The sequence below is a fragment of the Acinetobacter sp. 1294596 genome (assembly GCF_000582925.1).
Classification (GTDB): Bacteria; Pseudomonadota; Gammaproteobacteria; order Pseudomonadales; family Moraxellaceae; genus Acinetobacter; species Acinetobacter radioresistens.
In genome coordinates this window covers 1-41,576 of sequence record NZ_JFCC01000025.1, presented here as the reverse complement: position 1 = coordinate 41,576, position 41,576 = coordinate 1, and the positions used below count along the sequence as shown (strand labels likewise).

At 39.0% G+C, this 41,576-nt stretch carries 44 protein-coding genes and 3 pseudogenes; 34 read left to right on the top strand and 13 right to left on the bottom strand.

The annotated features are described in order from the left end of the window. On the top strand, window positions 1-354 hold a 354-nt coding region (locus J502_RS10015; protein ID WP_034683965.1), incomplete at its 5' end, for an integrase core domain-containing protein. A gap of 55 nt (window positions 355-409) precedes the next feature. On the opposite strand, the pseudogene J502_RS10010 reads toward J502_RS10015, so the two are convergent. Continuing rightward, a pseudogene (locus J502_RS10010) lies at window positions 410-1,162 on the bottom strand (LysR family transcriptional regulator); the annotation flags it as partial. A 135-nt stretch (window positions 1,163-1,297) separates the two neighbouring features. Here J502_RS10010 and J502_RS10005 point away from each other — a divergent pair. From J502_RS10005 to J502_RS09995, 3 genes are all read left to right on the top strand, one after another. Next, complete coding sequence (locus J502_RS10005; protein ID WP_005015484.1) at window positions 1,298-2,038, top strand: SDR family oxidoreductase; 741 nt, start codon at window positions 1,298-1,300, stop codon at window positions 2,036-2,038. A 73-nt stretch (window positions 2,039-2,111) separates the two neighbouring features. Beyond that, a complete protein-coding gene (locus tag J502_RS10000) occupies window positions 2,112-3,110 on the top strand; it encodes a zinc-binding alcohol dehydrogenase family protein (protein ID WP_034683963.1) in 999 nt (332 codons plus the stop codon). Window positions 3,111-3,130: 20 nt separating this feature from the next. Next, window positions 3,131-3,415 carry a putative quinol monooxygenase gene (locus tag J502_RS09995; protein ID WP_005015487.1) on the top strand — a complete coding sequence of 95 codons (285 nt, stop codon included), beginning with the start codon at window positions 3,131-3,133 and terminating at the stop codon, window positions 3,413-3,415. Between the two features lie 165 nt (window positions 3,416-3,580). On the opposite strand, the pseudogene J502_RS16610 reads toward J502_RS09995, so the two are convergent. Beyond that, window positions 3,581-4,539: pseudogene (locus tag J502_RS16610) on the bottom strand (IS5 family transposase). A 163-nt stretch (window positions 4,540-4,702) separates the two neighbouring features. Further along, window positions 4,703-6,196, bottom strand: a complete 1,494-nt coding sequence (gene pdxR, locus J502_RS09990; protein ID WP_034683962.1) for a MocR-like pyridoxine biosynthesis transcription factor PdxR — start codon at window positions 6,194-6,196, stop codon at window positions 4,703-4,705. A 289-nt stretch (window positions 6,197-6,485) separates the two neighbouring features. Between pdxR and J502_RS09985 the strand changes: the two genes are divergently transcribed. The 5 genes from J502_RS09985 to J502_RS09965 all read left to right on the top strand — a co-directional run bounded on the left by J502_RS09985 (window position 6,486) and on the right by J502_RS09965 (window position 11,923). Beyond that, window positions 6,486-6,881 (top strand): nuclear transport factor 2 family protein, encoded by a 396-nt coding sequence (locus J502_RS09985; protein WP_005015496.1) that lies wholly within the window; start codon window positions 6,486-6,488, stop codon window positions 6,879-6,881. A gap of 11 nt (window positions 6,882-6,892) precedes the next feature. After that, complete coding sequence (locus J502_RS09980) at window positions 6,893-8,329, top strand: NAD(P)/FAD-dependent oxidoreductase (protein ID WP_034674675.1); 1,437 nt, start codon at window positions 6,893-6,895, stop codon at window positions 8,327-8,329. Between the two features lie 57 nt (window positions 8,330-8,386). After that, window positions 8,387-9,826: an amino acid permease gene (locus tag J502_RS09975; RefSeq protein ID WP_005015504.1), complete on the top strand. Its 1,440-nt coding sequence runs from the start codon at window positions 8,387-8,389 to the stop codon at window positions 9,824-9,826. Window positions 9,827-9,885: 59 nt separating this feature from the next. Next, window positions 9,886-10,782: an EamA family transporter gene (locus J502_RS09970; RefSeq protein ID WP_005015505.1), complete on the top strand. Its 897-nt coding sequence runs from the start codon at window positions 9,886-9,888 to the stop codon at window positions 10,780-10,782. 409 nt (window positions 10,783-11,191) lie between these two features. Then, entirely contained in the window at window positions 11,192-11,923 is a 732-nt protein-coding gene (locus J502_RS09965; RefSeq protein ID WP_005406674.1) for a Fic family protein, read from the top strand. 29 nt (window positions 11,924-11,952) lie between these two features. On the opposite strand, the gene J502_RS09960 is transcribed toward J502_RS09965, so the two are convergent. Then, entirely contained in the window at window positions 11,953-12,888 is a 936-nt protein-coding gene (locus tag J502_RS09960) for a LysR family transcriptional regulator (RefSeq protein ID WP_005015513.1), read from the bottom strand. A 107-nt stretch (window positions 12,889-12,995) separates the two neighbouring features. Here J502_RS09960 and J502_RS09955 point away from each other — a divergent pair, with 107 nt between their 5' ends. From J502_RS09955 to J502_RS09860, 20 genes are all read left to right on the top strand, one after another. After that, window positions 12,996-14,156, top strand: coding sequence for an acyl-CoA dehydrogenase family protein (locus J502_RS09955; protein ID WP_034672033.1), 1,161 nt, complete (start codon window positions 12,996-12,998; stop codon window positions 14,154-14,156). 14 nt (window positions 14,157-14,170) lie between these two features. Then, window positions 14,171-14,992, top strand: a complete 822-nt coding sequence (locus J502_RS09950) for an HpcH/HpaI aldolase/citrate lyase family protein (RefSeq protein WP_005015518.1) — start codon at window positions 14,171-14,173, stop codon at window positions 14,990-14,992. Window positions 14,993-15,009: 17 nt separating this feature from the next. After that, on the top strand, window positions 15,010-15,849 hold the full coding sequence (locus tag J502_RS09945) for an HTD2 family dehydratase (protein WP_005015521.1): 840 nt from the start codon (window positions 15,010-15,012) through the stop codon (window positions 15,847-15,849). 5 nt (window positions 15,850-15,854) lie between these two features. Beyond that, complete coding sequence (locus J502_RS09940; protein WP_005015523.1) at window positions 15,855-17,045, top strand: CaiB/BaiF CoA transferase family protein; 1,191 nt, start codon at window positions 15,855-15,857, stop codon at window positions 17,043-17,045. 301 nt (window positions 17,046-17,346) lie between these two features. Next, entirely contained in the window at window positions 17,347-18,240 is an 894-nt protein-coding gene (locus tag J502_RS09935; RefSeq protein ID WP_005015524.1) for a LysR family transcriptional regulator, read from the top strand. A 135-nt stretch (window positions 18,241-18,375) separates the two neighbouring features. Beyond that, window positions 18,376-19,050: a 3-oxoacid CoA-transferase subunit A gene (locus J502_RS09930; RefSeq protein WP_005015526.1), complete on the top strand. Its 675-nt coding sequence runs from the start codon at window positions 18,376-18,378 to the stop codon at window positions 19,048-19,050. Between the two features lie 5 nt (window positions 19,051-19,055). Continuing rightward, the gene (locus J502_RS09925) at window positions 19,056-19,700 is read left to right on the top strand and encodes a 3-oxoacid CoA-transferase subunit B (protein ID WP_005015530.1); all 645 of its coding nucleotides are present in this window, start codon (window positions 19,056-19,058) and stop codon (window positions 19,698-19,700) included. A 31-nt stretch (window positions 19,701-19,731) separates the two neighbouring features. After that, the gene (locus J502_RS09920; RefSeq protein ID WP_005015535.1) at window positions 19,732-20,997 is read left to right on the top strand and encodes an MFS transporter; all 1,266 of its coding nucleotides are present in this window, start codon (window positions 19,732-19,734) and stop codon (window positions 20,995-20,997) included. A gap of 2 nt (window positions 20,998-20,999) precedes the next feature. Then, entirely contained in the window at window positions 21,000-21,323 is a 324-nt protein-coding gene (mmlI, locus tag J502_RS09915) for a 4-carboxymethyl-4-methylbutenolide mutase MmlI (RefSeq protein WP_005015538.1), read from the top strand. Between the two features lie 32 nt (window positions 21,324-21,355). Then, window positions 21,356-21,634 (top strand): muconolactone Delta-isomerase, encoded by a 279-nt coding sequence (gene catC / locus J502_RS09910; protein ID WP_005015541.1) that lies wholly within the window; start codon window positions 21,356-21,358, stop codon window positions 21,632-21,634. A 34-nt stretch (window positions 21,635-21,668) separates the two neighbouring features. Next, window positions 21,669-22,931: an acetyl-CoA hydrolase/transferase family protein gene (locus tag J502_RS09905; RefSeq protein ID WP_005015544.1), complete on the top strand. Its 1,263-nt coding sequence runs from the start codon at window positions 21,669-21,671 to the stop codon at window positions 22,929-22,931. Window positions 22,932-22,942: 11 nt separating this feature from the next. Continuing rightward, the gene (locus tag J502_RS09900) at window positions 22,943-24,136 is read left to right on the top strand and encodes an acetyl-CoA C-acetyltransferase (RefSeq protein ID WP_005015545.1); all 1,194 of its coding nucleotides are present in this window, start codon (window positions 22,943-22,945) and stop codon (window positions 24,134-24,136) included. Between the two features lie 36 nt (window positions 24,137-24,172). After that, on the top strand, window positions 24,173-24,700 hold the full coding sequence (locus J502_RS17140) for an MBL fold metallo-hydrolase (protein WP_249301556.1): 528 nt from the start codon (window positions 24,173-24,175) through the stop codon (window positions 24,698-24,700). After that, complete coding sequence (locus J502_RS17135; protein WP_249301552.1) at window positions 24,700-25,074, top strand: MBL fold metallo-hydrolase; 375 nt, start codon at window positions 24,700-24,702, stop codon at window positions 25,072-25,074. Before J502_RS17140 ends, J502_RS17135 begins: the two co-directional genes overlap by 1 nt. Before the next feature lie 56 nt (window positions 25,075-25,130). Continuing rightward, complete coding sequence (locus tag J502_RS09890) at window positions 25,131-26,474, top strand: OprD family outer membrane porin (protein ID WP_005015549.1); 1,344 nt, start codon at window positions 25,131-25,133, stop codon at window positions 26,472-26,474. A 27-nt stretch (window positions 26,475-26,501) separates the two neighbouring features. Further along, a complete protein-coding gene (locus tag J502_RS09885) occupies window positions 26,502-26,798 on the top strand; it encodes a YciI family protein (protein WP_005015552.1) in 297 nt (98 codons plus the stop codon). 50 nt (window positions 26,799-26,848) lie between these two features. Then, entirely contained in the window at window positions 26,849-27,553 is a 705-nt protein-coding gene (locus tag J502_RS09880) for an SDR family oxidoreductase (protein ID WP_005015554.1), read from the top strand. Between the two features lie 25 nt (window positions 27,554-27,578). Further along, window positions 27,579-28,622, top strand: coding sequence for a cyclase family protein (locus tag J502_RS09875; RefSeq protein ID WP_005015557.1), 1,044 nt, complete (start codon window positions 27,579-27,581; stop codon window positions 28,620-28,622). Window positions 28,623-29,628: 1,006 nt separating this feature from the next. Continuing rightward, window positions 29,629-29,940, top strand: coding sequence for a hypothetical protein (locus J502_RS09865; RefSeq protein ID WP_005015560.1), 312 nt, complete (start codon window positions 29,629-29,631; stop codon window positions 29,938-29,940). A 299-nt stretch (window positions 29,941-30,239) separates the two neighbouring features. After that, window positions 30,240-31,334, top strand: coding sequence for an AAA family ATPase (locus J502_RS09860; RefSeq protein WP_005015562.1), 1,095 nt, complete (start codon window positions 30,240-30,242; stop codon window positions 31,332-31,334). Here the strand turns inward: J502_RS09860 and J502_RS09855 are convergent. From J502_RS09855 to J502_RS09825, 8 genes and pseudogenes are all read right to left on the bottom strand, one after another. After that, window positions 31,260-31,622, bottom strand: a complete 363-nt coding sequence (locus tag J502_RS09855) for a hypothetical protein (protein WP_005015564.1) — start codon at window positions 31,620-31,622, stop codon at window positions 31,260-31,262. The genes J502_RS09860 and J502_RS09855 overlap by 75 nt on opposite strands. An 8-nt stretch (window positions 31,623-31,630) precedes the next feature. After that, window positions 31,631-32,998 (bottom strand): DUF4062 domain-containing protein, encoded by a 1,368-nt coding sequence (locus tag J502_RS09850; protein WP_005015566.1) that lies wholly within the window; start codon window positions 32,996-32,998, stop codon window positions 31,631-31,633. A gap of 124 nt (window positions 32,999-33,122) precedes the next feature. After that, window positions 33,123-33,338 (bottom strand): annotated as a pseudogene (locus J502_RS17295) (SAM-dependent methyltransferase); the annotation flags it as partial. Window positions 33,339-33,556: 218 nt separating this feature from the next. Continuing rightward, window positions 33,557-33,787 carry a helix-turn-helix transcriptional regulator gene (locus tag J502_RS09845; protein ID WP_005015568.1) on the bottom strand — a complete coding sequence of 77 codons (231 nt, stop codon included), beginning with the start codon at window positions 33,785-33,787 and terminating at the stop codon, window positions 33,557-33,559. A gap of 67 nt (window positions 33,788-33,854) precedes the next feature. Further along, window positions 33,855-34,787 (bottom strand): recombination directionality factor, encoded by a 933-nt coding sequence (locus J502_RS09840; RefSeq protein ID WP_005015570.1) that lies wholly within the window; start codon window positions 34,785-34,787, stop codon window positions 33,855-33,857. 122 nt (window positions 34,788-34,909) lie between these two features. Then, the gene (locus J502_RS09835) at window positions 34,910-35,953 is read right to left on the bottom strand and encodes a YqaJ viral recombinase family nuclease (protein WP_005015572.1); all 1,044 of its coding nucleotides are present in this window, start codon (window positions 35,951-35,953) and stop codon (window positions 34,910-34,912) included. 152 nt (window positions 35,954-36,105) lie between these two features. Then, window positions 36,106-37,149, bottom strand: a complete 1,044-nt coding sequence (locus J502_RS09830) for a DUF932 domain-containing protein (RefSeq protein ID WP_005015575.1) — start codon at window positions 37,147-37,149, stop codon at window positions 36,106-36,108. Between the two features lie 66 nt (window positions 37,150-37,215). Further along, window positions 37,216-37,464: a hypothetical protein gene (locus tag J502_RS09825; RefSeq protein ID WP_005015576.1), complete on the bottom strand. Its 249-nt coding sequence runs from the start codon at window positions 37,462-37,464 to the stop codon at window positions 37,216-37,218. Between the two features lie 720 nt (window positions 37,465-38,184). Between J502_RS09825 and J502_RS09820 the strand changes: the two genes are divergently transcribed. From J502_RS09820 to J502_RS09805, 5 genes are all read left to right on the top strand, one after another. Continuing rightward, window positions 38,185-38,463, top strand: coding sequence for a hypothetical protein (locus tag J502_RS09820; protein WP_005015578.1), 279 nt, complete (start codon window positions 38,185-38,187; stop codon window positions 38,461-38,463). Window positions 38,464-38,473: 10 nt separating this feature from the next. Continuing rightward, window positions 38,474-38,623 (top strand): hypothetical protein, encoded by a 150-nt coding sequence (locus J502_RS16960; RefSeq protein WP_005404281.1) that lies wholly within the window; start codon window positions 38,474-38,476, stop codon window positions 38,621-38,623. A 49-nt stretch (window positions 38,624-38,672) separates the two neighbouring features. After that, entirely contained in the window at window positions 38,673-39,089 is a 417-nt protein-coding gene (locus J502_RS09815) for a hypothetical protein (protein ID WP_005015581.1), read from the top strand. Window positions 39,090-39,138: 49 nt separating this feature from the next. Continuing rightward, window positions 39,139-39,711, top strand: a complete 573-nt coding sequence (locus tag J502_RS09810; protein WP_005015585.1) for a hypothetical protein — start codon at window positions 39,139-39,141, stop codon at window positions 39,709-39,711. Between the two features lie 451 nt (window positions 39,712-40,162). Continuing rightward, window positions 40,163-40,564 (top strand): hypothetical protein, encoded by a 402-nt coding sequence (locus J502_RS09805; RefSeq protein ID WP_005015586.1) that lies wholly within the window; start codon window positions 40,163-40,165, stop codon window positions 40,562-40,564. A gap of 141 nt (window positions 40,565-40,705) precedes the next feature. On the opposite strand, the gene J502_RS09800 is transcribed toward J502_RS09805, so the two are convergent. Continuing rightward, the coding region (locus J502_RS09800) for a hypothetical protein (protein ID WP_034683960.1) at window positions 40,706-41,576 on the bottom strand (871 nt) is incomplete at its 5' end.

Below are 41,576 nucleotides of genomic sequence, written 5' to 3'. Positions count from 1 at the left end.
TGCATCCTCACAGACAGAGGTACTGAGTATTGCGGTAAGGTAGAACAACATGACTATGAGTTGTATCTGGCAGTTAATGATATTGATCACACGAAGACAAAAGCAGCTTCGCCGCAAACAAATGGTATCTGTGAGCGTTTCCATAAGACGATTTTGCAGGAGTTCTATCAAATTACGTTTAGGAAGAAGCTTTATAGCTCATTGGAAGAATTACAAGTTGATCTAGACGATTGGCTGAAATTCTATAATACTGAACGGACTCATCAAGGAAAAATGTGCTGTGGTCGTACACCACTTGAAACTTTACTTGATGGAAAACGGATTTGGGCTGAGAAGAATTTAGCTCAAATTTAACCTGACAGGCACAATAAAAAATGGGTAACTGTCAGATCAGGTTTGAGCTAGTACACCTAAGCCACGGCAAAACTAGAAATCCAGGCATGTGTCCGAATCCAACTCCAGCGAGAATAGCTTGAAATTCAGCTTCTAGATCATCTGTAATAAAACGAGGCTTTGATGGCGTGAAGCTTCGACTTTCGGTGAATGTCCATGGCCAGTAACGCCCTGTTTTATGATCGAATAGTGCTGTTAGAGGGTATTTATCAAGGTCAATAATTTTTTTGGGCATTCCAACCTTATCAATTAACTCTGGCGTACCCACAGAATAAAAGTTCACTTTCGCCAATTCCCTTGCCACATATCGATTGTCCGGCAAAAATCCAAATCTGATCCCGATATCTATTCGCTCATCGATCACATCCGAGTGTGAATCTGTTAGCACACAATCCACGACAATATCTGGATAACGTGTGGCAAATTCTGCTAGTGCAGGTACTACCAATTTACGCCCTAACACTGACGACACAGTAAGACGGACGGTCCCACGCATTTCATCTCGTTTTTCCTTGGTGTCTTTTACAAGCAGAGCATCAATCGATCCCACCGCAAAACGTGCTTGCTTTGCCAAACGCTCACCATCAGCAGTAATTTTAATTTGTCGAGTACTCCTGTAAAACAGAATCTCTCCGCGCTGCTCTTCTAGCTCTTTTATTGCCCGTGTCACTAGCTGCGGAGAAATCCCCAGCTGAGTTGCTGCCTCTTTAAAATTGCGAGACTCTGCTGCGACACAAAAGATACGCATCATTTCCAATTTGTTCTGCATGTCCAATCCTGTGTTCTGGTAATTATTCCGTAAATAGGAATTCTGAAAGATAATATTATTCATTTATTATACCTAACAAGGCTGTAATACTTAATCGATCAAATATGATTGCCAGATAGGTTGAAGGTTACTTGTATGAATAATATAGAAAATAAAGTTATTGTTATCACTGGTGCAAGTAGCGGTTTAGGTGAAGCTACTGCTCGTTTACTTGCTAAAAAAGGTGCAAAGGTTGTACTTGGTGCTAGACGTACTGAAAAATTAGAGGCTATTGTTCACGACATTCGTGCTGAAGGTGGTCAAGCTGAATTTATTGGTATGGATATAACCAAACCACAGGAAGTACAAGCACTTATTGAAAAGGCATTAAGCGCATTTGGTCAAATCGATGTATTGGTAAACAATGCTGGATTAATGTCTATTGCACCATTAAGTGAGCTAAAAGTTGATGAATGGGATCGTATGATCGACATTAATATTAAAGGTGTTCTTTATGGTATAGCAGCTACCCTACCTGTTTTCCAAAAACAAAACTTTGGACACTTTATTAATCTCGCATCTGTTGCAGGGATAAAAGTATTTAGTCCAGGAGGTACTGTTTATAGCGGTACTAAGTTTGCTGTAAGAGCCATCTCAGAAGGACTTCGTCATGAAGTTGGGGGAACAATTAGAACGACTACTATTGAGCCTGGTGCAATTGAGTCAGAACTAAAATTCGGTTCTTCTCATAAAGAAAGTTCAGAGTTTGTTACTGATTTCTACAAGCAAGCCATACCAGCTGACTCAGTCGCTCGAGCAATTGCTTATGCAATTGAACAGCCTGCGGATGTAGATATTAATGAAATTGTTTTGCGCCCAACGAGCCAAGAGTTCTAATTATTGAATAACATAAAATGGGAGCACTTCGCTCCTATTTTTACTATATTTTTTTAAAGTTAAGGACAAATCTATGAAAGCCGTATCGTATGTTATCAATAACCATGATGATTTTAAAAATTCATTGGTAGATATTGAAAAAGCGAAGCCTACGCTTAAGGAGCGTGATGTACTGGTAAAAGTTCAGGCAATCTCTGTGAATCCAGTTGATACCAAAGTGAGAAAAAATTCGTCTGAAGCAAATAATCGTATTTTAGGTTGGGATGCCGTTGGGGAAATTATCGAAGTTGGCTCAAAAGTTACCTCGTTTAAAGTAGGAGATTCTGTTTGGTATGCTGGCGATTTAACCCGAGATGGTAGTAATGCTGAGTTTCAAGCAGTCGATGAACGAATTATCAGTCTTAAACCAATTACAGTATCTAATGCAGAAGCAGCAGCATTGCCATTAACTGCAATAACGGCATGGGAAATGCTGTTTGATCGGTTTCAAATTTCAGAAACAGAAGTTGGCAGTATTTTAATTATTGGTGGTGCAGGTGGTGTAGGATCAATCGCTATCCAACTCCTAAAAGCAAAAACAAATCTGACCGTTATAGCAACAGCTTCACGTGAAGAAACAAAATCTTGGGTGGAATCACTGGGTGCCGACCATGTCATTGATCATAGCAAAGATTTTAATGCACAAATCGAGACACTAGGCATTGAAAAACCAAAATACGTATTCTCTACCAATCATACAGAAACCTATATCAAGCAAATAGTTTCTCTGATTGCACCACAAGGCAAGCTTGGATTGATCGATGATCCACAAACATTTGATATTATGCCGTTTAAGACTAAATCTATTTCTATCCATTGGGAGTTGATGTTCACCCGTTCAATGTATGAAACCGATGATATTGAAAAGCAGGGTGATCTGTTGCAACAGGTTGCCCAATTAGTTGACCAGCAAAAAATTAGAAGTACCCTCAACCAAAATCTAGGCAAAATTAACGCTGCACACTTGGAGAAGGCGCATAAGTTGCTTGAATCAGGCAAGTCAAAAGGCAAAATTGTACTAGAAAACTTCTAAAACAAATTCAAGGTGAAATAATGACTATTTCAATAATTGCGAACTTTAAGGCAAAATCAGATAAAAAAGAAATGTTAGAAGCGATTTTAAAAAGTGTAATAGAGCCTACGCTTCAAGAAGAAGGATGCTTGAAATATGAGCTTTATATTAGCGAAAATGACTCGAGTAGATATTTCTTCTTAGAAGAATGGCGTAGCAGGGAGGATTTAGATATCCATATAGCCTCTGATTATATTCAAAGTTTATTTGGTAATATCCAATCGCTAATTGAATCAAGTGATATTATAGAAATCAAAAAAATATAGCTGTATTCGGACATTATGATGAAGTATTCTTCAAATTAACATAGAGACTTAGAAAGCTAACATAAAAATGAGAGCTCTAAGCTCCTATTTTTTCTGGTTTTTTTCATTTTTAGGGCTTTGTTGCACAAAGATTTGAAAGGCAAAGCGCCCCTAATTGAGCCAAATTTAAGGCGTAACTTGGGTAAGTGGTCGACCTAATTCAGTAAATCTGTTGAGGACAGTTACACGTGCATGAATCTCATTGACTTGGCTATCAAAGCTCCTTGCACTGAGTTTATCTCCTAATAATTTAATGCAGTGCATCTTAGTTTCAACCAAACTTCGCCGATGATAGCCTGACCATTTTTCCATAGTGCCCTGCCTGAGAAGCACTGCTTCGCAAGATTAACTGTTCGAAGTAATTCATTTCGCTCTAGCGAGCTGCTTGTTCTTTGTATCTTTCTATGGTTTCGCATTTTTTCTAGGTGGAATCAGCGCATGCGCTTGCCGATCTGCAATGTCCTGACGGCATCGTTTTGTGTCATAAGCACCATCTGTATAGACAGAATCGATTTGTTCATCTAAAGGGATTTGAGCAAGTAAATCTTCCAGTACCTGTGAATCACAGACATTATTTGCGGTGAGTTGTACAGCACGTATTTGAAGGGTTTTAGCATCGATACCAATATGAAGCTTACGCCATTGGCGGCGATATTCAGGTCCATGTTTCTTACGCTTCCATTCACCTTCACCTAAAAACTTTAGGCCAGTAGAGTCTACGAGTAAACGGAGACCACCACTACTTTTTTTATAGCCAATTGCAATATCGATATGCCTTTGTCTTCTGCACAGTGTGGAGTAGGAATATCACTCATATTCGGGGCTGCTCAGCCACAAAGCTTAATCAGTCTTTGGACAAAGCCTGTGACCAGTCGCAAAGACAATTTAAATAAAGATTTGATCATTAAGCAGCATTGAATAGCCGTATCGGAGTAAGTTTGATTTCGTCCATGTTTTGCTTGCGGATGAGCATACCATTGAGTCAAAGGATCAAACCAAATGGAAATATTGCCTAGATTAATTAAGGCGCGGTTATATGTGGACCAATTGGTTGTACGAAAGATTTTGGATGTAGGTTTATTCATCTAGGAATTATACTGCGGAATAAGACCTTATCGGTAGGTTTGTGCAACAAAGCCTCTTAAAACTGAAAAATGGAAATTTTAACTTGGTAAATTTCAAATAGCTGCCAATTTTAAAGACTAGACTGCCACCACTCTCCCACCATACTAATTAGTACGTATGTATTTAGTTGTATAAATAATACTCTTCAACCGCCCTCGCCAAGTTAAAAACACCTTTATTAATTAGATCAGCACTGATTGACCCAAACCCCAAACGAAGGAAATGTTTCTGTTTGTGATCATCTAAAAAGAAAGACTGCCCCGATTCAATGAATACGCCTAAATTTGCGGCATAATGAGACAAAACCGTAGTATCAATATCTGCTGCGGTATCAATCCAACATGCTGAACCACCATTCAAAGCATAAGGTTTCCATGTTGGAAGATATTGTTTTAATGCCTTATTGAGTATTTCGCCCCGTTGTCGGTGTAACTGGTACTGACGGCGTAGCATGCTATGGTAATAGCCTTGATCGATAAACAAAGCAAAGACACGTTGATTGAATACATTTGGATGTCGCAATATCAGACGGCGTAAATGTCGAAGTTCTTGTATTAATTCGGGTGCAGCAACGATATATCCTAAACGTAACCCCGGTGCCAATGGCTTAGACAGACTTCCAAGATAAATGACGCGACCATGTCGATCTAAACTTTTTAACGCGGGGATCGTCGTATTTTGTACCAGCACCTGAGCATCATATTCATCTTCAATAATTATGCTGTCGTTTTGTTCTGCTAACTGCAATAAATTTTGTCGGCGCTGTGGTGACATGGTTACACCTGTTGGACATTGCCGTCCTGGCGTAACAAATAAATAATCGCACTCGCTTGCTCGAGTTAAAGTTACCCCCTCATGATCTACAGCTAAAGGAACAATATTCTGGGTTTGTAGCATGAATATATTACGTGCATCTGGATAACCAGGTTCCTCAACCCCTATCACATGATTCTGCCGCATTAATAACGTGGCCAACATATATAAGCCATGCTGACTCCCCACGGTTAGCAATATTTCATTCTCTTGAGCCATGATGCCTCTAGTAGGCAAAATATGCTGACGGATTGCATTAATGAGATAGGCGTCGTCCCCCTGTTGAGTAATGTCTTGTGACCATATTGAGGCATCTTTGGCAGATAAGGCACGTAATGCACATTCCCGCCAAGCTGAGGCAGGAAAGCTTTCCTCATCTGGCTGACCATAAATAAAGGGATAGGCATAATTCATCCAATCACTGGGTTTGGTCAAATGCCTTTGTGCTGAAGGTCGTATACAAAAGCGAGCCTCCAAAGTCGTCGCTTTTGACGTGGTCCGAATGGTTTTATTCTCACTACTATCAATCTGGAAATTTAAACAAACAAAATGTCCACTCCGCTGTTTGGATTCCAAAATTCGCTCAGCAACCAATTGTTGATACGCAATGGTAACCGTATTTCTTCCAACACCCAATTGATCAGCTAAATCTCGGCTAGAAGGTACTACCATACCTGGTTTTAAATAACCTTGTACTAAAGCCGAAAACATCATACGGCAGATTCTGCCCTGTAAATTCAAACCGCTCTGTGCCGTATTAGAAAATAATGCTTGCCAAACTGTAGCTGAAATTGCTGAAGTCACTAATTAATCCTTATATCTGTGCATTGCTGCGATCCATTTTGATGCTTGCCTACTCAAACTGGTGCAAAGCTCATGGTTTCAGTCCATCTTTAAGCTAAAACTGGACTTACTTGATATAAAGCAAAAGGCATTCCACTCTTATTAATTTAAGATATCTATTTAAAAACAATAACTTAATAATATTAATTATTGGCTCCATAAAAACTCTAAATCTGGTACTACGCCATATTTCAGTATTTCCGTACATTCATTTCATCAGTTTATAAAACCTAATTTTGGAGCAATACAAATGCAGCAAGCACAATTAATCCAACTTCTTACCGATTTTTCAACAGCTTGGAATCAACATGATGTTGAACAACTCATGGCATGCATGCATCCAGAATGTCGGTTCGAAACTGTGGCTGGAGATGATGTTTTTGGAACCAGAATTGAGGGCTTAGATGCAGTTCGTCAAGCATTTAGCAATACCTTTCAAAGTTTTCCAGATGCTCAGTGGCGTAACGGTAAACACTGGATCAGTGATAACGCGGAGTTCGGTATTTCAGAAACAACTTTTACAGCAACGACTGCTGATGGCGGCTGGATTGAAGCCAATATGGTTGATGTCTTTACATTTAAAGATGGAAAAATTCTCGTCAAAAATGCATTCCGTAAAAATAGACCTGTGCAACCAATCGCATAAGGAGTCATTCAATGAATCAATCTGTCCAACATGCAAGTTCATTTCGCGAACGCCTAGAACCGCATAAATCTATACCGCCACAGAGTTTTAAAAGTTACAACTCACAGTTTGACCCTTTAACCACTCCTGTCCTATCAGGTAATGAAAATTATGCGCCAACTTATTGGGTCGGCACAGCAGGTACGCCACCCGAAGATGATGGGCCATTAATGGGTGACACCGAAGCGGACATTGTCATTATTGGTGGAGGCTTCACTGGGCTATCGACAGCACTAACACTGGCTGAACAATTTGGTGCCGCCCCTCTTGTGCTTGAAGCAAACCGTCCCGCATGGGGCTGTCCCAGCCGTAACGGTGGGCAAGGTCAAAATGCGTCGGGTCGTCTGTATCGCTCCCAATGGATTGAAAAATGGGGATTAGACACCGCCAAACGTCTTGATGCCGAAATTCGGGAGGGCTTTGACTACTTTAAAGACCTCGTGAGCGGTATTGAATGTGATGCACAAGATGGTGGACATCTTTATATCGCCCATCGTGCAAAAAAAATGGCTTTCCTTGAAAATGAAGGTCGCGTCATGAAAGAGGCGTTCGGCTATCAGACTCGTATGTTGAGCCGTGAGCAACTGCATGAAGAGTATGTGGCTGATCAGGAAGCTGCCGGAGCCTTACTGGAACCCGATGGTGTTGGCGTACACCCCCTAAAACTGGCTTTTGGCTATTTAAAACGTGCCCGTGCTGCTGGTGCCAAAGTACATACTTCAAGTCCGGTACTTGGATGGGAAACGCACAATGGCATCCATTATTTACGTACTCCAAATGGTATTGTCAAAGCAAAACGTGTGGCAGTTGCAACAGGTGGCTATACGCCTAATGGCTTACACCCGCATCTTTCTGGAAAAATCATGCCGATTTTATCCAATTCTATTGTGACACGCCCTTTAACAGAAGCGGAACGTGCTGAGGCAGGCTTACACAGCACCACATTTATTACGGATACTCGAACTTTACGTCACTATTATCGCCTACTCCCTGATGGATCCATGCAATGTGGCAGTAGAAGTTCCTTAACCGGTGCAGATGCAGATAATCCAGTCCATCTCGAACGTTTAAAAGAAGGGCTTTATCGCAAATTTCCAAGCTTACGTGGCATACCTATTGCTTATTCTTGGTGGGGTTGGGTCGATGTGAGTCATGACATGATGCCTCGTATCGTACAACCCAACCCTGAGGAAAGCATTTATTATGCTATTGGTTATGGTGGTAATGGTGTGTCTTTCTCCGCGATGGCAGGACTCCGTCTTGCAGAACGAGTGATGGGAATACACCGCCCTCAATTTGAGCTTCCGATTTATAAATCCCCTTTGCCTTCACATCTGTTTCGACCATTCCGTCGACTCGGGCAAGCATTGTTATATCGCTGGTACCACTTAAGAGATGAAGTGCTTTAAGCGCAAATTCAGTCATCTGTAATGATTCGGTTATAAAAATATAAGAGGGAATCCATCATGTATGATTCAGATTCAAATCAAAGTTTAAAAAGTGCTTTAAAACCTCGTCATGTCCAAATGATGGCACTCGGCGGTGTTATTGGAATGGGACTATTTGTAGGTAGTTCTGTAGTGATTCAAGCTGCAGGTCCAGCCGCAATTTTGTCCTTTCTGATTACGGGTGTGTTGATTATTTTAGTGATGCGAATGCTTGGTGAACTTGCAACCGCCTCTCCTGTATCAGGCTCCTTCTATGCATATGCACGCCATGCTTTCCAAGATTCGCCCTATTTATCTCGACTCGCAGGCTTCATGACAGGATGGATGTATTGGTATTTCTGGGTCATCGTGATTGCATTAGAAGCGATTGTCGGTGCAAAACTCTTTGCTTATTGGTTACCTGATACACCACAATGGATCGTCAGTCTGGTTTTACTCGCCCTATTAACAGCAACGAACTTATTCTCAGTCAAATCCTTTGGTGAATTCGAGTTTTGGTTCTCATCTATTAAAGTTGCTGCGATTGGTCTTTTCATTTTCCTTTGTTCTTTATATATGTTCGGTCTTTGGCCAAACCATCAAGCCGCTGGATTTGGTGAATTGTTAAATCATGGTGGTTTTATGCCAAATGGTTGGGGACCAGTCTTATCGGGTGCTATTGCCGCAACTGGATTTTACTTTGGTGCTGAGATCGTTACGATTGCTGCTGCAGAAACCAAAGACCCCGAAAAATCTGTTGCCAAAGCAACTCAATCTGTAATTTCACGTGTACTTATTTTCTATGTTTGCTCAATTTTATTAGTGGTATGTATCGTCCCTTGGAATAGTCCAGAAATTGCGACGCCTTATGTAAGTGCATTAAAAGTTCTTAATATTCCGTTTGTTGCAGACATTATGAATGTCGTAATTCTCGTAGCGGTGCTTAGTTGTTTAAATTCTGGTGTTTATGCTGCGAGCCGTATGTTGTTTGCGTTAACCCAAAATGGTGATGCACCTCGTAGCTTAACTAAACTTTCAAAAAATGGTGTTCCAATTCGTGCCATCCTATTTAGCACATTGTTTGGTTATCTATCAATTCTAGCTTCATACTTCTCACCAGATGCTGTTTTCCCTTTCTTGGTCGAATCTTATGGAACTGTAGCCTTATTTGTCTATATCGTGATTGCATTCTCGCAAATCCGTTTGCGTCGCCACTTAGAACGTGTAGCACCTGAACGTTTAAAAGTTCGTATGTGGTGTTTCCCATACCTCAGTTATTTTGCAATCATCGGCATGCTTTCCATCTTTGCTGCCATGGCTTTTATTCCTAGTCTTCAAAAAGCGTTCTGGTTCGGTATCGCAAGTGCAGGCATCCTGTTCTGTATCTTCATTATTCGTGATTACATAGAGCTGATTAAATTACGTCATCAAAGTACACAACTGAATACGCTCATCCCTGCCAAACAAACCAAAATTTAATCCTCAAACACAATGACCTGTACCAAGTACAGGTCATCCACGTCTTTAGGAAATTACATATGCTTTTAAAAGATAAACTTGCTGCCTTCGCAGTCGTGTTCATCTGGGGTATTAACTTTTATTTTATGAAAGTTGGCGTCAGTGAGATACACCCTATGCTCCTCGGATGTTTACGCTATCTACTGGTTTTATTGCCTGCCCTCTTTTTCATTCGTATTCCAAGCATCGGGTGGAAATGGTTATTACTTTATGGCTTTATTAGTAACTTTTCTCAATTTGCTTTTATGTTCAGTGCAATTGCGACAGGAATGCCTACAGGTTTAGTCGCTTTAGTTGTGCAATCCCAAGCCTTTTTTACTGTCATGATTGCAGCATTTTTTTTACGCGAACAAGCCTTTTGGAACCAGTGGCTGGCTATCGCGATTGCCTTTATGGGCTTAATGCTGATTGCCTTTGGTCAACAACATAGTCATGTTCCATTAATGGGTTTGGCATTGGTATTATGCTCAGCAATTTCATGGGCCTGCGGTAATATCGTAGTCAAAAAAATGGGGCCTGTTCACCCAATTGGTTTAGTCGTATGGGGCAATATTCTTACCCCTTTATGGTTTTTACTTTTAGCGGTACAGAATATTGGCTGGCAAGGTGTGGTTGCGGATTGGCATGCACTGACTTGGAAAGGATTCGGCGCCGCCGCATTTCTCGCCTATTTCGCCACGATTATCGGATATGGCTTATGGATCTACCTACTGACACGTTATCCTGTTGCTAAAATTAGCCCATTGTCACTTTGGGTACCTGTTATAAGTATGATTTTTGCCTATTTATTTTTAGATGAACAATTAAATACTTTGCAGTGGTTGGGTTCATGTATTGTTATGCTGGGTTTAATGGTGCATTTATTGGGGCAAAAAATTCAAACTCTATTGTTAATGCAAAGAGCATCAAACACTTAAATAATTATAATTTTCCCATATACACTCAAAGGCTTACTCAAAAGAGTAAGCCATATTCTGAACAGCCATTCATTCGAGTTAATCCTGTCCTTTTGAGAATCATCTTAGTATAACAATAAGTAAAATTTCAGAACTTACAGAGATGGCGTCAATTGAACTCAGATCCTAACCAACTAATTCTAAAGATCTTTTATTGAATAAAAAAATTCATTGACCCAATTTTGACCCAAATCAGATTTATTGTATTGAATCACGAAGTAGTTTTGTTCAAATCCCAATTCAGGATTTGAAATAGTGTACCGATTGTAGCATCGTTACAATCTAGTAAAAATATTATATTATAACATATCGTTTATTTGATATTCTTTTTTGATGTATTATTCTTTTAAACACATTTAGGGACAAAGTAATGTTTGAAATTATTGATGATTTAAAAAATAAATTAGATCAGCATCGCCCCCTATCCCCAGCAATAGTAAAAAATTTACAAGAAGATCTTATTTTACGATGGACTTACCACTCGAATGCTATTGAAGGAAATACCCTTACTCTTTTAGAAACGAAAGTCGTGTTAGAAGGCATAACTGTCGGTGGGAAAGCATTAAGAGAACACTTCGAGGCAATTAACCATAGAAATGCTATTTATTACGTTGAAGATATTATTAGAAAAGAAGAACTATTTTCGGAATGGCAAATTCGCAATATCCATCAACTCATTTTAAAAAACATTGATGATGATAATGCTGGCCGTTATCGCCAACAAAATGTTCTAATCTCTGGTGCCACGTCTACCCCACCTGATTACACATTATTAAATGACAAGATGGCTCAGCTAGTTGATTGGTACAATTCAGAGGCACATAAGCTTCACCCCATTGAACGTGCAGCTAAAGTACATGCTGATTTTGTAGGTATCCATCCATTCATTGATGGCAATGGCCGTACATCACGCCTATTGATGAACCTCGAATTGCTTAAAGCTGGTTATCCACCTTGTGTGATTACTGTAGAGAATCGTTTAGCTTACTATGAAGCATTGGATCAATGGATGGCTTATGGAAAAACTGAAGCTTTTATTCAGTTGATTTCCAAAGCAGTGGTCGAAGGATTTAAACCGTATCAGGTGGTTTTAGGTCTTTAACTTACGATTTTATAAATAAAATTTAGATATTAACTTTCATATATCCATTGAGCATTCGGCCATTTTTTCTCATCAATAGATTGCTCAACACAACCAATAATTTCGCGTGAAATAATCCTAATATGCTTGGGGATATTTCTTGTAGAGTGCGTTGCTAAAGTAATCACACGAGAAAATGAGGGGTCTAAAATTGGAGTAACTTTAATTAATCCTGCCCTATACTCATTTATTACAGAAACTAGGGGTAAGATTGTATAACCAAAGTCCTGGATAACTAGCTGTTTTTGTATATTCAAATCATTAGTTTCAGCATAAATCTTTAAGTTAGCTTCATTTTGCTTATAAGCCTGCTCAATCAGAGATCGCAATCGATGAGGGTGAAAAGGTAAAATTAATGGAAATGGCTCTATTTTTTTAAGTTCAAGGACTTCATTTTGCTGAAGTGTAGATTGAGCCGATCCTATTAAAAATAGTGGCTCTTTTACCAACGGAGTCAAATCAATTAACTTAGAAGGTGTAGTGTCATACATTAAAGCTAAATCAATATCTCCAGCCTCTAACCATTCTTTTAAATGCCCAGAATATCCCACTGATATTTTCACTTGTACTTCAGGATACTTCTCCTTGATCAACTTCATAATCAAAGCAGAAAGTAATTCACTAATACTCGACAATACACCGATATGAACTTTCCCTCGTATCATTCCTTTATTTGCGGTTAATTCTAATTTGGCAGTCTCAACTTCTTCTAAGATTCTTCTTGCATAAGGTTCTAGTAACTTACCATCCTCAGTCAAAGCCATCCCATGACGGGAACGGTTAAATAATTTCACTCCTAATTCTTCTTCAAGCATTTGAATCTGACGTGATACAGCAGGCTGCACAATATTTAGCATAGCTGCAGCCTTAGTAAGGTTTTCTACTTCTAATATTGTAACGAAAGTCCGTAATTGTTTGATGTCCATTTCAATAATTTTCTAGCATGACTTCCATCAGAATATACTATTTTAAATTATTTTACATAACAATATATGATCAAAAATATAAAAGGGATCATGATAAGGCCATTCAAATGAAAAGCACTTTTAATAACTACCAAGAAATCCGTGAAGCTGTTCGTGCATTATGTGCGCAATTTCCAGATGAATATCATCGCAAAATTGATGAAGACAAAACTTATCCTGAAGAGTTTGTAGATGCCTTAACTAGTGCAGGCTGGTTGGCAGCAATGATTCCAGAAGAATTTGGCGGTTCAGGATTGGGCTTGGCTGAAGCATCTGTAGTTATGGAAGAAATTAATCGCAGTGGCGGAAACTCAGGCGCTTGTCACGGTCAAATGTATAACATGAGTACACTGTTACGTAACGGCTCTCAGGTACAGAAAGAATTTTATTTACCTAAAATCGCATCTGGTGAATGGCGTCTACAATCTATGGCAGTGACAGAACCTACGACGGGTACAGATACTACAAAGATTCGTACCACCGCAGTAAAAAAAGGTGACAGTTATGTGATTAATGGTCAAAAGGTGTGGATTTCACGTGTGCAGCATAGTGATTGGATGATTCTTCTGGCACGAACAACGCCTTTGGCTGAAGTGAAAAAGAAATCTGAAGGCATGTCTATTTTCATGGTTGATATTAAAGAAGCCATGAAATCAGGCATGGCGGTGCAACCTATTCCCAATATGGTGAATCACGAAACCAATGAATTATTTTTTGAAAACCTAGAAATTCCTGAAGAAAACTTAATCGGTGAAGAAGGTAAAGGTTTTAAATATATTCTAGATGGCCTGAATGCAGAACGTACTTTAATTGCTGCAGAATGTATTGGTGATGGTTATTGGTTTATGGATCGCGCAACCAAATATGTAAAAGACCGAGAAGTATTTGGCCGTCCAATTGGTCAAAACCAAGGTGTGCAGTTCCCGCTTGCTGAATCTTTCATTGAAATCGAAGCTGCAAACTTAATGCGTTTCCGTGCTTGTGAACTGTTTGATCATGGCCAGTCTTGCGGTGCTGAAGCAAATATGGCGAAGTATCTGGCTGCTAAATCAAGCTGGGAAGCAGCAAATCACTGCTTGCAATTCCATGGCGGTTTTGGATTTGCCAATGAATACGATATTGAGCGTAAATTCCGTGAACCCCGCCTGTATCAAGTTGCCCCTATTTCGACGAATTTAATTCTCAGTTATGTTGCTGAACATTTACTTGATTTACCGCGCTCATTCTAAATAAAGGCTACAGCATGGAAAAAGTACAAAAATCTGCACGCTCTTATCTTTTTGTACCGGCTAATCGTGTAGAACGTTTTGAAAAAGCGCTCAGCACATCAGCGGATGCAATTATTATCGATTTAGAAGATGCGGTTCCAGTGAATTTAAAAAATTCAGCCAGAGAAACTTTAAAATATTGGCTGATGGAGCATCCACAAAAAAATATGATGATCCGTATCAATTCAAAAAACAGCGAATGGTTTGCGGACGATATCCAGTTGGCAAAATTCAGCAATGTGCAAGCGATTGTGTTACCCAAAACTGAATCTGTTGCAGATATTGATGCTGTGACTGCTATTCGTGCAATGGATATATTCGCACTGATCGAAACCCCGCTTGGATTTGTCAATATCCGTCAAATTGCTCAGGCAAAATCGGTTAAGGCACTGATATTCGGTTCAATTGATTTTCAGTTAGAAATGAATATGCAAGGCGGTTATGAGGAGCTTTTGTCATTTCGTAATGAATTCGTATTGGCTTCTAAACTTGCAGGAATCGAGTCTCCTATCGATGGGGTTACTGTTGACTTCAAAGACGAAGCTTTAGTTGAAAAGGAAACCTTACAAGCCAAGAATCTGGGTTTTGCAGGAAAACTTTGTATTCATCCAAAGCAGATCGATATTGTGAATACTGCATTTAGTCCAACAGATGTTGAAATTCAGTGGGCGCAGCGTGTTTTGGATGCTATTAATCAAGCCCAAGGCCAAGCCATCAGCCTAGATGGAAAAATGATTGATTTACCCGTCATTTTGAGAGCGCAAAAGATTTTGAAGCAAGCGGGTTTAAACGCATAAAGGATTAAGGAGTGGTCATGGAAAACTACAGTAATTGGATTGGAAAAAAAGAAGTACTGGATGATTATTCAGATCATCGTCCTGTAGCAATGATGCAGGCTTTACTCAATGAAGAAAATAAGTTACCGGCTGATTTACCGCATTTATATCATTGGTTTTATTTTCTACCTTTGGTTAACGGACAGGATCTTGCTCTAGATGGACATCCTAAAAAAGGCGGATTCTTACCCCCTATTCCTTTTCCTAAGCGTATGTGGGCAGGCAGCCGCTTAGAGTTCATCAAACCCATTGCCGCTCATCAATCCATATGTCGTGAATCAGAAATTTTAAAGGTTGAGTTCAAACATGGAAAAAGCGGTGACATGTATTTCGTTACCGTTCAGCATTCAATTTATGCAGAAAATGAATTGGCCATCATTGAAGAACAAGACATTGTGTATCGTGATGTAAGCAACCAAGTACAACGTGCTCCTCAGAAGCAGCCTGAAAATGCAGAAACAAAAGCATTCGATTATAAAAAATCGTTCCCTATCGATCCTGTGACGCTATTCAGGTATTCGGCTGTGACATTCAATGGACATCGTATTCATTATGACCGTCCTTATGCCACCCAAGAAGAAGGTTATCCTGGCCTTGTGGTGCATGGCCCACTTTTAGCCACTCTTTTAATTCATCATTTCAAACAAGAATATCCAGATAAACAAATTACTCATTTTGAGTTTCGTGCGGTGAATCCAGTCTTTGATTTTGATGATTTTCAAATCTATGGCAGTATTAAATCCACGCAAGGAGAATTATGGATTCAAAAAGACAATGGTCAAATTTGCATGAAAGCAAAAATTTCTTTTAAGGAATAAGTCCAATGCTTCCTTTAAATGATATTACCGTCATTACACTCGAGCATGCAATTGCTGCACCATTTTGTACACGGCAACTCGCAGATTTAGGTGCACGGGTAATCAAGATTGAGCGTCCAAATATCGGTGACTTCGCACGAAAATATGATGAGCGTGTCGATGGAATGTCTTCGCATTTTGTATGGGCCAATCGGTCTAAAGAAAGCTTAACACTGGATATTAAAACTCAAGCGGCTCAAGATATTCTCAGGCAGCTTGTATTAACAGCAGATGTACTGGTGCAAAACCTTGCGCCAGGTTCTGCTTCCCGGCTTGGTCTGTCTTTTGAAGAATTGTCTGCAATCAATCCGAAAATTGTTGTCTGTGATATCTCAGGGTATGGTGATGATGCTGAAAATCCCGGTCCTTATCATGATAAAAAGGCCTATGACTTACTGATTCAGAGTGAATCCGGATTTTTATCGATCACTGGCACCGAAAATGAGTATACAAAAGCAGGCTGTTCTATTTCTGATATTGCTGCCGGTATGTATGCCTATTCCAATATTTTGGCTGCCTTGATTGAACGCGCTAAGACAGGTAAAGGAAAACGTATTGATATTTCGATGCTTGAAAGCATGACTGAATGGATGGGCTATCCGCTCTATTATGCGTTTCGTGGCAATACCGCACCTCAGCGGACCGGAGCCTCGCACGCAACCATCTATCCTTATGGTCTTTTCCATACGGGTGATGATAAACAAGTCATTTTAGCGGTTCAAAATGAGCGGGAATGGAAAGCCTTTTGCAAATTTGTATTGCAAGACGTTACACTTTCAGAAATGCCTGAATTCATAAACAATACATTACGCTCAAAAAATCGTGAAAAACTACAAGCTATTATTTTAGATGTATTTAAACATTTAACTCAGACAGAAGTGATCAATCGTTTAGATCTTGCCAATATTGCCAGGGCGAATGTGAATGAAATGAAAGACGTCTGGCATCATCCACAATTACAAGCACGACAGCGCTGGACTGCGGTAGACACCCCGGTTGGTCGAGTTCCGACACTTAAACCCGTCGGATGCAAGAATGATAAAGATTACCAAATCGGTCCTGTACCAGACCTGGGAGAACATACCCAGGCAATTCTAGAGGAATTAGGCTATAGCAGAGTTGCCATTCAAGAATTTATTGACCAAGCCATCATTTAGGATTTTCCGGTTTTCCAGCATCATATAGGCCGTGATGTTGGATTTTTTGAAAATATCGATATCCCTTAGGTGCCGTCAATACAGGACGCTATTCTCCTTACGGCTCTTCATTTAGTGTTTTGGGTCACCTATCCCTAATGGAATGATTTAAAAATACATACCAGCAACCTCACTTTGGTCTAACAATAATCACATTTCATATATAGTGAAAAAATGAAATACTTTTGACTTAATATCAATTCAAGTAAGTATTGCTGCGAATAATCTTTTTTAATTTTAATAATTTCACGCGAGTAAACCTGTGAACTTTGATTTAAATGATTTCAGGCTGATTCTGAATATCGCCGAGACTCAAAATTTAACTCGGGCTGCTGAAAAAACCTTTATTTCGACACCTGCAGCCAGTAACCGGATTAAGAATCTAGAACAGCAATTAGGCCTAAAAATTTTAGAGCGCTCATCTCAAGGTGTCAGACTAACTGAAATTGGCCAGATTTATCTCAAATACGCAAAATCTTTCCAGCATGAAATTGAATGCCTGAAAGGTGAATTGTCTCAATTTAACAACCTAATTCAGGGCAAATTAACCATTGCCGCTAACACCACGGCCATCACTGAATATATTCCTAATGCACTGTCGGAATATTTAATTACCCATCCACATGTCGATGTAAATCTGAAAGAGATGACCAGTGAAGAGATCATTCATGTGGTCGCAGACCGGCAAGTGGATTTAGGCATTATTTCAGGCGATATCGACACCGATCATTTACAGACTTTACCTTTAATTTCTTCTCAACTCGTTTTGATTACACCGAAAATGCACCCTTTACTGGAAATTGAAAATATCACTTTAATCGATATTATTGAGTATTCTGTAGTGACCTTAAACGAAGGCAGCGCCATTCAGCAGTTCTTATATAAGCTTGCCCTTCAACTAGACAAAAAAATCAACATCCGAGTTCAGGTTTCAAGCTACGATTCCATCTGTCAAATGGTCGCTGCCGGTGCCGGCATCTCCATCATTCCGCTGGCGGCATTTCAGCGCCTCCAGCATATTCATCCCCAGCTTACCTGCACCAAAATCAATGAAAAATGGGCGCAGCGCAGCTTTAAAATCTGTTCAATAAATTTCAATCAAATAAGTCAATTTTCTAAAGATTTTATCCAGTGTTTACAAGCACACATTCATTAAGTATTTGATTTTTTATGCTGAATTTTGCGTTAACTAGAGGTTAACACAGATTTCAAATTATAAAATTGTGCCAAACACTAGAATGTGTGACCTTACTATTAAGTATAAGAAACTTGAATTTTACAAGGTAGTAAGATGATCAATAAAATCTTCAATTCGGCAAAGGATATTGTCATAGACATTCAAGATGGTTCAATCATTGCAATTGGTGGCTTTGGTGGATCTGGTATGCCCAATCAACTTATCGATGCACTCATTGAACAAGGTGCGAAAGATCTAACTATTGTAAGTAATAATGCGGGGAATGGTGATCAAGGTCTTGCAGCACTACTCAAAGCTAAACGCGTCAAAAAACTAATTTGTTCTTTCCCTCGCCAAAAAGACGCATATGTTTTTGAAGAACTATATCGCAATAATGAAATTGAACTTGAAGTTGTACCTCAAGGTACGCTTGCAGAACGTTTAAGAGCTGCTGGTTGCGGTATCGGTGGGTTTTATACACGTACAGCTTATGGCACCTTACTTTCAGAAAATAAAGAGACCAAAGAAATAGATGGTCAAGGTTACGTCTTTGAGAAAGCTTTGGCCGTAGATTACAGCCTGATTTATGCCAAGGCAGGCGATCGATGGGGCAATCTAATTTACAACAAAACTGCACGTAATTTCGCTCCTATTATGGCTATGGCTGCAAAAACTACTTTAGTCGCTGTAGATCAAATCTGTGAACTTGGTGATTTAGACCCAGAAATCATTATTACTCCTGGAATTTTTGTCGATCGTGTGACACTAAAAAGTGAAATTGGAGCATAAGCATTATGGATATCCAACAAAAAAATAATCTTGCTCAACGTGTGGCTCAAGATATACCAGAAGGTTCATATGTCAATTTAGGTATTGGTTTACCGACTCTAGTTGCAGACTATTTCACTGATAAAGAAGTGATTCTACAAAGTGAAAATGGTGTTTTAGGTCAATGGACTCAAGCTGAAAAGGGTAAAGAAAATTGGGATTTGATCAATGCCGGAAAAGAAGCGATTGATTTAAAAAAAGGTGGTGCCTTTTTTCATCATGCGGACTCTTTTGGAATGATGCGCGGTGGACATTTGGATTACTGTATTTTAGGTGCATTCCAAATTTCAGCCAACGGTGATCTAGCCAATTGGCATACAGGACATCCAGATGCCATTCCTGCTGTAGGTGGTGCAATGGATCTTGCTTCAGGCGCACAAAATGTTTACGTCATGATGGAACATTTAACCAAGCAAGGCCAAAGTAAAATTTTAGAAGAATGTAGCTATCCATTAACTGGATTGGCCTGCGTAAACCGTGTTTATACAGAGATTGCGACTTTTGAATTTATTAAAGGCCAAGTATTTGTAATTGATATCGTTTCACCTCATACACCCGAATATATCCAAACTATTACAGATGTACCGCTGGATTTTTCAAGAATGAAATAAATTATAAATCGATTTTACAAAGGAGATGTAAATGGGAATGTTAAATTGGTACAAGGAATCGGATTCCAACCAGAAAAAGACATTTTGGGCATGTTATGCAGGATGGGCTCTTGACTCTTATGACATGCAAATTTTTAGTTTTTTATTACCCGTCATTATGGCAACTTGGGCTCTTACCCAAACTCAGGTTGGCCTGATTGGTACAGTTGCCCTGATTGTTACTGCCATTGGTGGATGGATCGCAGGTATTTTGGCCGACCGTTATGGTCGTGTAAAAATCCTGATGTTTACTATTTTATGGTTTACATTTTTTGGCATACTGGCAGGATTTGCACAAAACTATGAACAGCTTTTAGTCGCAAGGACGCTACAAGGTCTTGGTTTTGGTGGCGAATGGGCTGTGGGTGCGGCACTCATGGCCGAAGCTGTTTCTGCAAAACACAAAAATAAGGCTGTCGGCTTTGTCCAGTCAGGAATGGCTTTAGGTTGGGCAGGATCGGTGATTGTAGCCACAATACTTATTACGATGCTACCACCAGAATGGTCTTGGCGTGTGGTTTTTTGGACTGGTGTCATTCCCGCTTTAATTGTGATTTATATTCGCCGTAATGTGAAAGAATCAGTTAAATTCGTTAATGATGTGGCTAAAAATAAAGAAAATATTGAGAAAGCATCTTTTAGTTCTATTTTCAAAAAAGAATATTTACGTTCAACCATTTTCGCAAGTTTACTCGTTATAGGTTTACAAGCAGCATGCTATGCCATTCTTATTTGGATTCCGACCCTGATGAATGAGCGTGGACTGAGTCCAAGTTCTAAAATTGTCACGATTTTAATTATGGCTGCAGGAGCATTTGCAGGCTTTATGTTTACAGCTTATCTAGCTGATAAATGGGGTCGTAAACAGACTCTGATTGGTATGTCTATTTTGAGCTGGATTGTGACCGTGGTGTATATGTTGATTGCAATGAATCAATACATCACCTTGGCACTGGGCTTCTTTGTCGGTTTCTCTTCAATCGGTATGTTTGCAGCACTTGGACCATTTTTAACAGACTTATTTCCGACTCATATTCGTACCACAGGTATGGGCTTTTCCTACAATGTCGGAAAATCATTTGGTGCTCTATCAGTCGTTGGTGTGGGTATTCTTGCTGAATCATTAGGTCTTGCTCCCTCGATCGGTTTGTTCTGCTTAACAGCTTACGGCTTAGCAACAGTCTCTATTTTACTCATTAGAGTGCCTAAAGATGAACCTAACTTAATATCTCATCATTATCAAAAACAGGGAGTTTAAATATGATCCGTATCCTTTATTTACTTGCTAAACCAGAAGACATGAGTAAAGAAAAATTTGATCAAGAATGTCTACGCCACTTTGAAATGTCAGCCGGTATTCCAGGTTTATATAAATATGAAGTTCGCTTGATTGCTTCAGAACCTACCGATATTCATGTTCCCTTCTTTGATGTGCCGGATGTCGATGCTATTGGAGAATGCTGGTTCGAAAATGAACAACAAATGCAAAATTATATGAACTCTGAAATTCGTAAAAACTGGTTTGAACATGGCAAGACTTTCATTGGCAAGTTGAAGCCATTTATAACCAAAGACGTCGGATAAGACTTATTCATCAAATATTAAGGATAATAAATATGCTTTTTTGTGTAGAAATGACTGTAAAAATTCCATTAGATAGTGATCCTGTAAAAATGGATGAAATTAAACGCGCTGAAAAAGAACGTGCTATTGATCTACAGAAAGCAGGTAAATGGCCACATTTATGGCGTGTCACAGGTAAATATTCCAACATCAGTATTTTTGATGTTGAAAGCAATAATGAATTACATGATTTACTGATGAGTTTGCCTTTATTTCCCTATATGGATATTAAAGTGACAGCATTATCTCAACACCCATCTTCAATTCACTAACGCTGAATACCTTTTAAGATCAAGGATGATCATCATGGAAAAGATATACGATATTTCTCAGCTTGATTTATCCAGCTATGTTCGACATGGTGATCGCGTGGTATGGGGCCAGGCTCAAGCTGAGCCCATACCGCTTACTCAAAATTTAATTCAAAATCGTAAAAAAATTGGGAAACTTAAAGTTTTTTTAGGTATTAGCCAGTTTCCTACTTGCCTACCTGAATACTCCGAACATGTTGAATATCTGAGCTATTGTGGTGCAGGACATAATCGAACCCTTGCACAACATCAGGTTTTAGATATTGTGCCTGTGCATTATTCGCAACTTCCCCGTTTAATCGAAGATCAACAGCTTAAACTAGATGTTGTATTGATTCAGGTTTCAGCAGCAAATGCTCAAGGACAATATAGTTATAGCTTGGCACAAGATTATTTAAAATCTGCCCTCCGACATGCTCGAATTGTGATTGCAGAAGTCAATCAGCAAGCACCTTGGGTGTATTCGGATGAATATTTAACTGAGGCTGATTTTGATGTGATGGTGTATACCGACCGGAAAATCGAAGCACAACATAGTGCTGATTATTCAGCAACTACTCAAAGAATTGCTCAAAATGTTGCCTCTTGCATCCCCGATCATTCAACTTTACAACTTGGAATTGGCTCTATTCCCGAGGCCATTATGCAGGCTTTGGATCAACATCAACATTTAGGTATTCATTCAGGCATTATTAGTGATGGTGTTGCAGAATTGATGCAAAAAGGGGTGATTACCAATCAGAAAAAAAGTATTAATCCTGGAAAAACCATCACAGGTTTAATTGTAGGTTCTTCTAAATTACATCAATTTGTTCATCAAAATTCAGGCATTGAACTGCGTTCAACCGAATATACCCATCATGCTGCGACTCTTGCTGCTATTCAAAAATTTATTGCGATCAACTCGGCAATTGAAGTTGATTTAACAGGTCAGGTAAATGCTGAGATTGCCAATAAAACCTATGTGGGCGCTGTAGGTGGAGCTTTAGACTTTATTCGTGCAGCCAATCAGTCTCATGGGGGCGTTTCAATTATTGCCCTGCCTGCTTCTGGAAAAAGTTTTAGTCGTATCGTAAGCAAGCTACAAGGCCCCGTGTCTACACCGCGCAGTGATGCCGGGCTGATTGTGACTGAATATGGAATCGCCGATTTACGCGGTTTAAGCATTCCCCAACGCATTAAAAAAATGATTGCAATTGCACATCCCCATTTTCAAAAAGAACTTGAACAACAGGCTATGGATTTGGCACTAATTTAAAGGAATTCAAAATGAAAGACGCTTATATTATCAGCCCACTGCGTACCCCAATTGGTAAATTTGGTGGTGTACTTGCCTCTTTAACTGCAGTCGATCTCGCTGTAAAAGTCATTCAATCCATCGTAGAGAAAACTGGAATAGATACTAGCACTTTAGATGACGTCATTATTGCGCAGTCATACTCATCTAGTGAGGCACCTTGTATTGGACGCTATGCGGCTTTAGCTGCAGGACTTCCAATTGAAGTTCCCGGTTATACATTAGATCGACGTTGTGGTTCAGGCTTACAAGCGATTATCAATGCAGCAATGACCATTCAATCCGGAAATGCTGAAGCTATTATGGTTGTTGGTGTAGAAAGTATGAGTAATATTGAATATTACTCTACCAATATGCGTTGGGGTAGCCGCGCAGGTAATGTCACTTTCTTTGATCGACTGGAACGTGGTCGTGAAAGATCTCAGCCGATTGAACGCTTTGGAGCTATTTCAGGCATGCCAGAAACTGCTGATAATCTGGCCCGAGACTATAATATTGGTCGTGAAGAGTGTGATGCTTTTGCTCTACAAAGTCATCAAAAAGCCCAGCAAGCTTGGGATACAGGAAAGTTTAAAGAGGAAGTGATTCCGCTTGAAGTGAAATCCAAAAAAGAATCCAAAATTATTGATTTTGATGAAGGTATTCGTGCAAATAGTACTATTGAAAGTTTAGCTAAACTAAAAACCTTATTGCCAAATGGTGTCACCACCGCAGGTAACTCAAGTCAACAAAACGATGCTGCTGCAGGCTGCCTAATTGTAAGTAAAGAATATTTAGAAAAACATCATTTGCAACCGATAGCCAAAATCACCGGCTGGAGCGCGGCAGGTTGCGATCCAAGCCGAATGGGTATTGGCCCTGTATCTGCGGTGAATAAACTACTTAAAAAACTAGATATGTCTCTTAAAGAAATTGATTTGATCGAAATCAATGAAGCCTTTGCAGCTCAAGCCTTAGCAGTAATCAAAGGCTTAAATATTACTGATACTTCTCATATCAATGTGAACGGTTCAGGAATTTCTCTGGGTCATCCTATTGGTGCAACAGGACTTCGTATCATGACGTCTTTAGTACATGAGATGAAACGCCGTAATGCTCGATATGGTTTAGAGACTATGTGTATTGGTGGTGGACAAGGTTTAGCTGCCCTATTTGAACATGTTTAAGTATTAAATTAAAGAATATTTGTTAAGGAGTGACCCATGATTGAATCAAGAATGATTGGTGAAGTAAAAGTAACCCGTATTCATGAATATGCTGGCCCGAGCCATGATCCAAAATTTTTATTTCCGACAGCAGATCAAAGTCTGTTAGAAGAGCATAAAGATATGCTTGCACCACATCATTGGATTCCACAAATGAATCGTCTTATTGTCAGTATTCAATTTTGGGTGGTTCATGCGGGTAATAATATTATTGTGATTGATACCGGTGTTGGTAATTTCAAACAACGTCCAGAAATTCCTCGGATGCATATGCTGAATAACTTGATCACTGAGTGGATGACAGCTGCTGGCGCACCTCCTGAAAAGGTAACTCATGTGGTGATTACCCATTTACACTCTGACCATGTTGGCTGGAATACGATTTGGAAAGACAACCGCTGGACACCAACCTTCCCTATGCCAAATACTATTTACCTAAAGAGGACTTTGATTTTTGTCATGAAGGAAAAAATAAAGAACCTGGCGTTATCGATGTTTTTGGTGATTCCTTCTTCGATAGTGTAATGCCCGTATTTAACGAAGGTCTGGTTGAGTTTATAAAACCTCACACTGAAATTGCCGATTGCTTAGTTGTAGAGCCTGCACCCGGTCATAGCCCAGGACAAGTCACTTTTCGTGTTAGCTCTCAAGGAGAAGAAGCAATCTTTTGTGGCGACGTATTCCATAGTCCACTACAAATTGTTCGTCCTGAAATCAATTCAGGTTATTGCATTTGGCCGGATATCGCACGAAAAACTCGGCTTGAATGCTTGGAGCGTGCTGTAAGCCGAGAAGCTTTACTCTTGCCTGTTCACTTTGGTGACCCGTATTGTGGCTACATTCGTAAACAAGATAATGGATTTATCTTTGAACCTTCAGATACTTGGGATCGTGTTTAATTGATCCCCTCAACTGTCTGAATAATTATTTTTAATACTTAAAAGGATTTAAAAAAATGAAAAAACCAGTAAATAAAAATTTACTGGTTATGGGTACTCTTTGCCTATCCATAACCAGTATCAATACAACTCGGGCTGATGTTATTGATGATACAAAATTTAATGTGCTAGCAAAAAACTATTATTTCAATCGCGACTTTCGTAAAGGTGAATTTAATTCTGCCGGACAGAATGCTCAATTACCTGTATCTGAACGTAAAGGTTATCGTGAAGAATGGACCCAAGGTTTCATTGCCAACATAGAGACAGGTTGGACAGATACGCCTATACAGTTCGGTTTAAACGGTTATGGCCTGATTGCTTTAAAACTCGATAGTGATGGATATCGAACTGGTACAAATAATTTAGAAGTCGACTCGACAGGAAAACCTAAATCGGCAACCGCCGAATTTGGCGGTGCCTTACGGGCAAAATATAAGGAAACTGAAGCAGTACTAGGTAATCAATTCCCGAACAATCCTATTCTTGGAACCAATTATTCGCGTCTACTTCCTTCAATGTCGACAGGTCTATCGATTAAGGATCAGAGCTTTGAGAATCTCAATTTAGATTTTGGTTATTTTACGCAGATGAGCCCTGTTGATTCGACCGATCGCTTAAACTATTTTAATACTGATTACAATAATGGAATTCAAGGTGATTATGTTGCCTATATAGGAGCAACCCATAAACACGATAATATTGAAACTTCTGCTTATATTTCAGAATTAGAGAATGTCTGGATGCAATATTATTTAGGAGCAAAATATAAACATCAAATTGATGCTCAATCAAATTTCAATCTACAAACAAATAACTATATTAACCGAGATACAGGTGATGCCACGGGCGGAAATATTAGTACAAGTATTGTTTCAGTAATGGGAACCTATAAATTATCTAACCACAATTTCAGTTTAGCTTATCAACAAGTATTAGGTGACGAGCCCTTTGACTGGATAGGATTTAACAATAATGGAGGAATTCCTAGTACCCCCAATACTGTGCAGTTCTCAACATTTACTGAGGCCAAAGAAAAATCAGCTCAAGTTAAATATGAAATCGACTTCTCACCTTATGGAGTTGATGGTTTATCATTTATGACTCGTTATCTATATGGCTGGGATATGGATAATACAGGGAGTGATAATGTTTTTTACACCAAACGTCATGTTTATGACCAGAGTATAGATAACAAACATTGGGAAAGAGATATCGAATTACGTTACAAAGTTAAGCAAGGCATTGCGAAAGATCTTGATGTTCGTCTTCGTCAAGCCACTCATAGAGCAACTAAAGGCTATAGATATGGGAATATTGATGAAGTCCGTTTAATTCTTGAATATCCATTTTCATTCTAATAGAGCTTAATATACGAGGAAATTAAAATGCCTTATGTTGTAGAAACCTGGGACAAAATAGACCATCAACTTCTTAGAAAAAAATTAAGACAGGATCATTTAGATTATCTAAATCAAAATCTTGAACTACTTTTAGCTTGTGGCGCAAAGTTGGATGATAATGGCCAAGACTTAGGCGGTGGAATTTATATTATTGATGTAGCTTCAAGAGAAGCTGCTCAAAAATTTATTGAACAAGATCCTTTTTACATTGGAGGTCTATTTCAGAAAATCAAAATAGACCGCTGGAGAAAGGCTTATTTGGACGGAAAATTTTGCTTATAAAAATATGGAGAGCATGGTTTTACCATGCTTTTTTTACAAGGAATGTAATCATGTCAAAAATTAATAAAGTTCTCATCACAGGCGGTGCTCGAGGAATCGGTGCTGCAATTGCTCAACAATGTAAAAAAAATGGATGGTATCCAATTATTTTAGATAAAGAGAGTGCGGATATAGAAGTCGATTTATTAGATGTAGAAGCAACTGCCGCCGCACTGAAAAAGCTTCTAAAAGATGGCCCCATTACTCGCTTAGTGAATAATGTTGGAATGGTCAAACCAGACAATATTGAGAATCAAAGTTTAGACGATTTTAATCAAGTACTTAGTCTCAATGTACGATGCTCCTTACAGTGTATTCAAGCCCTACTTCCAAATATGAAATCAGAAAACTTTGGACGTATTGTTAATATGTCTTCTAGAGCAGCTTTAGGTAAAACACAGCGAAGTGCTTATGCAGTGAGCAAAGCTGGCCTTATTGGCTTAAGTAGAGTAGCAGCGCTAGAACTTGGTGTTTATGGTATTACTGTAAATTCGATTGCACCGGGTCCAATAGAAACAGAGCTTTTCACCGCAGCTAACCCACCCGATTCACCCGTAACGCAACAGATTTTACAAAGTATTCCTGTAAAACGACTGGGACAACCTTCAGATATTGCACATGCATGTTCATATTTTTTAAGTGATGAAGCAAGTTTTGTTACAGGCCAGACTCTATACGTGTGTGGCGGTATGAGTATCGGAGCAACTCCTGTCTAAATAAATTTACTAAGGAAAAAGTATCATGAGAAGATGGTTACAACGTCCTAAGGGATCAAATTGGGGAGATTTTGGTGATGATGATCGTATTGGTCGTTTAAACTTAATTAACGCTGAAAAAGTACTTGAAGGTATCCGAGAGGTTAAAGAAGGAAAAACTTTTTGCTTAAGTTTACCATTGGACTATCCTGGTGGTAATGCACTAAATATAAATAGAAATCCTCCAATTCTTCGTCCATTACAACGATATGGTAAAGTCAATTTTAACTGTGAAATGAATCAATTTGATCATGAAATCTCTGATGTCATGAGTGACGACTTAGCTATTTTACACTTGCAGTATTCCACACAATGGGACGCTTTCGCTCATGTAGGTACTATGTTTGACCTATATAAAAATGGAGAAGAAGAAGCAGCTTACTATAATGGATTTTCCGCAAGAGATTCTATGATCTATCCTGATTGCTTAGAAGATACTGGCCTCCAAAATATAAAAAGCCAAAGCACGTCCTCTGCAATAAAATTAGGTATCGAACATCTAGCTGAACATGGTTTACAAGGCCGGGCTGTAATGATTGATTTAGCTCATCATCTTGGTACAGAAAGGACTAATGTCGGATATGAAATTATTAAAGATATTATTGAAAAGGATCAATTAAAAATTGGCGTAGGAGATATTCTCTGTTTACATACAGGTTATGCAGAAGCACTATTAAAAATGAATAAGTCTCCCAATATTAAAGTTCTAAATCGAACCGGCGCTGTATTAAATGGTGGCGATCCAAAGTTATTGGAATGGATTACAGATTCAGGAATTGCTGCAATAGCTGCTGATAATTACTCAGTTGAAGAATTTCCATATAGCCAAAGACAGTCTTGCTGTTCAGCCTTACCTTTACATCAACATTGTCTATTTAAACTTGGAATTCCTTTAGGTGAGTTATGGTATTTATCTGATTTAGCTAAATATTTAAGAACTCATCATCGGTCTAGCTTTTTATTAACGGCTCCTCCATTACGTTTGACAGGAGCTGTGGGGTCTCCAGTTACGCCTATTGCAACTGTTTAAGATTGAAGAGCATTATTAGAAACTAATTTTCCAAGCTCCTCTAGACCTAGAAGTATTGATTAATGATAGATAAAGAAAACTAAAAAATATCTAAAATTCACTCTATCATTATATTAGCTTTCCGATTGAGATGGTGTCAGTTTAACTTGGAATAAATATCCATTAAAAACTTAGCATTAGCTTAAAATTCAATCTGGATTTATACTCAATTTTACCCTTCCTTTATAAACTTTTAATAACCAAGGCAATACGCAAACAATACTATGGCTACAGGACGCAAGAAACGTCAATACTTAACTTTAGTCATGGCCGATGACCTAAAGAAGATCGACCTTCAGCATATCGACCAGACTAATGAATCAGATCTCAATCTACTTGTTCGGATCTCAAAGCAAAATGACGCTGAAATGGTGATTAAAAAGATCGTTTACTAATTTTTAAAACTGGTACCGCAAAAACTGCTTCTGGTAAAGATTTACCATTAATCACCATTACCCGTAAAAATGGCGACCAATTCCGTTATTCAAAGCAAGACCGTGACTCAGACTATACGGGTGTATCTACAAGCTACCATGTCACTGGTAAAGCCAAACGTGAAAAGGTTATCACTGGTGAGAAAGGCAAGGTGAAACACTTAAAAGGGACATTTACCAACAAAGTCGAAGCTGAACGTGTGAGTGCTGCGAAGATGGCTGAGATTAAGCGCCAAATGGCGAAATTCAGTATCAATTTAGCGTATGGTGTACCACAGATCAGTACAGGGTCCCCCATTAAGCTTCAGGGCTTTAAAGCTGAGGTAGACTAGCTGAAGTGGATCGTTGAAAAAGCTACGCATAATTACTCTATAAGTGGTTTAGCTACACAGCTCGAATTTGGGACATCTTTAAAATAAGGTCTTTAATATATACACTTAACCTAGACTAAAGTTATGATGACATAAATTATTCATTGTTACTGATATATTATAAAAATCACTAATTCCATATAATAAATTCAGGGGAAAATAATGCCTGTAGCATCTAAAATATGTGAGCTTCTAAATAATAAAAGTAAACCAAACTGGTGGCGATTCACCATAAATCGAGCCATTGAATGTGGTGAGTTATCATCTGTAGAACTTGAGGAAGCATATTTAATTGCTAAAATGGAATTTGGACTAGAAGAAAAGTGTGCAAACTACCCTTCATTAACTAAGCCAGTAGAACTTACGGGTTATCATGAAGAAGTAGAAGAGACAAGATTAGTTTCTATTGGAAATACAACTAATATCTCAAATCTTGTATCACAAAAAAAATTGAATTTTCAACTACTGGATTAACAGTTATTTATGGGCATAATGGAGCTGGAAAATCAAGTTATGCAAAAATACTTAAGAATGCATGTCTAACCAGAGGTGAGCCACCAGAACTAAGAAGTAATATCTTTCAAGTAAATGCTGGAATACCAACTGCTGAGTTTCATATAGAATCAAATGGTATTTCTGAAATAATAGAATGGAACAATAAGCTAGAACCACATCCTCGCCTAAAATCAATTAGAGTCTTTGATACAAGCTCATCAATTCACTATTTATCTAAGACTGGTCCATTAGATTTCAAACCTACTGCTTTAAAATTATTGGATGAATTACTAAAAACAAGTGAATTCATAAAGAATAAAGCAAAAACAGAAGAAACTTTTTATGCTGCGGCCACTGTTCTGCCAAAGATGAATTCAAATACAACACCTAGCAAATTAGTTATAAGCGCATCTTTAGATCCAAATCAAGTAGATCTGCTGTGTGCAACGCAGGAAGAGTTAAAAGAACTATCTGACCTACGGGTTGAAGTATTGGAATTAGAAAACAATACACCTGAAAAACTTCGAGAAGAATATAAAAATAGAAGATTAAGAATTGTCCCACTTCAAGTATTCCTGACATCACTTATAAATGAATTAGGATCTGAAAAATTTCAACAAATTAAAGAATTACATGAAAAAAAAGTTCAGACAAAAAATGCAGCAGACTTGTTAAGTAAATCAACTTTTTCTGTATTACCCATATCTGAAATCGGATCTGAAGAATGGATTACAATGTGGAAATCCGTTAAAAATTTTATAGAATGTTTAAATAACAATTTTCCAGTTTTAGAAGGGGATCATTGTCCGACTTGCTTACAAGTAGTGGATCATGCAACAGCTGCAAGACTTTTAACATTTGATGAATATCTGCAGAATGAATTACAAAAAGAAGCTGCAATTGCATTAGATAATTGGAATACTGTACTAAAAAAAATTAAGAAATTAAATTTCTCTAAAACTCCCTATGAGGCCATACTCAATGATATTAAAAGCAAAGATGAAGCGTTTAGTCTCCTTTTATATAATTTAATTGACCAATTAAATGAACGGGCAAAAAGTATATTAAAAGATATACCCTCCTTTGACTTTGATGATATAAATTTAGAATCATTTACAAGGCTTAATACTCACATTTTAAAATTAGAAGAGCTTGAAAAAACAGTATTAAATGATGATAGTAAAATAAAATCCATTTTATTAAAAAAACAGAGAATCTTGGAAATTGAAGATAGAGAAAAAATAATATCGGTGAAGGATCAAATAAAAGAAGAGATAAAAAAAGCGAAAAAAAATGAATTATTTAGTAAAATTACTAGCACTTACATTTTGCTGGGGAGTATATTCTATAAATTTACGTCCAGATTTATATAGTCTAATAATTTGATCTAAATTAATTAACCGAGCCTCATGTAACTTTACTAGATAACAAATAAAATCATAGTCAACATAATCCAACCTAGCTAGTTCTTGTGCTGCCCTATCAAGAACTAATCTCCTAACTCCATATTTCTCAAAAAAGTTTTCGAAAAATCTATTTGTTGAATCAAGTTTAGCCGTATAATCTTTATGCGCCAAAGCTGTGATTTCTTGTCGTTTAAAAAATATACCAATAATTCCAACTAAGGCACCAAGCAGTCCAACGATATGAGTAATTTCCATTAGCCCCTCTAAGCAGTAACAACTACTGGTATTTCAAAAGAAATAGGATCTGTATATTCCGCACACATAATATTTATTTTTATTACACCTTCATCAATAGCGTTAGGAACTAGATAATAATTATCAAATTTTATTTTTCTTGTATGTAAAAGTGAATTAGTTGTAATGTAAATAGTATTTTCATCGGAGTAGCTATCACTTAAGCCCATATTTACTTTTGGCATTAAACTTCCGTAATCTATAGTCGCTAAGTTTTTTAACACTCCTGACATATATTCCTGCTGTCTTGCCTCGGGTGACTTAATATTTGGAATCAAACTTTTCTGTATGTTCTTTTGATACCATTTAATATCTTCATCAGATTTATCATCAATAATTGTAATAAAATTTGGAAATTCGATTTCTACACTAATCATGTTAGCCAAATTATTACCAATATTTTCAACAGCAATATTTAACTGACTTGATCTTACTTCTAACTGATGAAGTGCTCTTAAAGCGTGATTATGATTATTTATATCTACTTCTGAAATAGCATCAACTTCATCATTATATTCTTGAATATATTTTTTTATATCATGCATTCCCAAAATTGAATGAGTTGTCAATAAATCTCCTGCACGTCGCATTTCCATGCGAGTGGAAATTCTTTCAGGTTTTTCATAGTAGTCATCCTCCCTTAATTTGAACCAAAATAGCTCTATTTGATCAAACTCTTCTATTGAAGTATTCGCTATGTCATTAATGCTTACTTTAAGTAAAGGTTGTTTTACTTTAATCGACTCTTTAATACGTTCATTTTCTTCGCGGAGTTTTCTATTTTCCTCACTGAGCTTAGCTAGTTCTTCAGCAAGTTGACCTGAAATTTGGTTTCCTCTGATCCAACCGCCCCCCCGATGCTTTCTCATGTTTTTATAAAGTGAATTTGAAATCTTATGTTTTAAATCATCTACCGTATCCCAAAATTCGCACAAACGATCAGTCAGAACCTTTTCTCGAAAACGCTGTAGTTTATCAATATTTTCATTGTTAGCATCTCGTTCATGCGGGCGTGTAGGAACATTATCATTACGAACAAAACAAAGTATCTTTAACCCTTTACTGATAGCGTAATCGAACTCTTTTTCTGTAAAGCTAATCCCATCTTGTTTCGAGATCGAACCGTATCGATGACCCAATATTAAAATATAAAAATCACTTGAATCAATTAAATCTTTAATAATTGTCCATTGCTCATCATTATCAGCACCAAATAATTCCATACCTACTGGAAAGTTATAAGATTCTAAAACAGTATTAATTGCGGCACTTCGCGCTTCTATTAAATCTGTATATGTTGAACTAATAAATACTTGGTACTTCGTATCTTGACTCATTTTTTCTTTATAAAATAAACATTGAATTAATTAATATTTATAGCATCTCAACAAAGTTAGATAAATACATATGTATTAGATAATTTCTTGCTTTTAAACTAAAACAGCACAGCATGGTTTTATGTTATGAATACAATTCCTGCCTAAATAGAACCTCCGCTTGAGCATCATTTAAATCAGTAAATTGACGACCGTTCTTTTCTCGATCACTGTCGCCATAGTTAAATGACATATAAAGCACACCATTTGGTTTCAAGGCAATTATCAACTTTCCTATGACTTCAGCTAAGCATTCACGCTCACAATGCAATAAAGAGGCACATGCCCAGACCCCATTATAAGCCTCATGCTCATAAGCACCTCGTTAATTAGCCATTTTATCTAACTAAAAGTTGTCTACAAAATCGGTGGCTATTCATATCAACTTCAAACGTTGAAGCTGTAAATTCTTCTGCATTCTTATTGTAGTAGTCTATTGTTTTAATTACGAATACTTAGGCTAAAAATCACAATTAGTCTACTAAAAAACAAAAAAATAAGGGAGCAAAAACTCCCTTTCTATTCACGGCTCGCCAACTTATTTTCAATCCACTGATGAATTTCATAAGCAGACCAACCGATACGATTCTGTGTAATTTTTACTTTTTTGGGAAAAGTCGGATCATAGTAAGGTGAGTATTCATCCATCATTTCATAGATTGTTGATCTACCTACACCAACAAATTTAATAACTTCTTTAATACTAATCAGTTGATTCATTTGAAAAGTTTGTCCAACAAACGCATTCATGAAATTTACTCCAAATCAATAATGCGAGCGTTACTGCTCAAATAATCAGGAGATCTGTAAAAATTAACTAATTCACTGCCCTCACACTCCCCTGTAACTCTTTATGCATATCCTGTACAAATCCATCATCTTGATTGAATTTAGGCTTTGCCTTAGTTTTTGAGTCAGTCTGAGTTTGTTCAGACTCAACAACCTCATCCGAGTAAAACTCCTCAACCAAATCCAATCCTTCCTCCGCATTCACCTCAAACTGTGCATTACTCAAGCCTAGTCGTGCTATTGCGTCCAAGGCATTTTGATTGAAGCCTACGGTTTTACTTTGTTGGTCAATCTCCTTGGCAGTTTGAATCGCTTGTTGAAGGTTTGTGCCATCTCGTAAGGTTAAATCCACATAATACACCGGCTGACGATAGCTTTGCGTAGTGGACTTTCCCCGAAGTGTCAGTTGTAGCGGTAGACATGACAGTAAGCCACCCGATGCCGCATGGTAATAGTTGAGTCTTGCTGCCAAAGTACGAATACTATTAAAACTTGTGGTTCTAAAGATGAATGTACCCAACTCATCGGATTCATCTAAATTCACATAGAGTCGGCCATACGGTTTACACAGCCCTCCTTGGGCCAATGCACATAAATCTGGAGATGGACAAGGATGATGCTCAACCCCTTGATGGGTCAGTCGCTGGCAAGTTTCTCCATTACCCACACAAACAGGTCTACCCGTTTGACGGTCAAATAGGCTGTACTCTGCACGAAGATTGAGTTCAGGATCATTAAAGATCATCCGCACTGGAATGGTTCTGATTTTTTGATTGGGTGCTTTAACTCGAAGTTGTTCATCGAGTGGATGTTTGACCCAACCACTGTCCTTATTTTGGATTTGGCTGGTAATGGTAAATTGGTCATCCTTTTCAGGGATGCGTTTACCATTTTTCTCAACCCTCTTACCGATACTGATCCGTCCTAGTATTGGCGGTGTAATCGCTAAACCTTTGATCATATTGATTTCCTCTTTTTGTAAATTGAATAGGCATAAAAAAGCCCATGCTGTAGGCATGGACTCTGATATAAGCTTGTGTGATTGAATTACTGGCTTGATGCTTGTATGGATAAAAATCTGACTTATCCACCATTAACATAAATCTGAAAACGCCGTGTGCCTTGCTTGTTCTGCTGAAATTGATTGAGATATTCAGGGTGTGATTTGAGTAAAGCCTTTGTATCCAAAGCAATCGAGTCTTTAGATTTCTTCCACGTCACTGAACCTGTTTTAAAGGTGGCGCGCTCAGCCTGTTGCATCTTGGCTTGCAACTGATGTTTAAGGAAGTCAAATTGCTCCTGATACTTTTCAACTTGATTGCGTACTCGGATCATTTGCTCAAATTGTTGATTGGCTTGCTCGTCTTCAGATAGATCGGTAGTACTGAGTGGTACATGTTCAGGATAGAGTAGCTGTAAAGCTTTGGCTGCCGATTCACTGGCATCTGCTTCAGGTGGGATATCCTTTTCCACACAATCCCAGAAGTAACGTTCCGCATTAATGATGTGTTGTATCACCGATTCAGAACGCGTGACTTTAAAAATGCGTGTTTCATGTCCACAGAGCAGCACACAAATATGCGCTGCTTTTTTGCCTGTCACTGCCAATTGATGTTGCACTTGGCAAAGTACATATAAAGGCACACCATCTCGCCAGAGTTTAGCCCCATATTCCCCTGCGGTTTTGCACTCCAGAATCTGTACATCTGCATCACCCACTACGGAATAATCCAGATTAGCCAGCATGAAATACTTGTCGGGATCAGGATGCTGTAATACGGCATTGACCCGACGGACTTTATATTTGGTATGCATGCTGTAATACTCGGCAACAAGCGGTTCAAGTCGCTTACCCCAATATAAAGGTGCATAGCCTTCACTATCCTCTTCAATGCTTTGTTGAATCCGTCCTGTTTTGATCATCCACAATTCCAGCATCGACATATAGGGATTAAGGCCACAGGCAGCAGCACAGTCACTACTGCCAATGCCCTTGCGTCTTACTTCAAGCCATTCCGCTTGGCTCATATTTTTGGTCTCCACAAAGCGTTTAGCGGTAAACAGTTTCGGACAGTTGGTATGTATATTCAGTATTGCATTGTTTGGATTAATTAAAGCTGAGTTCATAGAAATTTCCTTTAATATTAAATTTGGGGCATAAAAAAGCCGCGTCCGAAGACGCGGCTTTAAAGGCTAAGATTTGCTTCACAGGTGAAGAGAAATGTTTGGCTTCGTTCAGTAATACTTAGACTAATTCATGAAACTAAGGTCTATTCAGTTTAGGCAAGCATACGCAGCGCCTGTTCCAGCCCGCGCTGCTTGAGTCCGGCGCCTGCACCAAACCAGGCTGAATCGAGACGATGATCCTGACTCATGGCACGACGTTCATGGTCTGTGAACTCGGTAATAGCGCATAGCAAGCCATAGGCGGTGTCTTTGGCTGAACTGAGTTCCGCCCCGCGGCCATGCCCGTTAAACATGGTCATGACTTTTGACATCGCGCGCCCATTCGGTTCAGTCCTGTTATCAGCTTTAGGGACCGGGTTGGCCTGGCTAGCGACATTACGATAGAACTGAATAATGCCTTCGTCCTGCTCTATTGGACTGAGGCCGGTATTGTTGAATACCGCATCAAAATATGCTGCCGCTTCAGTCTGTGTGACTTTACGCTGACTGAGCTGTTTCATCTCGTACATATGCTCATCCCATTGCCGTACCGAGATACCCAACTGCTGTTTGATTTTGCCTGCATCAAATCGGGTGCTGTGCGGGACTTTAACCACTCCAGCACTGCTTTGTCCTTTAAGTGCAATCGCCAAGGTGTTATTGCAGACCACACGGATTGAGGTAAATTGCGCCGTGGTTGCCAATGTACCGTCACACGCCGTAGCCAAGAGGATATAAGCATTGCTAACATCTTTGCCTTTTAAGGCTGCACTTTGTCCTGTCCGTGCCAATGCCCAGAACTTCTTGCCGCCTTTCAGAACCCCTGCAGTTTCCAGTTCAAATCCGGACTGCTCGGTTAAATCACGGTAGAACTCCAAGATCTGTTTGGGTTGCACTTCCTGATAGCGCTGACTGACTACCGATAATGGGGCATGCGTATCTGAGCGGTACAGTACCCGCTGTTCTTCAAAGGGCATGATGATGCTTTGCCCACGATCATTCTGAGCCATATAGCTGACATGGGATGATTCAATGCGCCAGTTCATGCCAGCCTGCTGTGCCCAGACTTCAATCGGCTGGTTTTGCGTGAGCTGGTTGCCCAGACCATGCCAGGGGGTTTGACCGACATAGGCCATTTGTTCAAGTTGATGTGCCATAATCTAATCCTGATGATAAATAATGAATAAATTTAAACTGTTAAGAGTACGAATATAAACGGTCTACTATTTATGCAATGGCGAACGGTAAGATGCCTGTGTCTGGTCAGCAATGACCAGAATTACCCCACCCAGCATGGCTCCTGCAATCCCACCAATAAAAGGTGAATAGCCCAGTGACTTCGCCAGCGACATGCCCAGCACCGCCAGAGTGGTGGGTGAATTGCGAAGACCCCATTCCTGTAGCGCCGGTTTTAACGGTTCATATTGTGAAAAGTTTGAATCTTCCATCTGGTCAAAATCTCGATACGGCATAAGAAACTCCTGAAAATATATTTATGGGTCAGCAGCTCATTTGTCCTGATCTGGAGAAATGTTCAGCTGCTGCTTCATTCAGGTGTTATGTATCTGAAATTTTTTAGAATCTTGTTCTTATATTATTTAGTCTTACTATTATTCGGCGATATAGAAATGAAATTGACCGGCTTGCAGCTTGGCATTATCATAAGCATGCTGGCCTACATTGCCAGCCGGTTTTAGCAGACCGTTTACCCAATGCACACTAAAAAGTCTATCTTTTTGGTGGGCGACCCTGTGTGTCCCCCTTTGCGGCGGAACGGGAGGGGGACACCTTCGGGTGTGCTGATCTTTTTGGGTATCAGTCTGCTAACCCCTTTTCGTTTCGCCACCATTATTTAGCAGTGATGCGGTGAAACTTCTTTATACCCAAAGGAGTCATCATGACTGTTTTCTTATTTGCTGTTTGCTCTATTCCCATCCCTTCTTCTCTATCTAAACAATCCGGTTCTTCTGCCCTGCTTTGGTAATGAAGATCCTTGCACGCCTGATGTTAATGATGGGGATACTGATCTGGCTGGGCCCGGCTGTTATTGGCTTTTTGCTGATGATGCTGCTGTTCTGGCTCTTGGTTGAACTGGCCGGCTGGAATAAAACGCCGCACCGGTAAAACATCCTGATCTCTTATACCTTCTTAAATCAGACGCCGATCATCCTCTGTTTATGATGAGAATTATAATGTCTTTTTCTAATCGTCTGCCCTTACTGGGCATTGTGCTGCTGGCGGCTGCCGTGTTAGCTGGCTGCGAAAGCAAATCCAAACGTGATTTTAATGCCGGCTGCCAGTCGGGTGGCACAGACCGTTCCACCTGTTCCTGTGTCTATGACCGGCTGGAAGCTCATTACTCTCCTGCATTTATGGAAAAGCTGGGCCAACAGAATGTCAGTCAACTTGATCTGCCTCAGGATTTTACCGAGCAGATGCTACGTGCAGCTCAAGCCTGCCAGTCTCGCTAGGGGTGCGAATATGCAAATCAAGCATTATCTGATCGGGGTATATATCGTAATTGCCCTGCTGTTTTCAGCATATTTAAAAGGTTGCAGCGCGACCGCAGACCGCAGTTATGCCTATAACCTGGGCAAAGCCATGGTTTGGCCGGTGTCCATGTTTAATTAATTCCATTTACTTAAAACTTATTCAACAACAATAATTTGGAACGATTTTAATGAATAAACAGATCAAGAATTTTTTGCAGTCAGGGGTGATTGTAGCCAGTCTGGCATTACCGGGCTTAAGTCATGCAGACATGACGCAGGTGATGGCGCTGGTCAATGATCCTTCTGCCGCACCTGCAGTGAAACGCTGTGAGGGCAATACCAATTGCAATGCGTTTGTGGCACTCAGCAAGCAGTGGCAGGTCATCCCCAAAGATGATCCGTTGCGCTATTTCATCTATAGCGGTGATCTGAATGGGCTCATCCGGGAAGGCAAGGATTTGCATCAGCACAAGTTATTAGACCTGGATGACTTTGCCTATCAGGTTTTTGATTATCACGCCGAGAATTCTAATGACCGCTGGCTGTATGTCAAAGGCTTATGCGTACTGAAGTATGTGCAGCGCACCCAGTTCACAAAGCCATAATCAGGCCCTTTGGATTTACCCGCATTCCCGTTTTAAAGGACATACCGCCATGAAAAAACTGATCATCACGGCTGCACTTTTTACCCTGCTCACCGCCTGCAGCAAAACACCTGAAAGTCCAGCTTCTGCTGCTAATAGCGAACATGAATCCGTTTCATCTGATGACAGCGCTATAAAAGATGAGACAAAAGAGCGTGAGGCTGAAGCGGCCGCCATCGCGCATGACCGCTATGACCCGGACAGTATTTATGAAGGGGCTGAAAATATTGATATTCCACCGCCACAGATGAAAAGAAAGCTATTGCCCGGTGAAGCACTTGAAGTGAAGTTTAGGCCTGCCGAAACTTATGTTGGGTTTACAGTCATCACATCCACTGTCTTAGATAGCACCCGCTTAAGAGTAGTCTCAGAAGTTAACGATGTACTGGATAAAGTGGAAATAGACAACCCCAACTGCAAAGTTATTGGTATAGAACCATATACGGTTAAATTTCCTAAGCAAACCTACTACGGTGATAACTTTAACCTGCTGCTAAAGGGCTGTACTGCAGACGAAATCAAGGAAGTCTATTTGTATACGACACGTGGCAAACTCACCCACCGTGCCATTGTTGAAGAATAGCTTCAAATATAATCCAGCCTATTTTTTACCGGCTTGCGCTTTAGCTGTTGGTACAGACTAAGCTAATGCCTGACTTTATGGCTATCACAGCCAATGTAATGAAGATCTAGCTCCTGCTGAATGCAGATGATGGCTAGATGATTAAAATGCGCTCTGGCGAGTGCTTTAAGGGCTATACCCCCCGCAAAATCAGCTCGCTTTAGCCCAGGTCCATACACCGTTTTCCTCTGTCTTGGCTAATTCTGCTTATGCATTGAATCAGCACAAAAAGTTTCAATCCCTAGAAGAACTGAGACAGAGAGCATACCAAGAAGAATGACATGACTCATATAAAATTACTGTCCGCTGCCTGCTTATTGATCGCTTTGCTGAGTGCTTGCACCCCCTCACAAGATAGGGCTAGCAAACTGATCAGCCACAGGCAGAGCTTGATCCGAAAACCCAGAAATTCATGCAAACGGATTTAAGCGAAACACTGGCCGATGATGAAATGCCGGCTTCATCTGAAACAGATCTGAACAATCAAAATTTAGATACGGCATCGATTGCTGATGAGCAAACAGAAGCTAAGGCTATAGCTGAAGAATTTGACATACGCGTCTACCGTGCTGAATCGCAAGGTTCATTGACAGGTTATATTGATAAAATCGATATTATTTCACTCAACGATCAGCCCACCACCATTACGGGCGTTCAGGTCAACCGCGGCAACTGTGAAATAACCCGCATATATGATTATAAAAACATGTATTACGGCTCAGCGGCTTTAGCTTATCCGCGCTGCAAGGTTGAGTCTATTCGTGAAGTCAGTATCAGTACAGCTTATGGGACTTATGCTTATCGGATTGGGTGATTTCAAAATAAAAAATAAGCGGAAAACTTGCTTAACTTTCCGCTTAAACACATAATTTCTTATTGGCTTTTTCGCCAAATTATTATGTAAAAATTACGAGTAAAAAAGGCCCCCTTAATACGCTGCGAAAGTTATCATGAGTTATTCATAATTAAACAAATTTGTCTTTTTTTTATGATCACTGTAAGCTGACTTTATTTGATTCCAAGTCCACGTAAAATTACCCATGCTGTTACGACTATTTGATATAAATTCTATTTTCCAATTATCGGTTTTATCAGCATCAACACTCATTTTGACCTTAAAACCCATATCTAAAAAACCAAACTCTAAATATTTAAAAAATGCCAATATTCTTGCTCTAGCATCTTTATCTCGTTTTATTTTATTTGGACTTGTCTTTTCTCTAGAATCATTGTGAGAAAAAATAGATTTATCATATTCGTCTAAAAAATTTTCATACATAATACTGCGTAACACAGGAATGATTGAACCCTCTTTTTCTACACTTCTATACACTAAATGTTGTTCTTTGGGCCAAGTTTGCAATAATAATTTCATTATATTATTACATTCATAAAGCTTATTATATTTAGACAAACGCTGCCCATTCAAAAAATTTGATTTACCAACAGCAAGCTTTAATTTAAAATTTTTGGGATCATCTTTTAAAAAATCGAAATAAAAAAGCTCAATCAGATGTTGAAACAAAAAATGCAATAAATTATCAACTAAAGTACCTGGTTTGAAATTTAATGGTGTCTTCAAAGTTGAATAATATTTTTTACCTTGAGACGTATTAAATGTAGAAAAACCTGTGATAGATGTACGTGCAAATATTGAGTAGTATGGAATTTCTCTTAGCAAATCCATAAATTTTCTCTGAATTGCCTTATTTTCCAATTGAGTATTCGGGCTCACTATTTCTGCATATAATTGAAAGTATCTAAAAATTGATCGATTTACTCTATCTTTAGAAAGAAAGGAGGATAATGCATAGTTATTGAAAAAG

Excerpts from the sequence above, each read along its gene's own strand:
- J502_RS10005 (WP_005015484.1), top strand. The coding sequence starts at position 1,298 with ATGAATAATATAGAAAATAAAGTTATTGTTATCACTGGTGCAAGTAGC.
- J502_RS10000 (WP_034683963.1), top strand. The coding sequence starts at position 2,112 with ATGAAAGCCGTATCGTATGTTATCAATAACCATGATGATTTTAAAAAT.
- J502_RS09995 (WP_005015487.1), top strand. The coding sequence starts at position 3,131 with ATGACTATTTCAATAATTGCGAACTTTAAGGCAAAATCAGATAAAAAA.
- J502_RS09985 (WP_005015496.1), top strand. The coding sequence starts at position 6,486 with ATGCAGCAAGCACAATTAATCCAACTTCTTACCGATTTTTCAACAGCT.
- J502_RS09980 (WP_034674675.1), top strand. The coding sequence starts at position 6,893 with ATGAATCAATCTGTCCAACATGCAAGTTCATTTCGCGAACGCCTAGAA.
- J502_RS09975 (WP_005015504.1), top strand. The coding sequence starts at position 8,387 with ATGTATGATTCAGATTCAAATCAAAGTTTAAAAAGTGCTTTAAAACCT.
- J502_RS09970 (WP_005015505.1), top strand. The coding sequence starts at position 9,886 with ATGCTTTTAAAAGATAAACTTGCTGCCTTCGCAGTCGTGTTCATCTGG.
- J502_RS09965 (WP_005406674.1), top strand. The coding sequence starts at position 11,192 with ATGTTTGAAATTATTGATGATTTAAAAAATAAATTAGATCAGCATCGC.
- J502_RS09960 (WP_005015513.1), bottom strand. The coding sequence starts at position 12,888 with ATGGACATCAAACAATTACGGACTTTCGTTACAATATTAGAAGTAGAA.
- J502_RS09955 (WP_034672033.1), top strand. The coding sequence starts at position 12,996 with ATGAAAAGCACTTTTAATAACTACCAAGAAATCCGTGAAGCTGTTCGT.
- J502_RS09950 (WP_005015518.1), top strand. The coding sequence starts at position 14,171 with ATGGAAAAAGTACAAAAATCTGCACGCTCTTATCTTTTTGTACCGGCT.
- J502_RS09945 (WP_005015521.1), top strand. The coding sequence starts at position 15,010 with ATGGAAAACTACAGTAATTGGATTGGAAAAAAAGAAGTACTGGATGAT.
- J502_RS09940 (WP_005015523.1), top strand. The coding sequence starts at position 15,855 with ATGCTTCCTTTAAATGATATTACCGTCATTACACTCGAGCATGCAATT.
- J502_RS09930 (WP_005015526.1), top strand. The coding sequence starts at position 18,376 with ATGATCAATAAAATCTTCAATTCGGCAAAGGATATTGTCATAGACATT.
- J502_RS09925 (WP_005015530.1), top strand. The coding sequence starts at position 19,056 with ATGGATATCCAACAAAAAAATAATCTTGCTCAACGTGTGGCTCAAGAT.
- J502_RS09920 (WP_005015535.1), top strand. The coding sequence starts at position 19,732 with ATGGGAATGTTAAATTGGTACAAGGAATCGGATTCCAACCAGAAAAAG.
- mmlI (WP_005015538.1), top strand. The coding sequence starts at position 21,000 with ATGATCCGTATCCTTTATTTACTTGCTAAACCAGAAGACATGAGTAAA.
- catC (WP_005015541.1), top strand. The coding sequence starts at position 21,356 with ATGCTTTTTTGTGTAGAAATGACTGTAAAAATTCCATTAGATAGTGAT.
- J502_RS09905 (WP_005015544.1), top strand. The coding sequence starts at position 21,669 with ATGGAAAAGATATACGATATTTCTCAGCTTGATTTATCCAGCTATGTT.
- J502_RS09900 (WP_005015545.1), top strand. The coding sequence starts at position 22,943 with ATGAAAGACGCTTATATTATCAGCCCACTGCGTACCCCAATTGGTAAA.
- J502_RS17140 (WP_249301556.1), top strand. The coding sequence starts at position 24,173 with ATGATTGAATCAAGAATGATTGGTGAAGTAAAAGTAACCCGTATTCAT.
- J502_RS17135 (WP_249301552.1), top strand. The coding sequence starts at position 24,700 with ATGCCCGTATTTAACGAAGGTCTGGTTGAGTTTATAAAACCTCACACT.
- J502_RS09890 (WP_005015549.1), top strand. The coding sequence starts at position 25,131 with ATGAAAAAACCAGTAAATAAAAATTTACTGGTTATGGGTACTCTTTGC.
- J502_RS09885 (WP_005015552.1), top strand. The coding sequence starts at position 26,502 with ATGCCTTATGTTGTAGAAACCTGGGACAAAATAGACCATCAACTTCTT.
- J502_RS09880 (WP_005015554.1), top strand. The coding sequence starts at position 26,849 with ATGTCAAAAATTAATAAAGTTCTCATCACAGGCGGTGCTCGAGGAATC.
- J502_RS09875 (WP_005015557.1), top strand. The coding sequence starts at position 27,579 with ATGAGAAGATGGTTACAACGTCCTAAGGGATCAAATTGGGGAGATTTT.
- J502_RS09865 (WP_005015560.1), top strand. The coding sequence starts at position 29,629 with ATGCCTGTAGCATCTAAAATATGTGAGCTTCTAAATAATAAAAGTAAA.
- J502_RS09855 (WP_005015564.1), bottom strand. The coding sequence starts at position 31,622 with ATGGAAATTACTCATATCGTTGGACTGCTTGGTGCCTTAGTTGGAATT.
- J502_RS09850 (WP_005015566.1), bottom strand. The coding sequence starts at position 32,998 with ATGAGTCAAGATACGAAGTACCAAGTATTTATTAGTTCAACATATACA.
- J502_RS09845 (WP_005015568.1), bottom strand. The coding sequence starts at position 33,787 with ATGAATGCGTTTGTTGGACAAACTTTTCAAATGAATCAACTGATTAGT.
- J502_RS09840 (WP_005015570.1), bottom strand. The coding sequence starts at position 34,787 with ATGATCAAAGGTTTAGCGATTACACCGCCAATACTAGGACGGATCAGT.
- J502_RS09835 (WP_005015572.1), bottom strand. The coding sequence starts at position 35,953 with ATGAACTCAGCTTTAATTAATCCAAACAATGCAATACTGAATATACAT.
- J502_RS09830 (WP_005015575.1), bottom strand. The coding sequence starts at position 37,149 with ATGGCACATCAACTTGAACAAATGGCCTATGTCGGTCAAACCCCCTGG.
- J502_RS09825 (WP_005015576.1), bottom strand. The coding sequence starts at position 37,464 with ATGCCGTATCGAGATTTTGACCAGATGGAAGATTCAAACTTTTCACAA.
- J502_RS09820 (WP_005015578.1), top strand. The coding sequence starts at position 38,185 with ATGTCTTTTTCTAATCGTCTGCCCTTACTGGGCATTGTGCTGCTGGCG.
- J502_RS16960 (WP_005404281.1), top strand. The coding sequence starts at position 38,474 with ATGCAAATCAAGCATTATCTGATCGGGGTATATATCGTAATTGCCCTG.
- J502_RS09815 (WP_005015581.1), top strand. The coding sequence starts at position 38,673 with ATGAATAAACAGATCAAGAATTTTTTGCAGTCAGGGGTGATTGTAGCC.
- J502_RS09810 (WP_005015585.1), top strand. The coding sequence starts at position 39,139 with ATGAAAAAACTGATCATCACGGCTGCACTTTTTACCCTGCTCACCGCC.
- J502_RS09805 (WP_005015586.1), top strand. The coding sequence starts at position 40,163 with ATGCAAACGGATTTAAGCGAAACACTGGCCGATGATGAAATGCCGGCT.